Here is a 57,671-nt window from a genome sequence, read left to right as displayed (position 1 = left end):
ACCGGAGATCTGCCACAGCCACACGTAGTCGTCGCCATACGGCTTACCCCAACGAACATCATGCAGCGTGGTCGAAGGATCAAGCCCCAACGCCTTCCAGCAATGATTCGTAATGACGCCATCGACACCGGCGCACTCGTCCACCTCATTGAAATGCGGCAACGCATTCCCTGCGTAGAGTTCACGGCCATCGTCGCTCTTGACCGGCGGACGATCCGGATTGTTCAGCAAACCTTCCACCAGGTCGGAAGCCGGAGCCAGATCCTTCAATCCCTGCTGATACTGAATGCCCACGCTGTCGCAGCCAAACTCATCCGCCATGCGCAGCGCGGCAATGTACATGCGGCACTGTTCCAGAATCTGACGATCGGTCAGTTCCGTGGCTTCATCAGTGCCTGTATTGAACTTCAGTCCCTTCGCATCCAGCCATGTACGCACAGCCTGCGCATCGGCTTCGCTTACCGTCCGCATACGCGCAAACAACGCAGACTGGCTCAACCGCTCCTTGAAGAAGCCTGAACGATTCAGCGGCTCGTCATCAATGATGGCGTTGTACATACCCATGCAGCCTTCGTCGAAGACGCCCAGGATGATCTTCTTCTCAAGCACCTCTGCCGCCAGCTTCTGCCCCAGCGCATTCGCCTCTGCGGGAAGATTTGCCGTATCCAGCAGCGCCACGTGCGACAGATCGTGTGTGACGTTGCCAGTGGTGATCCACTCGCGCAGACCACGCAGCGCAAAGTCGTCCGTAAAATTCTCACTCCACAACGTGGAGAAACGCACGCCTGCCTTCACCAGCGAACCATTCAGATTCAGCAGGCCCACCAGTCCCGGCCACTGCCCGGACCAGTTCGCCAGCGTCAGAATCGGTCCCTTGTGCGAACGCATACCCGGCAACACGTGATGCGTGTACTGCCATGCAGCCGTGGCAAAAACCAGCGGCGCATCCGCAGGGATATTGCGGAAGACATCCATGCCCATGCGCTGGCTCGAGATGAAGCCGTGCCCGGCTTTTTCATCCACGGGAAACGCGCGGATCAGTTCACATCCGTTGTCGGCAAAGACCTGCGTCAAACGCGCTTCCAGTTCCGCCTGCGCGGGCCAACAAACACGGTTCGCGCTGGGCCGAAGGTCGCCGCTGGTTACCAGATAGACCTGCTTCATGCTGCTTTACCTACCTTTGTGCTCACTGCCTGCTTGACCCAATGCGCAAACCACGTCCGCAAAGAAGCCGTCTCCGCTTCACGCTCCGGCGACAGGGGGAAAGGATAACTCGCACGCGTAAATCCGCGCACCTCGCTGGCCACCTTCAAGCCCCACGGTGTGGGCAGCGGATTCAGATGTTCAATGAATTCCTTGAGCAATGCCTCATCCTGCTTGTAGCTCTCGCTGCCAGGTCTGGAGGCAAACAGCCGCGTCATCAGCTCCGGCAGCGCACATGCCACCCCCGACACAACGCCATCACACAGGTTCTCCTCCATGGCCGGGCACAGCGCAGAATCGTTGCCGATAATCCGTGCGCCAGCAACTTTCTCCACGGTCATGGCGCGGACAATGTCCAGCGAACCACTGCTGTCCTTAATGCCCGCAATGTTGTCATGTGATCGCAGCAGCGACAGCACCGTGTCCATCTGCAATCCGCTGGTGAACTGTGGCAGGTTGTACAGCAGCACCGGGATCGGCACCGCATCCGCAACGGCCATCGAAAACGCCCGCAGATCATCCTGCCGATACGGGAAGAAGGATGGCATGGGCAGCAGCACACCTTGCGCTCCGTGATAGGCGGCAATCTTCCCGCGCAGCACCGCTCCACGCACATCGCCCGCGCCAATGCCGACCAGTATCCGCGACGACGGCGCCACTGCGCGCGCCATCTTCAGGGTCAACGCCAGTTCGTCCGGCGTGGCATAAGTGAATTCTCCGGTCGCGCCGTTGACGGCATAGCCCGTCATGTTTTCCCGCTCCGGCAGGTCAAATTGCCGGCGCAGGCTGTCGGTATCGATTGTGCCGTATGCATTCCGGGGGGCCAGTACGGCGGCATAAACTCCGCGAAATTGTGTCATGTCAGGTCCATTCAGAAAATCTTGATGGAAGGACTGTAGCAGAGGAGTGTTTCATATGTCGACAATATGCACACACAAAGTACGCGATACACTTGCTGCGTGCCCCGCCGCTCAAAAACACATCACCCCGGCCCCAAACCATCCGTACGGATGAAGGCGTATCAACTTATCCAGCAAAAGATTGCCACCGGAGAGCTCCGTGCTGGATCGCTGCTCAGCGAACTTGCCCTGTCGCGCGAACTGGGTAGCAGCCGCACCCCTATCCGCGAAGCGGCCGGCCAGTTGCTGGCGGAAGGGCTATTGGAGCTCAGCCCCGGCGGCGGCCTGACCGTTACCCAACTCACCCGTCAGGCCATCGTGGACCTGTATGAGCTGCGCGAAGCCCTGGAGGTTTTTGCAGTCGGTCGCGCAGCACAGAACGGAGTGCGCCCCGCGGACAAGGAACGCCTGGAAGGCCTGCTGGCCGAAACACAAGTGCTGCTGAAAGAACTCAAGAGCACCGGGTCAACAGAATTAAATGCCGAACAGATGAAGCGATTCTCTGTGGCCGATCTCGGCTTCCACTCGCTGCTGATCCGGATCGCATCCAATGCGCGCATCCTGAAGGTGGTCAATGACACGCGCCTGATGATGCGCATCTTTGCCATTCAGCGCAGCGGCCACCGCCGCGACGAGCTGGAACGCATCCATCGTCATCACCGTGCCATTCTGCAAGCCGTTCTGCAGTGCAATCCCGAAGAAGCAAAACGCCTTCTGGCAGAGCATATCCAGGCCAGCGCCAGCGAACGGCTGGACCAGTTCGATCGCTGGGAGCGCGAAAGCCACCTGGCTGCGCTGGAGTCTGCCGTGCCTTACGCGGTCTGATCCGCTGCCGTTGCGGCCTGCTTTCGCATACCTCGCACCAGCAGCAGAAGCACCACACCCAGGCATAGATAAATGAGCGATGTCGCGCTCATGCACACACCCAGGCCATAGCGTCCCGCAGCCTTCGCAATCAGGATGGGTGCAAATCCACCGCCCAGCCATCCCAGCGAATTCATCGTGCCTGCCGCCACACCGCGCCGCTCCACCGGAATCACGTCATACAGCGAGGCAAAGATATTCGCGTCGTACATGCCTTTGAAGAAGCCGAAACCGATCATGCCCACGATCAGCCCCGCCATCGACAGGGACCAGCCCGTGAGGAAGAGAAACGGCACACCTAAAAACAAGCCTGCGGCCTGAATCAACTGGCGTCCGCCGGTTAGCTTTGCCGCAAACCGATCCGCCAGCATACCGCCCAGCAAAACGCCAGTCACCGACGCCATCTGCAGGTACGCGGTAGCGCTGAAACCTGCATTCGCAAGGCTCAGGTGAAACTTTGTGTAGAGATACGTGGGCAGCCATGTCAGGAACACCACCGCAACAAAATTCGCTCCAATGAAGACACCGATCAGCGTAAGCACGCGTCCGCTGGCCAGCACGTTGCGCACGCCGCTGAAAAAGTCCGCCTGGCTCTCGTGACTGGGCGCATTTTTCTGCTGGGGGCGACGCAAAGCCACTGCCAGAATCACCATCAGCACCACGCCTGCTGCGCCAAAGAGGAAGAAGGAGCTGCGCCATCCGTGGTCCTGCGCAATCAGCGCAGAGAGAGCGCCGCCGCCAATGGTTCCGGCATATACGCCGGACTGATGCAGCGCCATCGCACGCGAACGTGTCGAAGCGGAGTGGTACATGCCGATCAGCGCCATTGCTGCGGGAAAATAAAAAGCTTCACCCAAACCGCCAAGCGTGCGGAACAGCACCATACTGCCAAAGCTATGACACAGTGCTGTTGCGCCCGTCACCACAGACCAGAAGGCCAACGCGCCAAGAATCACGTTGCGTGGAGAAACGCGATCCGAAAGCCATCCCGCCAATGGACCGGCCAGCGCATACATCCACATGAACGACGAACCCACCACGCCCAGTTGCAGGTCGGTCAGATGCAGGTCCGTACGCAGCAGCGGAAAGATGGAGAAGATCGCCTGGCGGTCTGCGTAATTGCAGAAGCAGACGAACCAAAGCATGGCAATCAGCCACCAGCGATAGGGGCTGCCTTGCTCGGTCTTGAGATCAGCAGAGGTTTGCGGCATTTAAACAGGCAACTCAGACATGGGAATGAATGCAGTGCGCAATGTGTACCATATGTCGACAACTGTGAGCAACATGCGAGATGTGATGAATACTTGCAAACTCTTTTCCTCCGTCACACCTGTACATCCAATGGGGTCGTCGACTGACGCACAACCAACGTATGCGAATGAAGTATCTGCCGGGATGGAAGATCCGGCCTCTGGATACGCTCCAGCAACGTCTTCACAGCAGTTTGAGCCAACTCACGACAAGGCTGACGCATGGTGGTGAGTGGCGGTGTCAGCAATGTGGAGTAATGCACATCATCAAAACCCGCAACGGCAATTTCGTCGGGTATCGCGCGCTTCAATTGGGCAAGTGTACGCATGAGCAACGCAGCGGTCTGATCGTTGGAACAAAGAATCGCGTCCGGCTCAGAAACTTTCAACAGGTTCGAAACAAACCTGGGGTCCGCAGGATCGCCAAAATAAGGAATCTGGTGCCGTGCCTTCATGCCGAATCGGCGGACTGCTTCACGACATCCCAACAACCGCAGATCGGTGGTGGAGGGAAAGTTATCGCGAGCAACAAAGCAGACCCGCTTACGGCCCTGTTCCAGCAGGTGTGTCGTGATCGCAATCGAAGCCGCGACATTGTCGATACCCACCAGGTCAAACTCGCTGCGCGAGGGATATTCCCCCAGATCGCGATCCAGCAGAACGAGAGGAATTTTCTGCTGGCTCAACTTATCCGCCAGCTTACGATTCCAATGACTCCGATCCGGAATCGACTCAAACGGCGCGAAGAAAACACCATCCACCTTACGAGCGATGAACTCGTTGCAAAGCTGAAGCGCATCTGCGCCGGTCACAATGGGAGTCGTCGCATCGCCCCATAGCACGGCGCACCCAAGCGTCTGCGCAAAGCGGGTGATCTCGTTGCAGATAGGATCGAGAATCTCGGTCTTACCCAGACCTGGCACAAAGATGCCAAGCGTGTGGGTTTTCGCTGTCTGCGCGACCGGCCCCGATGCAAGGTAATTCCCTGCTCCGGAGCGTCGTACGATAACGCCCATCTGTTGCAATTCGCGCAGAGCGCGAGCTGCCGTGGGTCGAGAAACCTTGTAGCGCAGGCAGAGTTCCGTCTCACTGGGCAGACGCTTTCCACGTGCAAATTTCCCACTGAGGATGTCTCGCTGCAACCCCTCAAACACTGACATGTACTTGTGTGTCTTCATTGGACCTGTAAGTACAGATTTCCCCTGCATCTGCTTGTCATCCCTATGAGATGAAGGCTAATGTTCGCTTTCGAAACCTATTTCATACATCAGCTTGCACTTGAGCTATCAGTACAGGTTCCGGAAGCAGCGATGACAGATAATACGAACATAACTACAGAATTGTCCAAAGATTCCATGACCCCGGAAATCACACGCGCGCAAACCACACACCGTGGCAGCAAAGAGTTACGTACAGAAGACCCGTCTTTCCCTGCAAAAGACGAAACCATTGCAAACCACAATGCGTCTGCGCGATTGATTCCAGCAGGCGCAGTTCGCCCCTTTGCTCTAGTCGCCAGCCTGTTCTTCCTGTGGGGCATTCCAAACAGCATGAACGATGTGTTGATTCGTCAGTTCATGAAATCGTTCTCGCTGACCCGCTTTGAAGCGGGACTCGTGCAATCTGCTTTCTATCTTGGATATTTCGTTCTGGCGTTGCCCGCCGGATTGATGATGAGGCGCTACGGCTATAAGCGCGGACTCATCACTGGCCTGTGCCTGTTTGCCGCAGGGTGTTTTCTCTTTCTGCCCGCAGCCATCTCCGGCACGTATGCATTCTTTCTGGGCGCACTCTTCGTTGTCGCGAGTGGGCTCGCTTTTCTCGAAACAGCCTCCAACCCCTTTGTTGCGCAGCTTGGCCCTGAAGCAACATCTGAGCGCCGCCTCAATCTTGCGCAGGCATTCAATCCACTGGGATGCATCACGGGTGTTTTGCTCGGAACGATCTTCATCTTTTCCGGTGTGGAACTTTCCCCCGCGGAAGTGGCCGCCAAGCAGTCAGATCACACCTATGCAAGCTATCTGCACATGGAAACGCTACGCGTCGTTACACCGTATCTGGTGATTGGCGGCATCGCGCTGGTGTGGGCTTTACTCATTGGAGCAACAACTTTTCCGAAACTGAATGCGAACGACGATAGCTGCGAAAACACCAGCGGCGACTGGCGCTCGCTGCTTCACAAGCCACACTTTCTATGGGGTGTCTTCGCGCAGTTTATCCAGTGCGGTTCGCAGGTTTGTATGTGGAGCTACTTCATTCAATACGCCAGGGAATATGTACACATCAGCGACAAGAAGGCAGGCCTGCTGCTCACCTGCATCCTGGTCATCTTCGGAATTGGTCGCTTCATCTCCACAGGACTCATGAAGCGATTCAGTGCAAGCAGCCTCATGACCTGCTATGGCGTGACCAACACAGGATTGCTTCTTCTCGCCATGTTCTTCCCCACGTGGGCAGGCGTGATTGCCATCCTGCTAACCAGCTTCTTCCTTTCGGTAATGTTCCCAACCATCTTTGCGTTTGGAATTAAAGACCTCGGCCCCAACACTAACATCGGCGGATCATTCATCGTCATGGCAATCGTTGGCGGCGCCGTATTCACGCCGATCATGGGATGGCTCGCAGAACAATGGCACAGCACCGCGCTCGCGTTTGTGATTCCCATGCTGGGCATGGCTGGCGTTGCAGCTTACGCGGCGTACATGGGTCGATACGAAAAGCGGCGCGCTGCAAACTGCGCGGCACAGGCATACGCATGATCTCTGCATTAGCTTGCGAGTACAAGGCATAACCAGCGAATAGCCGCGCACGAAATCCTTCGAACACAACTTGCGTGTTGGAGAACCGAACGATGCGGCGGGAGAAGAAAATAATGAAGCGCAGAAGTTTTCTACAGGGAACAGCAGCATCGCTTGCAGTCTCCTGTATCAGCGGAGGCAAGGCGCTGTACGCGCTTGAGAGCAACCTGACTGATCTGAATCACTGCACGGTGATCATTCCTTCTTCGCCCTCCACGCGCGAAGTAGTTGCCGCAGACATGGTGGTCGATGAAATCCTGAAGCGTTGCGGCATCACCTGGACCAGGGGAAACAGCGCACCCGCAGGCGCCGTAAGGATCTACCTTGGAACACACTCCAACTGGCATGGACTTGGTTCTGCTGTCTCCAGCGTCTCTGCAAAAGCAGCGAAACTGCCTGCCGAATCCTATGCCATCGCAACCGGCAATGAAGGCGGTAGCCAGTGGATTGCCGTCTGCGGCAGCGATGAACGAGGCCTCATCTTCGGTGCAGGACGCATGCTGCGATCGCTTCGCCTCACACGCCGTGCTGTTTCCGGCAACCTGAAGGTGATGAACCTGACCAGTTCGCCGCACTACGCAGTGCGTGGTCATCAACTCGGTTTTCGCCCAAAGACAAATGCGTACGATGCATTCACCGTTGAGATGTGGGATCAGTACATCCGCGAGCTTGCCATCTTCGGGACCAACACAGTAGAGCTACTGCCGCCTGTCACCGACGACGACACGGACAGCCCACACTTTGCCATCCCGCCTCAGCAGATGATGATCGAAATGTCGCGCATCTGCGATAAGTACGATCTGGATGTTTCCGTCTGGTATCCCGCCATGGCCAGGAACTATGCCGATGCGCAGACCGTCGACGCGGAAGTGCGCAATTGGGCTGCGGTTCTACATAATCTCCCGCGCGTAGACGTAGTATTTGTTCCCGGCGGCGATCCCGGCCACACCGAACCGAAACACATGCTGGCCTTACTGGAAAAGCAGAAGGCAAGCCTGCGCAAGACACATCCCAAATTGCAGATGTGGATGTCGCCACAATCCTTCAACGCAGAATGGTTGGCCGACTTCCTGAAGCTGGCAGCGGATGCACATACGCAGTCATGGCTCGACGGTATCGTCTTCGGTCCACAAAACAGAATCTCCATCACACAACTGCGCAAGGCTTTGCCAGCGAAGTATCCCATCCGCTTTTATCCGGACATCACACACAGCATCGAGTCGCAATATTCCATCAATAATTGGGACATCGCGTACGTTGTCACGGAAGGACGCGAAGTTATTAATCCGCGTCCTCAAATCGAAGCTGCAATTCTGCGTTCCATGTTGAAGGACACAATCGGTTTCGTCAGTTACTCCGAAGGCGTTAATGACGATGTAAACAAATTCGTCTGGAGCCTCGTCTCCTGGGATCCGAAGATGTCTGCCACAGAAGCTGTTCGCGACTTTGGCAACTACATCATCGGTGCGAAGGATGGTTCTGCATACGCACAAGGGCTGCTTGATCTGGAGCACAACTGGGAAGGCCGGCTCGCCACCAACGAACTCGTCGATGTAACACTGCAGAAATTCCTCTCTATCGAGAGGACGGCCTCGCCGTTCTTATTGCAAAACTGGCGCTGGCAGCAGGCACTCTTCCGCGCATGCTGCGATGCCTATGTACGCAGGCGTCTTCTCTTTGAGTCCGGCGAACTTGCGCGCGCGCAAAGCGTGTTGGAACGTATTGAAGACTTCGGCTTTGCCTCCGTCCCCTGGGGCACTGGTGGCAAGTCGGAACAGATGCCTGCCAATGGTATTGATCCACAAAATCTCGTGGATGAAGCGATTGAAGTTTTGCGTAAGGCTGCCGTGGTGCAGATCGCTCCCGCACTCCGCACACGTATCAGCGAACTCGGCCATGCACTGTTCCAAAGCATCCATCAACAGCTTGCCGTGGAACGTTTCCGGGGTGAAGGCGTGGAACGTGGAGCGCCGCTCAACACCATCGATCATCCTGTTACGGATGCTCCCTACTTCATCAAACGGCTTCGCGCGCTAAGTTCCATCGAAGTGCAGGAAGAAAAAGTGAATGCGATTCGTGCACTGTTGAATCGCACCAACCCAGGCCCCGGCGGCTTCTACGATGAGTTGGGCAACATCACGAATCGCCCGCATCTTGTGATCGAAAGCCCCGAGGATGATTTTGATTTCCGTCGCTCGACGCACGTTGGGACCAACTACCCAGACCGCTTCGGCGCCGATGAACCGATGGCCTGGAAACACTGGGCAGAGAGCCTTTACGAAGAGCCGCTGAAGATGCACTACACCGGTCTTGATCCGAATGTGGAGTACAGCCTTCAGGTGGTGATCTCCGGCGACTCGAAGAACGTAAAGACAAAGCTGGTGGCAAATGAGTCCACTGAAATCCATCCGCTGCAACTGCGTCCGTGGCCACCTGCGCCGCAGACATTTGCACTTCCCAAATCAGCAACCGCATCAGGTGAGCTTCTGCTCACGTGGACGCGTGAGGCTGGTCTCGGCGGCAACGGCCGCGGATGCCAGGTTGCTGAAGTCATGTTGAAACCCGTTATCAAGAAGGAGGCGTAGACCCCAATGGCCAATGAATATGCCGCAGATCAACACCCGTCTTCTCCCGACACATGGAGTGTCATGCGCGAAAGACTGAAGGCAGGCGAGTTTGTCCTGGGCATGACCGTCACCTCAAACAATGTAGAGACGGCAGCACACGCTGCCACGCTCGGCTTCCACTTCCTCTGGTGCGAGATGGAGCATTCTTCCCTCTCGCTGGAATCTCTGCGCACGATGGTGTTGGCCACACGCGGTTTGCCCGCGCCCGTCTTTGCACGTGTGCCCTGGCCTGAAGTGTGGCTCGCAAAACGCGTCCTCGATCAAGGCGTGCAGGGTGTCATCTTCCCCTTCGTCTCCGACGCGGAGCGTGCACAGAAGGCCGTGCATGGCTGCCACTATCCTCCCTTCGGACGCCGCGGTTCGGGTGCTGGCCTTGCGGTCGCCACATGGCCCGCACCCGGCAGCTATTACGATTCCGCCGATGCCAACGTTCTGGTTGTGTGCGTGATCGAAGAAGCAGAAGCTGTGGACCGGATTGAAGAGATTGCCGCAATGCCCGGTATCGACGTGATCTTTATTGGCGTCAGCGATCTCTCGTTCTCGCTGGGCCTGCGCGGGCGTCAGGATGAACCGCTATTGGAAGAAGCCATCACAAAGATCGTTGCAGCAGCACAGCGCAACGGCAAATGGCTCGGCCGTCCCGCAGGCAGCGCGGAGGACGTGCGCCGCTTCCACCAGCAGGGCTTCCAGTTCTTCCAGTCCCTAACCGAACTGGGCCTGATGAAGCTCGGAGCCAAAGCATTACTTGAACCGCTGGGAATCAAAGACAAGCCACAAGCACAAACCACCTTCTACTAGTCCTGCTACAACACCACACAAATGAAAGAGGCGGATGCAAAAATTGCATCCGCCTCTTTCTTACTTACCTGCTGGCTGGGCATGCCACACACTGCTGCCACGTGATGGATAGACCAGGCGCACCGTGTTGATGGAATAAGGCTCTGCATTAAACTCAACTTCATTGCCATGCAAAGCCACCTGGGCACTGGAACCGTTCACAGGTTGTTCCATCAGATTGGTCTCCGTAACCTGTGTTGCGCCAGCGGGCACAGTGATCTTTGCGCGTGTCTTCTCGCCTGCCCACTCATAAAAACGAAGCGTCAGGCTGTCATCGTCCTCGCTCTTCTTCATCGCTGTCACAACAATGTTGTGCTGCGCGGCGTGGACAAGAGAGTGATTCGCGGGAAGATCGCCACCATGCGCTCCTACCTGCGAAGCCTGCATCGGATAGTTGAACTCATAGCCACGCAGCACGGTGTCAGCCTGCTTCCACGAACCCGCATGTGGATAGAGCGAGTAACTGAAATGGTGATGGCCACGGTCAGCCGTTGGATCGGGATAAAGCGGTGCGCGCAGCAACGACAGACGAAGCGTATTGCCGAGCGCATCGTAGCCATACTTTGAATCGTTAATGAGACTCAAGCCATGTTCGCTGTTGCCCAGGTCAGCCCAGCGCTGTGCCGGAACCTCAAAGCGCGCCGCATCAATCGGATTGTCGCGCGTAGTAGGACGTTCAATGCTGCCGTACGGAATTTCATACGTTGCATTCGAACTGGTTGCGGTCAGTGGGAAGCTCGCCTTCAGCAGGACGTGCGTCTCGTGCCAGTCGATATCACTCACCACATCAACGCGCGGCGAGTTGGCATACAGCGTAATGTCCTGCACAAACGTAGATTTATTCCAATGTCGTGTGATGCGAATGACGGAACGCAGCGGGCCATGCTCGACGGTCTGAATGCTGGCAACCTCGGTGATATCCGTTTCCTGCTTGTCGTAACCCTTATCGATATTCCACGCATCTTCGACACGGATACTATCGAGATTGACTTCCGTCAGGCCGCGCCCCAGATCGACAAACGTCTCCAGCTTGTTGCCGCATTGGTTGGGAGCAATACTCTCAAACTTTGCATCCTTGCGATACAGGCTTGTGATGCAACCCGTTTTGGGATCCAACACAACACGCAGAAGGTTGTTTTCCAGCGTTGTGCCATGCACGGAAAGATCGCTTGCAACGCTGCGTTGCCCGGGCACGGCGTGCAACACGGTGTATCCAATCGCAGGCACCATCTTCGGCTTCAGCAGCAGTTGGTAAGTATTGGTTAACTTATCCTGCGACAACACCTGCATCGGTACAGGCTGATTGTTCGCATCAAGTACGCTGATACCGTTCGGCGTTGCATGCGGCATCTGCACTGTCGCTGTGACCGTATCCGAACGATCCCAACTCAGGCTGTTCCACACCACAACAGGAACACCCGGCTGCGCCTCGGTGTTGATGTGGCGCTGCAACTCGCGGATAGCATTCCCCTCAGCTTCATTCGCAATCCGATGCGCTTCATCGTAGTCATGCTGTGCATCCACGTAGGCTGCGGCAATTGCGGTTCCCGATGCAACATCATGAAACTCGTTAAATGCTTTCTTCTTCCATGCCTGCGTGAAGGATTCACCGGGATAGTTCAAACCACTTAGCCATGCAAGTGACGAATACTTCTCTGCATCCAGCAACCACTGGTCACTATGACGCATGTGAGCTTTCTGGTCGCTGTGGGTGGTGTAAGTGCCACGATGATGTTCGAGATAAATTTCATCGTTCCACACAGGCAGACTAATCTTGCCCGCGGTGGCTTCGGGAAGCTTTGGGTTTCCTGCAGCAAGTGTTTTGTAGTTCCACACAGGCATGCCGGTAGTGGCAACGTGCGCGTTCATATCGTCAAAAAATGCCTGCGATGTGCGGAACTCAACACGCGGATAGACGCGCTTTGGGTTTGACCAGTTGATGCCATTCTGAATCGCCGTGCGCGCGTCGTAGATATTCAACCGGCCAAGACTGGGACCGTAGACATGCATCAGTTGCTGCTGGCCGGGGTTGAGTTGCATCGCAACAGCAGCATCATGCGCAATCTCAGACGCCTCAGTATCCTTCACAATGTCATGCGGAAAGTACGAAAGCACGCGGCTGCCATCTGGCGACTGCCACCAGAAGAGTTTTAGTGGCAACTGATTCGTATCGTTGTAACGAAGCTTCTGCGTCACGAAATAGTCGATGCCCGACTTCTTATAAATCTGCGGAAGCTGCCAGTCATAACCGAAGGAATCGACATTCCATCCGATCTTGACGTCATAGTTAAATTTTTTCTGGAAGTACCGCTTGCCCAATAGGAGCTGGCGCACCTGCGATTCGCCGTCGGTCATGTTCAGGTCAGGCTCAATCCACATGCCACCCACTGGCTCCCAGCGACCCTCCTTCACACGCTTCTGAATCTCGCTAAACAGTGCAGGAAACTTCTCTTCGATCCACTCGTAATACTGTGCGCTGGATTGAGAAAAGATGTACTGCGGATATTCATGCATCATCTCGATCGCGCTGGCGAACGTGAAGTGGACCTGGTCAACACCCTCGGAGGCGGACCACAGCCACGCGGCATCGATATGCGCATCACCCGTGAGAGTGATGAAGAACTTCTTGAGTAACGGTTGCAGTGGTTCCAACGCAGCCTGCGCCTTAACCAGCGAAGCATCAAAAGCCGCCTGATCGTTACGATCAAGCGCACTCAGGCTGACAGAACTTGCAGTGGCATCCAGAAGCTTCTCCTGTGCCGCAAGCTGATTCGGATCGGAGATAAGAGCCGGCAGAAGCTGCGCTGCAGAAACAAGCTCCGTAGCAAGCGCAGTCGGATCGGGACGATTCGGCACAAAGTTCACATCAACATAAGCGCCCTCGAAATGCTTGATGTCCGTGCTGGGCGGCATCTTTACTGCGATCAGAATCTTGTCGCCGGGCTTCGCGCTATCAATGACCGTGCGCGGTCCAATGTATGTTCCCTCCGTGTCGCGCCGACCGTTGTAGTAAATCACTTCATAGAGATAACCGCGGCCCGGGCCATAACCACCCACATCCACCTTGAAGGTGATGCGCGCGCCCGTGAGGTCATATCCGTTCAATGTTTTCGGCACTTCAATCCATCGCCGAATCCATATCTCCTCCTTAGGCGCGACGAAAGGAAGTTGAATCGTCTTCCAGTTAGAAGTGTCGAGGGCTGGACTTTCGCCATGTTCGATGGGCCCTTCGTGATATTGCCATTCGCGCGCGTCGAGCGCTGCAAATGAGGACAGACGCTGCACAACAGCCTGTCCCTGCGGAGAGAACTGGTAGGAAGGCGCAACGTTGGACTGCGCCATCAACGGCGCAGCAAGAGTCGCAACGGAGGCGAGCACGGCAAGGAAACGCGGCGTGGAATACATATCTTGGGTCCACCTATTATCTGGGCTGAAGCTAAGGCATCGGGCTGCATCCATTTCATCAGCACCGGCTCGCTCAATCGATTCAGCATCCTTCGTACGGTAAGGAGGGGCGGAGATACCATAGGCATCACCACCCCTCCTTAATAGAGCCCGCAGCACCTGAACGTAAAGAGAACGGCGGGTTTTCTGATGTTGAAGTTAGAACTCAACCTTCATGGAAAGCTGGACGAACCGCGGCAAATTGCTCTGGTCACCGGAACCGGCCCCCAGAAGCTTTCCGAAGTTTCCACTGTTCACATCAGAGGTTGGGCCGTTGAAGAACTGCGGCGAGTTGAAAGCATTGATAAAGTCAGCGCGGAAAGCTGCATTCACATGCTCGGTAATCTGGTTGTGCTTCGTGAGCGAGATATCAACGTTGTGCACACCAGGCAGGCGAACACCAGGTTGACGCGTCTTCCACGTCTGCAACTCGTATGCCCCGCGTATTCTCCAGACAGGCGTTTCACCGTTCTGGCAGCTCTTCGCATTGCCTTGAGTGCAGGTGTTGAACCAACGCGCCACAGTCGGATGAGCAAGAGCGGCATTGCCAATTGGCACAGAGTTTGTGCTGTTGGTCAGGTCAAGCGGCATACCTGCCTGCAAACGTACCAGCGATCCCATATCCCATCCGCTGACTGCCCAGCGTACCGGCGATATCAGATGTGATCCGTAGGCGCGCCCGGAACCGAAGGGCAGCTTCCACAGAAGGCTGATCTGCATATTGCGCGGGATATCCCACGCTGCAGTAACCTTCTGCAGTTGTGTGTCCTGCGGATTGGAGTAGAGCTTCTGATCCAACTGCTTGGACATGGTGTATTGCACCGTGAAGTCCAGGCCGTAAGACAACCGCTTTTGCAGCAGGAACTGAGCAGCGTTGTAACTGGATGTTCCGATGGGAATGAACTGCTCGGTAATGCCGCTGGTACCGGTGACAGTACCCACCAGGAACTGCGGATACGGTGCCAGAAGCTGCTGCCGCTGAATCGTCGTACCGTTCAAAGCTGTTCCGGGAAGCAGACCAGCGAATGGATTTGCCACGCTTGCCGTTAAGTAAGATGCACCATACGCCACGGCACTCAGTGGAGCTGCGTTGATCTGACGCGTGACAGGCAGACGAGAGAAGCGCGTCCCCACGTAAGACATGGTCAGCAGGAAGTCTTTGGGGAACTGATGCTGAACACCAAAGGAGAACTGCTGCACAATGGGAGGCTTGGCGTTCTGACTTGCAAACGAGAAGCTCTGTCCCAGGTATGTCTTCAGGCCATTGGAAGCATACGAGGGTGCCTGAACACTGCTGCTCGGGAAAGGATCCGTCAACGTGTTATACGGGACACCCGCCGCGACTGATGTGACCATGCTGGTCGTATAGCTGAAACCAGGTGCTTCGCCCGGATCATTCACATTCTGTCCGTAGAGCAGTCCATAACCACCCCGCAGCACGGTGTTGTGATCGATTTGATAGGTGGCGCCGAAACGCGGTCCCAGGTTGCCCCATCTCTGATTCGTAACATTGCGCGGCTGTCCATTTACGCCGGCAAACACCAGGCCACCGTACAGTGTTTGTCCCGGAACAGATTGAGGATTCTGGGCCGTTGGATTAAAGGTTGCCAATCCATTAAACCGATCGGTAAGTGGTCCCTGATAATCCCAGCGCAGTCCCATATTCAGCGTCAGGTTCTTTCTGACACGCATATCATCCTGGAAATATAGAGACACCATCTTCGTCTGGCGCGTCGGGAAGCTGTTCACATCGATAGAACCCGTCTGCGGCGTCCCCATCAGGAACGATGCAATCGCATTACCCGAGGTGGAGTTTACGGCCAGGGGATTCGAACCGGTGAACTGCTGGTCAAAGACAAATTTGCCAGCACTGTTACCAGGGCTTTGTACGTTGTTACGCAGCAGGCGCAAGTCAATACCGGCGGTCAGGTTGTTATTGCCGATCGCCTTTGCAACCGAAGCGCCCACCGTGTAGTTATAGCTCGTGGTCGTGCTCGGCGGAGCTCCACCTGCACCGTTGTAGTTCGCCCAGGTAAATTGCGGAAAAGTATTCGCCGCTTGTGCTGCGTAACCGGATGAAAATCCAAGTGCGCTGGGGCCCGTTCCCAGTCCCTGCGCGGCGCCGTTGGATGTCTTAAAGCGCTCAAGACCAACACGCACGGTCGCCACAGTCGTGGGGTTCAATGTCCTGGTAAGTTGTACCGTCCCATTATGATTTTCACGGGTAAAGGGATTGTTTGTGCTTGTATCCGCTGCATTCAGCGCGGTGGTCGTCGAATAACGGAAACCACGTGCTTCTGCGAGCGCATTGCGGGAGTAGCGACCAAAGAGACTTGTCTTGGGGTTTATGACATAGTCGACGCGAACCGTATTTTCCGGGAAGTAGTCGGTAAACTTACGGCTGCCCGGGACATTCGACAGGTTGTTCAGTCCGGTAATGGGAGCATTCTTCACATTGCCGGAGGGAAGCATTGACAGAACCTTCAGCGCAATGGGATTCATGGGGCGACTGAGATTCTTCAGGTTGTTCCCCGGAACCTGGGTGCGCGTCAACACACCATTTACAGTCGTTGTGGAGTACGGGTCATAAATCTTGATCAGATTGCCACTTGCGTCAAAGGTCTGAGAAAAGTCGCCCACCTTCTGCAGGTCTGTCGGAACGGACACAGTATAGGGATCCGGGATGCTCTGTCGGAGATCCTCAAACGTATACGCGACAAAGAGCTTGTCCTTGATGATCGGCCCGGTAATGTTGAAGCCGAACGTATTCACGTGCGAAGAAGAACGCGGAGCACCGTTGAAGTTATTGCCATAGGTATTCGCGTTGAAAATCGTGTTCTGGAAGAACTCCCACGCAGCGCCATGGATCTGGTTGGTGCCGCTCTTGGTAAGCATGTTGATCACGCCACCAAGCGTCCATCCATACGCGGCGTCGTAGTTCGTGGTCTGCACACGCACTTCGCTCGTGGATTCCTGCGTTGGAATATAGGAGGCTGACGATCCGTTCTGGAGAGCGCTCATACCGTCCACCAGAATTTCGTTGGTGCCGCCGGGCGATCCATTGATCGAGGTGCCCGTGCTTCCGCCAATATCGAAGGCACGCAGACGTGTATCGGACGTGGTGACAAGAACACCAGGCACGGAGAAAACAGCCGAGATCGGATTACGACCCTGCGTTGGCAGAGCCATTAACTTCTCCTGACCCAGTGCCGTGGACTGCGTAGCGGTCTCGGTCTCAAGCTGCGCCGCGGACGCTGTCACCGTGACGTTTTCATTCACATTGCCGGGTGTTAGAGCGAAGTCGAGTGCTGCATGTTGCGCAACTTCGAGCTGGATTCCATTCCGGATGCTCGTGGTGAACGAGGGCTGCTGCACGGTAATGGAGTATTGCCCCGGGTTCAGCGCGGCCACGTGATAGTAGCCATCCGCGCCAGAAACAGTGGACGTGGATACACCTGTCTGAACATTCCGGACGATGACCTTGGCGCCCGGCAACGCTGCGCCGGAGTTGTCTGTTACCTGGCCATCCAGCGTCGCCTGTGTTCCCTGCGCAAACAGCGGAGCGGAACAAAGAAATACGATAGATGCCAGCCCTGGGAGGGACCGTGTGGAACGAAGGTACATTTGTTGCCTCCAGTTAGTTGTTCGCGGACGAAGTGTTTCTGCAAATAAAGAAATCAACAGCAAATAACACGGTCAGGAGCTTCGCCTGCGATTTTGAGCACTGTTAGTCCGGGCCGGTCGGGCAAAGTTTTTTGCGTCCGCTAACCAGGCTGTTCAATGCTCGAAGTTGAAAGATCGCTTTACGGGTATCGCACTCCCGCAGCTGCCAGAATTTCGGCCGGCGACGCGGTGCCGGTCGTTTGAAGCTTTTTCACAGTGACGGTAGCTGCCAGATTCGCCAACGTAGCGGCCTCCCGCGGTGTTGCCCCTGTTGCCAGGGCCGCGGCAATCGTTGCCACCACGGTGTCGCCTGCACCTACCGTGTCGATCGGACCTTCCATGGGCCATCCTGCGATCAACGAAACTCCTCCGTCTGCCGCCACGGCGATTCCCTTGTCACCGCGGGTAATAAACGCTGGCTTGGAAGTAAGTTCGTGAATGCGCGTTGCAAACTCGATGGCTCGTTCATCTTCATGCAGCGATTCAGGAGCTTCATTGAGAAGCTTCGCTGCTTCGCCCATGTTCACCTTCAGAAGAGCACCGGAGAATTTCTCCAGGTGGTGGCGTGCGTCCACAAGGAACACTGCCTTCTTCGAATTTGCAATGATGCCGTTCATGCGTTCGATCAGCTTCGCTGAAGACACGCCGTTCTCCACCTGCTGATTAAGAATCACCACGTCATACTTGTCTGCAGCACTCTCCAACCGCTCCAGCAGGCGTTCCGCGAGTGATCCGTTCGAGTGGTTGAAGGCCCCAAAATCAATGCGGCTTTCTTCCAGGTTTCCGATACATGGCTTCGCGTAGACCATGGTTTCCCATGCGGCATCCTCAATGACATCGCATCCGCAATTGCGATAACCCGACAGCATGCTATGCATCACCGCTCCGAATGGATCGGTTCCGCTGACGCCGATAGCCTGAACATGTCCCACGTTCAGTGCAGCAATATTCGCAACCACATTTCCTGCGCCGCCCAGTGAATACCTCTGCCGTCGTACACGCCGCACCTTCAGGCCTGTCTCCAGCGAATACTCTTCTTCGCCTTCGTGCAGGTCCCAATAGGCATCAATACAAAAATCACCAAAGACCGCCAATGAGCATGACTCCATACGAGTCAGAACAGACGAGAACCATTGATGAACATCTCCGGAGGCGCGCAGCCCCTCTTCCGTGACCGACTTTACGGTCTCTTGTTGGTGTTGTCTTTGCACGTAATGGAAACTATGAGGAGGTAAACATGACTGGCAAGTACACGTCCGCGAAAGCTGTACTTACACGTCACGAAGGGTGTGACTGGAAACTCTGGAACCACATGAAATATAGGCGATCGCACGCAATGTAATAAACAGCAGCAGATAACAAGACCGTTAATTATCTTTCGGTGTTTTGGATTAGCATCGTCTTTCTGTCAAAACTTAGGCAAACCTTGAGGTATAGCGGCCAAGCTGTAAGTACAGGAAAAGGGATACGTGAGGACACATGCACCATGCCCTCACTTTACTTTGGAGATTGTCTGCACACATCGACAGACAAGAGGAGTGCGAATGGAACCGCTGCAAGTGTGGTCGCTCAACGGGGAGCGTTTTATCGGTAATACCCCTGGGGAGATACCATCTACAGTCACCTGGCTCAAAGGACTATCCGATCCTGATGCCGTGGTTCCTGACGTTCTCTGCCTGCAGGACTTCCGCGCCAGCATGGTGGAGTATCTCAGCCCTCTGCCTTACTTTTCGTTTGTTCCCATGACCCTTCAGAGCTTCTGGGGCAGGCGTGAATCATTGGGTATCTGCATCGCATCACGATGGCCAATCGACGAAATCGAAATTCATCACACCTGGGGCGACGGCGTTGTGCGCGATCTAGAAGGCGTGGGCGAAGACAATGAACGCACGAAGCCGCTTGACGTTTCAGACGCGCTCATTCTGAAGACGCAGAATCGCATTGCCATTGCCGGCAGCGTGCATCGTCCTGGCGATGAAAAACCCTTGCGCGTGGCCACGCATCATGGCTTCTGGGTGCGTGACGGCATCCCTACTGCCAACCAGATGGACAGCACCATTTCTGTCTGCCGCTTCCTTGCCGAACAGGGACAGCGTTACGGTGGCTTGCTTTACGCAGCGGATTACAACCCGGACAAAGAGGGCAATGTAGTACGCACGTATCAGCAATTCGGCGGCGTGGATTGCCTGCCCCTCGAAATACAGACAACGTTGGCTACGCACCATCCCGCCTATCGATTTGGTATTCGCTCCGATTGCATGATGGTCTGGCCGGATAGCGAAGGTCAGTATCACTATGCAGTCGAGGATGTTCACCTGGATCCGACTCCCGGCAGCGATCACGACATGCTCTGCGGCAGGGTGAGCCGTCTCGCCGCTCCGCTGGAAAATACCTTCGGCCATCTGACCACCACCTGCCGATAGCCTTCAACCGGCGATCGGCAGGTTCCAGTGGAAATGCACAGCCGCCATGCGTGTCGCGAAGCAGCAGACAATCCCTGCCGTATCCGCCATCGGCGGCTTAACGCCGGACTTTCGCAATATGACGGTAACCGCCGCTCCCAGAAGAGCCGCAGCGGCATAGATATCCGCCTTCAGCACATTCGGAATCTGGTTGATAAGAACGTCGCGAAGCGTACCGCCACCCACCGCGGTCAGCCCACCCAGCATGGTGGCCATCAACGGATGAATCCCGTACTCAATCGCCTTGGTAGCACCGGCCACAGCAAAAAGGCTTAGGCCAGCCGCATCCAGCACCTGCACCCAGCCTGTGCCGCTGGCTGCAATGGGGGTACGCAGGATGAAGACGATGGATCCGGCAAAGAGAGCCGTGGCCACATAGCGCCAGTCGCGCATAGCGTTTGGCGGCGTGGCGCCCAGCAGAAGATCGCGGAGGATGCCGCCACCAAGTGCCGTAAGAAATGCAACCACCAGCACGCCAAGCAGATCCAGATGGACATGGATCCCGGTCGTAGCGCCTTCCGCCGCAAAAAGCGCGGTGCCTATCAGATCCAGGAACAGCAGAAGATGGTCGCGCACACGCATTCGCCCACTATAAAGCCGGGAACACGCCAATTCGCGGTGCATCGAACTTTAGCGCAATATCTTCATTTGCCAATGACGCCCAGAGGGGCGTGTAATCAGAGAATCAAAGTTTTTGAGTCGCTCAGACATGGCTGTGCCTGTTCGACTCGCGCACTTCATACACCTCGGTCAACACAGGAGTTTTCCCTATGGAAACCGCAGCCCAAGGCGCAGCCATCTATTCTCATCGGAAAAACCCGGACGCCACCTTCGATTCCATCTGCCACCGATGCTTCTCCACGGTGGCAACAGAGAGTAGCGAAGCCGCGCTGGCAAAGCATGAGCAGCAGCATGAGTGTGGTGCACTCTCCCAGGCGAGAGCACTGATGCATAAGGACGGATACATGTCCGAACGGTTCGTTCGCGCTTCCATTCACGCTGCCTGAAAACAATCTTCCCGTTAGCGGGAGGAGGCCGGAGCAATGGTAATGGTGCGGCGATGCATTGACAGACCTGCTTCCGGCACGCTGCCATCATTCACCAACACCTCCGACGGCTCCGCTTCAAACGGAATACGGATCGTCGCCTTACCGTGTGCTGGAATGCGCAGAGGAAGCGTATTGGTCAGTGTCCCGGCGCGTACGGTCACAGGAACCTCTGCATCCGTTCCCCCGGTATTCTGCACCTCAACCGCAACCAGCCAGGACCCCGCCTGCGCCACTTCCTTGCTTCCACCCCATTGAGCACGCGGATCGTCTGGCGGTGCCTGCACCTCTCTGCCAATGGGTCCACCATAAACTTGCTGGCGCTGCGGCAACAGGTTTGCAGGTGCACCGGCACGTTCAATCTTGCGCGGTGCAATTGCGGCAATCTCCAGTTGCGGTAGAGATCCCGCACCCTGAATCCAGCTCTGGAAGAACCAGTCCAGCTTCTTCGTCCCGGCCACCTGCTGCACCATCTGCTGAAAACTTGCCGTCTCCTGCGCAGCAGAGCCGGGCGTGGTTTCCTGTCTCAATCGCCACCCGGACAGCGCTCCCTGCAGCGCTTCCTCACCGACAATGTTTCGCAGCATCTGCAGAACGTATGCGGAGCGCACACGCGCACAGGATGGCTGCGTGCACGTCGACAGCGGCGTCACCGGACCATCGGCAACCGGCGCATCCGAAGACGAAGAACTGACCTGCGGTGCAGCATCCGCTTCCATCTTTTGCAGGCGCTTCGATTCCGCCGCAAGACCGGCCAAAGCCGCGCTGCGGTCGTTGCCGCGTTCAGCCCACAGTGCCTGCATGAACTCCGGAATACCATCGCGAAGCCATGCCGCCTCAAGACCATCCGGGAGCCACGCCGCCGTCAGAGGAACCACCAGCGAAGGCGCAATCGCCGCAGGCTGCGCCGTCCGCAGCGGAGCAACCAGCAACGCGCCATCCGCATATCCAGCGGCATCCGGAATCGGCAGATCAATCACATCCAGCGGACGCGAAGGCTTGGGTCCCAGCCACTGTTCCAGCATCGGACGCAGACGAGCAGCGGCATCGCCAAGGGAAGCCGCACGATCCGCCGCGTCTGTCACAACCCGCACCAATCCACCAGCCACTTCCTGCGGCGCTGCCAGCGTGACAAACAACGACGGCGTACGCGGCCCCAGCTTTGCCACCGACCATGTCGCCGTTGCAATCCCCTCTGCGACAGCAGTCAACGCCTGGCGGTTCCCGCAGAAGAACGCGGCATCTGGCTGCGATCCCTCATATTCCAGCGTCAGATGCAGCGCAAACGCGCTCTCCACTTCACGCGCGCGACTCGCTCCCACGGCCTTCGGCACAGCCGCTCCGTCTTTCAGAAGCGCGGCATCGCCCGTAACGGGATACCAAAGAACATTGCCCATGCCTCGCAGGCCGGTAAACGCGTCCGTGACCGTATCCCAATCCGTACGAACAGCAGCTTCCGCAGGCGCACCCAGCTCCAGCAGACGCGCTCCACTGGCAACAATCGTGCCGCCGTAATAAAGGTCCAGTGTGACGACAGCGCCCGGCGCAAGGGCTTCCGGCAGCGTAAACACAGCTTCTGAAGCCACACCCGTATGGTCCAGATCGTCACGCAGGTGATGCTGTTCCAGCTTGAGCGAGCTACCCTGCGCAATCCGCGCGCTCTCCCACTTCAACGCGCCGGAAATCTGCAACGCAATCACCGAAAGCGGCTGCGTGCCCGTATTCTTCACCGTAATCTGCGCACGAACTTCGGATACGCCTGTATGGGTATTCAGATGGATATCCAGATCGCGCCCAGCAACCAGCGGCGCACGGCGCGCCTCGGCAGGCACCTTCGCCGCCGCGGCAAGATCGGCTTCTGTAACAACGATGGGAGACGTAGCCGCCATCTCGCCGGAACTACTGGAAGAAGATTCCACGGACGCAGGCTGTGCCACTTCCACCGGTGCGCCTTCGGTATCTGCGGCATCGTCGGGGCTGCGTCTGCGCAAACGCGGCGGATGCGCGCTGGAAGAAACACCGGGCTTCGCCGGAACAGCAGCGGGCTGCTCTTCTTCCGGTGCAACAGGATCGTCGTGTCGCTCAAACAGCACAGTACCCTTGGGCGCGGGTGGCTGTTGCGGTTCAGCCTGCTGCGCCAGGGACGCAACAGGCAGCAGCGATGCCGCCGCAAGCAGGTACGGAAGGAGCCGATGTGGATGGGAATGCGACATGAAAATCTTTCAGAAAATGGGCGGCTACGAGCCGAGACCCTTCCGTGGCTTGGACGCTTTGGCAGGCACTTCGGCAGCAGGATGCTGCTTCACGCGCCGCTGGCGTGCAGCCTCATACATCACAACCGCTCCCGCCACCGACACATTCAGCGACGGCACCGCCCCCGCCATCGGGATACGCAGCAGGAAATCGCAGGTGCGCTTCGTCAGGTCATGCAGCCCTGCCCCCTCGCGCCCCATCACCAGGCAGATGTCCGTGTTGAAGTCGAACTGGTCATAGTCCATGGTGCCGCGCTCGTCCAGCCCGATGATCCAGATATTGTGCTTCTTCAGCTCCTCCAGGGAGCGCACCAGATTGGTAACTTTCGCCGCGCGAACATGCTCAGTTGCCCCGGCAGACGCCTTGGCCGCGGCGCCGCTCAGGGGAGCCGACCGTCGCTCCGGCAGCAGCACCCCATCCACGCCAGCGCCATCCGCCGTACGCAGCAGGGCGCCCATATTGTGAGGATCTTCCACCCCATCCAGCGCCAGGAAGAACCGCTTCGCATCGCCACCGGAATGAATTAAGTCTTCAATCGTCAGCAACTTGCGCTCTTTCAGGAACGCCACCGCGCCACCGTGGTTTTCGCTTCGGCTCATGCGCTGCAACTCTTCCCGGCTGCCATGACTGACACGAACACGGGCTGCGCGACAAAGGTCCAGCAGGGCGGCAACACGTGGGTTGGACGGGCCGGAAAGGACAGTGACGTGGTCCAGGTCTTGGGGCCGTACGCGGACGGCTTCGGTGACGGGATGGAGCCCGAAGAGAATCTCCATCCTCCTAGTCTACGCGGAGGCAATCCGTAGCGGAAAATAGTGCTTTTCATCGGCCGTTCACCACCCTAGAATGGATAGGCCGAACCGTATCGCACACCTTCGTGTATTTCAGGGACAACTTTTCCTCATGCTGAAAGAAAATTCTTTCGGGAGCCGAGTCTTTTCCGGCCAACCCCACGTCAACAACGGTGTGGGTGCCTTGTCCATTTCGGCGGCAATGCTGGAAGCCAGCGAGCAGGAAAACGCGGCGATCGCGTACGGCCTGAAACAGCAGGACCCCGAGCTTCTGGATCGCCTGATCGACACCTATCAGCACCGCCTGATGCGTTACCTGACCTTCCTCACCGGCAAACGCGAAACCGCCGAAGACCTCTTTCAGGAAACCTGGATGCGCGTGCTGCTGCGCGGCGCACAGTACAACGGCAAGGCCCGCTTTGATACGTGGCTGTTCACCATCGCCCGTAACCTGGCCATTGATCTCTCGCGCAAACGCACCATGACATCGCTGGATGAACTGCAGGACCCGGGCAATGATGAGCGCCCCTTCGAGATTGCAATCGACGGGCCTTCGCCGTTTGAGCAGTTTTGCTCGCGCGAAGATGCCGCAGAAGTAAGCGCCGTGCTGCTGGACCTGCACGCGTCCTATCGCGAAGTGCTGGTACTGCGCTTCCATGAGGAAATGGCGCTGGAAGAGATTGCAGCTGTCACGAAGTCTCCGCTTTCCACGGTGAAGTCGCGCTTGTATCGCGGCCTGGCCGCGCTGAAGCCGCAGATTGAGAAGCTCCGTCGCGAGCGGAACCTCGTCCCAAGGACGGCCGCTCAGGGAGGGCTCTCTTGAGCATGGCGATTTCGGAAGACCCGCGCACCCCAGGGTTCGATGCACGCGCGGCGGTGGTCAATCGTACTCACCGCATCATCCGTCAGCGTGCCACCGCCATGCGGGAGCGCAAGCGCACCACGCGTGACCTGATTGTTCCGTTTGTTGTCTGCTCCGCTCTGCTGCTTTTCATTGCTGCTGCCGTACTCCACGTTACCGACGAAAGCATCTCCGATGTGACCGGTATCTGGAAACGCATTGTGGACCTGGGTGCGGACGCAGGGAGCGAGATCAGCCTGTTGCTGCTCTGGTTTCTGCCGCTGTCGGTCATCACAGCCGCTGTCGTACTGCTTCGCCGTAACCGTCGTCCGTCGGACCGCAATGACAAGGTAAGGTAAGCCTCATGGTGTGGAAGACGGAACAGAGCCAGCGATCGGACGTGGGGCAGAGCGACGATGATCTGAAAATGATTCCGCTCTGGTCGGTCATCCTGTCTGTTCTGGTGTTTGCCGGCATCCAGCTTCTCAGTTACGGATATTTTGGAGGCCCCCCTCCCGGAGGGCCTCGTCACGGCAACCCCATCATGCATGCCATCGGCAGCTATAGCTGGGGAGCCGCTCTAGCCAGCTATGTTCTGCTGATTGGGTACATCAGCCGCGACGTCAAACGCCGCAACATGCGTCCCGCACTGTGGATGCTCATTGTGCTGGTGATGCCGGGTGGCATTGGCGCCATCGTTTACTTCCTTCTGCGCCAGCCCATCCTGAGCCGCTGCCCTTCGTGCCGCGCAGAAGTCGCCAGCGACTTCCACTTCTGCCCACAGTGCCAGTTCCAGATGAAGCCCGTCTGCGGCCAGTGCTTCCGCGGCGTACACATCACCGACGTGTACTGCACCAACTGCGGCCACGATCTGGCAGAAGATGCGATGCCCGCCCGCCTGCGCTCCTACAGTGACTAAGTTTCAGTGTTGGCGTCCGCGATAGCGGATAGCAACAACCGTGACGGTCTCATTCTGCACTCGAAAATTGATGGTGACGCGCCGCTGCGCGACTCCAATTTCGCGGATGTCACGTACGCGAATATGCCCACGAAACGGGGCCGTTTCAAGCTCGAGATAACCGGATCGAACTTCTTGAATAAAGCGGTCTGCCGCTTCTGTGCTGAAGCGACTTCTTACGTAAACCCAGATGCTTTTTAGTTCTCGTTCAGCCCGCTCTGTTAACAGAACTTCATAACGCTTCATCCGCGCAAATACTCTTCGCGCATCGCCTTGAAACGCTCATCGACTTCACGGAGAGTGTAAGTGGATTCAAGCCCGGCATCCAGCGCTTCGACTCTCCGCTGCAATTCTTTATCCCACTCTTCCTCGGTCATCGAAAATCCGGGAAGTTCGTCTGGCTGACGGGAAAAATCGTCGACTTCACGTAGATCGTGCACAATCAAATCATTTTCCGAAGCGAACTTCCCTGTGGCCACACGCGCCTGAATTGACTCTGCAAGGTCCACAGGTAAAACCACTGTCAGCGTCCTTGTCTCCGTCATAAGCGTCACCTCGACTATGCAGCTCCGTAACAGAATAGCGCGTTCTCAAGAATTTCGAGACATACTACCGATGGCCATTTTTACTTGCTACAAAGGATGGAAGTCTTTTCTTTGGAGCCGTGCCTTCTATGCGCTTTCTGACTATCGCGCCGTTTGTATTGTTTGCCGCCAGTGTTTCCGCGCAGAATCTTACCTCGCAGCCTGCGCCCACCGGTGCACAGAAGCCGCAGGTTCCCCTGGAGGCCTTGCCCTATTCGCCGGTACTGAATCTCACCAGCCTCGACCGCAGCATGAATCCATGCGATGACTTCTATAAGTTCGCCTGCGGCGGCTGGCAGAAGAACAACCCCATCCCCGCCGACCAGTCCGCGTGGAGCGTCTACGGCAAACTGACGTTTGAGAATCAGCAGTTTCTGTGGGGCATTCTGCGTGATGCAGCGGCCATGAAAGATCGCAATGCCACGCAGCAAAAGATTGGCGACTACTTCGCGGCGTGCACGGATGAAGCAGCCATCGATCAACGTGGTTTTACTCCGATCAAGCCCACACTTGCCCGCATTGCAGCCTACCCATCGCGTGAAGCTCTGTTGAAAGACCTTCCTGCCTTTGCGGTCGATGTGGATGGTTCATTCTTCTTCAACGCGGGTTCCACACAGGACCCGCAAAATGCGAACAACGTCATCGCTGGTGAAGACGCCGGCGGACTCGGCCTGCCCGACCGCGATTACTACCTGAAGACCGATGCCAAAAGCGTTGAGATTCGCCAGAAGTACGTTGCCTACATGGAAAATCTGCTCACCATGAGCGGCGAATCCGCAGCGCAGGCAAAGGCCGATGCAGACGCCGTCATGAAGCTGGAAACCGCACTGGCAACGGCTTCCCTCTCGCGCGTCGATCGCCGCGATCCGTACAAAATTTTTCATCGCCTCACGCTTGCGGATCTGCAGCAGCAAGTCCCCGCGGTGGACTGGGCACGCTTCTATCAACTCGCAGGAGCGCAGGGCTTCACAACGCTTAATATCTCGCAGTCGGAGTTCAACAAGGCCCTGCAGCAACAACTGACAACCGCACCGCTCGACGCTCTCAAGGCCTATCTTCGATTCCACGCACTGACCTCGGCCGCATCGCAGATGAGCAAGCCCTGGCGCGAAGCGCAGTTCGACTTCTTCAGCCATTACCTGCGCGGCATCCCCACCATGTCTCCGCGCTGGCGCACGTGCACGCGCCAGGTCGACAACTACATGGGTGAAGCATTAGGACAGGAGTTTGTGCGTCGCACCTTCTCTGCAGATACACGCGCCAGGACGCAGCTCATGACCAATCTCATTGAAGATTCCATGAAGCAGGAGATTGAACATCTGGACTGGATGAGTCCTGCAACCAAGGCCGAAGCATTAAAGAAGTTGAAGACCATTCGCAACAAGATTGGTTATCCCGATCACTGGCGCGACTATTCGAAACTAACCATTACACGCAACGATTTCTTTGCGGATTATCACCGTGCAGTGGCGTTTGAAAGCGAACGCGACTTCGGCAAGATCGGCAAGCCGGTGGACCGCAACGAATGGATGATGTCACCGCCAACGGTGAATGCGTATTACGACCCGCAGATGAACGACATCAACTTTCCCGCGGGCGTGTTGCAGCCGCCGCTGTATGAAGCAAAGGCCGACGACGCGCCGAACTATGGCAATACAGGCTCCACCATTGGCCACGAGTTGACGCATGGTTTCGACGATCAGGGACGCCAGTTCGACGCAGAAGGTAATCTGCGCGACTGGTGGACGAAAGACGACGCAAAAGGCTTTGAAGACCGCATCAACTGCCTGCGCGATCAGTTCGCAACGTACACCATCGTCGATGACATTCACATCAACAGCAAGCTGACCAGCGGGGAGGATGTCGCCGACCTCGGTGGCACGCTGATCGCCTACATGGCATGGAAGAAAGCAACCGAAGGCCAATCATTGAAGCCCGTGGATGGCTTCACGCCGGATCAGCGATTCTTCATCGGCTTTGCACAGTGGGCATGTGAGAATCAAAGACCGGAGCAACTCCGCATGAACGCGCTTACCAACGAACATTCGCCCGGCTATGCGCGCATCAACGGCATTGTGGTGAACATGCCGGAGTTCGCAAAAGCATTTCAATGTGCAAAGACAGCGCCCATGATCAAGACTAACGTTTGCAGAGTCTGGTAATCGGACGCGGTCCTCTTTTTACACCACAGGCAACGAGAAGACCGCGACCTTTACTCCAAGTCTGTGTCCACTCCAATGCAGTCGGAAGTGAGGGAGCACGAATGAACACGAAGACACGTATCGCAGCACTTGTACTTGGTGCCGGCATGATCGCCGCGCCTGCAGCACTTTTCGCCCAGGGACCACCACCGCCCCAAGGCTATGGCCAGGGCCCCGGACGCTGGGATGCCCCGCCTCGCGACTTCACCCGTAATATCCAGCGTCAGGGCTTCCGCGATGGCCTGTATGGTGCGCAAAAGGATTTTGAAAATCGGCGCCGTCCCACAGTGATGAATCGCGATGAGTATCGCAACTATCGCGGCCCCGATCGCAGGGCCTATCAGGATGCATTTCAGCGCGGCTACAACACGTGGTGGGGTCATAACCGCGGACCAGGTGGACCGCGTCCTTACTAATAACCACCCCTAAAAGAAAGCCCGCATACATGAGAATGCCCGCACACGATGCGGGCTTTCTCATGTCCACCGTCGGGTCCATCGTCATTCTGAGCGAAGCGAAGAATCTCAGCGATGCTTCAATAACCAACGCGACACGAGCCTTCCTCACAAGAAACTTTCTGCTGTGTCGACAGCAGGAGCATCCTCGTGATTCTTCGTCGCTCCGCTCCTCAGAATGACAGCCCTCCGTTGCAAAGTAGAGCTCGTAATCACGAACGATACTTATCGTTAAAGCGGCGTCCCGCCTCCAGCATCGTGATGGCTTCGCCCATGCGCTTATCGCGTGTCTCCTCTTTCTTTGCCGTGGTGATCCACTCCAGGTACTCGCGTTTGCAACTCGGCGGCAGAGCATCAAAATTCGTCTTCGCATTCTTTGATTTCTTCAGCAGAGTGGAGAACGCATCCGGCATTTCAATCTCCTGCCGCGTGCCTTTGCGTGTACGACCCTCCATCGCAGATCCGGCTTCGCCCTTGCGAATCAACTCAGCGGCATACTTCACATACTTCGGCAGGTCCTTGGGCAGATCTTTCAACGAAGCAATCTGCCCAATGCTGCCTGCACCTTCCACCTTCGGCATCCCCTGCGACTGCAGATACTCCGGCATCTTCGGCGACCAGAAACCAAACGCGCAGTAATTCTTGAACGCCGCCATAAAGCAAAGGTTCTCACCGTTCAGCATGAAGAATGGCCGACTCCACTTCACATCCTCCACGGTCTCCGGAACGGCCTTGTGCACCATCTGTCGAAGATGTTCCAGGATGGGTTTTGCATACTCGGGGGCCTTTGCGATCTGCGCATCCACGCGTCGGTCAAAGCTCTGTGCAGACATTGTTTTTGCGGGAGATTTCTTCGCCGTTGCCATGATGGCGGCAGTATATCTGTAACCGATTCACTTGCCGACGGAGCCCCTGAAATACAGCAACATCGCCAGCGCGCACATCATTTCCGCCCCATGAAAATACCCCTTGCGTATGGCATACTCGCAGGCGCACTATGCTTTTCACCAACCTGCGGCTCCCCCGAAAGGAGGGTTTCCATGGTTCGTACTGCTCTGCTTCCCCTCTTCTTCGCACCGTATCTGCTGTGGGCGCAGCAGGCTGCTCCGCCTGCGGCAGATACGCCTGTCACTCCGGCCGCCGTCACCACGAACAGCCCTGCCGCTGCCGACACCGCATCCACGCTGCCACCCTCGGAAGAATTGGCAGATACGCTCGCGATACGCGGGCGGTATCTCGCGGCAATCCATGTTTACGAGCAGCTCCCGCCCACCGCAACCATCCTGAACAAACTAGGCATCGCCTGCGAACACATGTTTATGTGGGACCGCGCACGCACCAGCTTTGAAGCGGCCATCAAGCTGAATCCCAAATATGCCGAGGCATACAACAACCTGGGCACGCTGTCGCACAGTCAGGGCGATCTGCCACGCGCAGAAAAGATGTACCGCAAATCGCTGAAGCTGAAGCCAAACGATCCCAACACCATGCAGAACCTCGGCACGCTTTATTACGCAAAACGCAACTTCCGCAAGGGTGACGCAGAGTATCGCAAGGCACTCGCAATTGATCCCGGCATCCTGGAACGCTCTGCGAATCGCGGCATCCCGGCAAACTCAAAGGTGAAAAGCGCCAGTGAAATCCACTACCACCTGGCTGCTACCTACGCGCAGGCCGGCAGCCGGAAGATGGCGCTCGACTACCTGCGCAAAGCCATCCTCGAAGGCTTCCGCGACCGCAACCGCCTCATGCACGACAAGGAATTTGCAGACATCAGAACCAGCGACGCCTTCCTGGCAATGGTCGAAGACATGCAGAAAAATTAGTTCCTTAACTAACATTCTGGAAAGCAGGCGCGCCAAAACCATACACAAGGCCACACGACATCTCCGCCTTTGATACAAAGGACTTCGCAGACAGGGAGAAGAGATGAGTACAGTGTGGACACGGCGGCAGGTCTTGCAATACGCAGCGATAACCGCTGCAGGAACGGCATTTCATCCGCTTCTCGCGCAGACATCCAGCCGTCCACAGGTCAAAACGAAACTTGGCACGCTGGTTGGCGAAGAAACCAATGGTATCCGCCGCTTTCTCGGCATCCCCTTCGCACAGCCACCGGTAGGCGCACTGCGTTTCCGCGCAACACAGCCTGCCAAACCCTGGAGCGGCATGCGCGATGCCACAAAGTTCGCCGCAAGCGCCATGCAACCCAGCCACCCCCACCAGAGCGAAGACTGCCTGTACCTGAACATCTACACGCCCGCAAAGATCGACAAGCCGCGACCAGTCTTCGTCTGGATTCACGGCGGTGGATTCACTGGGGGCAGTCCCGTCGATGTGGATGGCGCAGTCTTCGCGCACGATGGCGTCATCATGGTCACGGTGCCGTATCGCCTTGGTGTCTTCGGCTTCCTCGACTGGTCGCCCCTGCTCGGCCCCGACTATGCCGACAGCGCCAACAACGGCCTGCGCGATCTCGTAATGGCGCTCCGATGGGTCCATGAGAACATCGCAGCCTTCGGTGGCGACCCGGCACGTGTCACCATCGGCGGCCAATCCGCGGGCGCAAAGTTAATAGCCTTCCTGATGGCGGTCGAGGAAGCGCGCCCATACTTCTCCGCAATGATCTCCGAGAGCGGCGGCGGAGAACGCATCCTCGACACCGCCGGTGCCCATCGCGTAACAGAAGCGTTCGCATCGCAACTGACAGACCGCAGCCGCAACGCGATTCTCGCTCTCCCCTCGCAACAACTCATCGCCTTGCAACAGCGCATGATCGAAGCTGCTCCCGGCAACTTCCCGCTGCGCGTACAGGGTGGAGGTCAACTCCTTCCGCATCGCGCCATCCCTGCCCTTGCCGCAGGCAATTCCCGTGGCAAGCGTCTGCTCATCGGCACCTGCCGCGATGAGAACGCCTTCTACCTCGGCGACCATGCCGCAGAACCCATCACGCAAAGGCGTCTCGGCAACGCCACGGAGGCGCAGTTCCAGGCAGTGCTGGCAAATTACGCAACGGTGTATCCGCAGATGTCCATTGCAGACCGTAACATCCGCGCGCTCACCGCCGAAGAGTATTGGGTACCAAGCATCCGCGTAGCAGAAGCACATAAGCAGGGCGGCGGTGGCGCCACCTACGTCTATCGTCTTGATGAAACAGCCGCCACCGGCCCACACAAAGGCACCAGCTATCACGCATACGACCTCGGCTATGTCTTCGAGCATCTCGCCACAGGGGAACCGCCCGCAGCGCAGACTCTCTCAAGGGAGATGCATACCGCGTGGGTCAGCTTCATCCAGGGCAACGTCCCCGCAGCAAACGGCCTGCCCACATGGCCCCAGTGGAATGCAAAGCAACGCACCACCATGCTCTTCAACGCGACAAGCCAGGTACAGCAACAACCGGCTGAAGCGGAACTCCGCCTGTGGGACGGATTTCCTTTCGCTTAAAGCCATTGGCCCCGTGGCCGGAACCGCCAGTTCGTACAAAATGGATTTACCCCAAATATCCATAAATACCGCTAGTTAATCGTTTGACTTGTGCGGTATGCTTCCGCTGTCGAAATAGAGGGGCCGCTGTCCGCACGCAAACATGCGGCACTCCTGTTCGACATACAAGGGAGATTGCTGCTCATGACATACCTGCCGCGTTCCATTACTCGCCGTTCCGTTCTTGCTTCGCTCGCCGCCACCACGGGCTATGCCATAGCGCAGAAAGTAATTCCCGGAATCCCCAACGTTGGCATCCGCGCGGACAACAATGCCACACGCACGGAATGCGGTGTAGGCGCGCTGATGCCGTGGGCCGACGGACTATATGCCGTCACCTACAACTCCTCTGGCAAACGCACCGGCACGGGCCTCGGCCTCTATCGCCTCGAAGACGATCTAAAGATCGAAGCCCTCGACATGCCCAACGGCGTGTACGCCAACCGCTTCATCCATCACGCCAGCAATCAATGCATCATCGGCCCATACATCATCGACTCCACCGGCAAGTGGCGCCGCATTGAAGGCCTCGTCGAACATCGCCTCACCTCCACCATGCCGCACCTCACCGACCCAAAGAACCGTGTCTACTTCATGACCATGGAAGGCCTCGTCTTTGAGATGGACGTGAACGATCTGAAGCCGCGTCTCCTGACCGATCTGACCAAGGACATGAACATCAAAGCGCAGCCACACTTCAAAGGCGGCTACACCGCGCAGGGTCGCGTCGTCGTCTCCAACAACGGCTTCTTTGCCTACGGAGAAACACAGGCAGGCCTCTTCGAGTGGGACGGCAAAGGCCCCTGGAAACGCATCAGCGACAAGCCGCACATGGACGTAGCCGCGCGCGAAAACATGGGCAACGTCATGTTCGCCAGCGGATGGGATGAGAAGTCCGTACTCTTCCGCGCGCTCGTCAAAGGCGAGTGGCAACTCTATCGCCTGCCCAAACCATCGCACGCCTTTGAACAAGGTTGGCAAACCGAATGGATGCGCATCCGCGAAGTGGAAACGGAACATTACATGATGGACATTCAGGGCATGTTTTATGAGCTGCAGCCCCTCGCGTTTGAAGATCGCATCTGGGGCGTGAAGCCCGTCTGCCAGCACCTGCGCATCATCCCTGACTACTGCAGCTTCCGCGGTATGCTCGCACTCGGCGGCAATGAAACCACCCCCAACAATGACAACAATGCCGTCGCCGGCCAACCGCAAAGCGGCATCTGGTTCGGCAAAACAGATGACCTATGGAGCTGGGGCAAGCCAAAAGGATGGGGCGGCCCATGGCGCAAGGACATGGTCAAAGCAGGCGAACCATCCGATCCGTTCCTGTTCACCAACTTCGAACACAAGATGCTTCACCTCATCAGCGACAAGGCAGGCACCGTCGAAATTCAGATTGATTTCCTTGGCGATGGCACATGGGTGAAGTACGAAACAGTGAAGTTATCCGCAGGCGAATACCACCCAGTGATCTTCCCCGAAGGCTTCAGCGCCCAATGGGCACGCTTAGTCCCCGGCGTCTCCGCAAAGATGACCGCAGAGTTCATGTTCACTTAGAACTCGATGGCAAACGTCCACAACATCGTCATCCTTGTGTCTAAGCGAAGCTCATACGGCGAAGGCCGTCATCCTGAGCGTAACGGAGTGAAGTCGAAGGACCTGCTTTCCTGTCCCTCACTCGAATCTTAAGGAAGCCGCAAATGGGTTCAGCAAAGAACGCAGTGCTCGTTATCAACACTGCGTTCTTATTTCTCTTCATGAAGTACGCCGCTACTTCACGCGGTCGCGAATCTCCGTACGGACCAGGTACAGAAAGAACACCATCGAAAACGCCGCAGGCAACAGGTACCCCGGCTGACGTGTTTGATAAAACAACGTCGCATTGCCCAGCGAATAGAAGAAGCATCCGCCCAGCAACAACGCCCATCCCCAGCGCTTCAAACGCAGAAATCCAAATACACCAATCAGGATCATCGTCGCCACACTAAGGATGGCGTACAGCGCGCTGGTACGGAACTGGGCGCGATGCACGATGACGTTGATTGCATTCGCCATCGAAACAAACAGCATGAAGATCGCGATCATCGCCATACCCGGCAACATGCGCGGGCCTTTGGACCCTTCGATATCAGGCCGCACCGAACCCGGCGGCAGCTTGATGCGTTTGATTTCCTTCTCGCTCATCGTCTCTTTCTAAGGTTACAGCGTCTTCAGATAAGCCAGGATCGCCGCAATATCATCCTGCGAAACCTGCCCACCCAGCGGCGGCATCATGCCGCGCCCATGCTGAATCGTCCACGTAATGCGTTCGTCATTCGCAGGCGCACCACTCTGCAGATATGGGTTCTTGTACACGCTCAGCAGCGAAGGCCCATGCAGCGATCCCGTATCGCGATCGTAATGACACTGCGCGCAGTTCTGTTGAAACGCCACATAACCGGCATGTTCCTGCGGCGTCAGTTGATCCAGCGGCTTCGGCGGCGGCACCGTCTTGCAACCTGCAAGCAGCGATACCAATAACCCCACACCCGTCACAAATACACCCGCAGCCGTCATTCTGAGGCGCGAAGCGACAAAGAATCCCGACGATGCTTCATCGGTCACAACAGCTTCATGCTTCCTGCCGAAAACTTTCCAGCCATGTGCCACCACAGAACGCTGTTGCGATCCCTCGGTATGACGAGACAAACGCCTCACACCGCACGCTCCCGCATCTGCTTATACGCCTTGTGAATGAACGACCCCATGTACCAGCCATCGATGTACTTGTACGGCGTTTCCCCCGTCGTGTAGTGCCCGCACGGCAACACGCGACTCACAAAGTTCACGCCACGCTGCTTGAAGTTGCTAAGAACATCCAGCGAAAACTCGCGAAGAAAAGTCAGGTCCCACGGCGCATAGATCACCAGCGTCTGCCGCGTCTTCTCCGCGGCGAAGCGATCCATCACACTCATCGGGCTGATCGACGTAAAGATCGCACGCACCTGATCCTGCGTCAGCCCCTCGCGTTCAAAGGCAGCACGGATATGCCGTGTGCTCTGCCCTGTCCAAACCACATCGCCAAACCATGTCGACGCGTGATTGAACGCGCACACCTGGATACGCGGATCAAACGCCGCCGCCATGAAGCTGTAGCACGAACCCAGCGAAGTACCCAGCACGCCGAACTGCTCATAACCCTGCGCCTGCAGCCAGTCCACGCACGCACGAATATCCACCACAGCCTGCCTGCACGCGGCAATCGTGCGGCCGATGTTGCTGCTCACCGCATAGTCGCTGCGTTCCAGCTCTGCTGGTCTGCGGATATCGTGATACGGCTTCGACAATCGCAGCCCTGCAATCCCAAACTTGTTGAAGATGGCGCACAGAGCGTTATGGCTGAACGCATCCGCATTCCACTGCGGCATCACCACAATGGCCTGCTTCTTGCGCTTCGGGTCTTTGTGCGCAGGCTCGGGATACCAACGCGCATTCACCGCATCATTCTCGGGATACTTCGAAGGCACGGGCGACGTGAACCGCAGAAACTCCGCCTTATCCAACTTGCCGTTCGCAGCGTCTTCGCGAAGCTGCTGTTCCTGCGCCAGTGTCTCCGGTCGCACATTCGTCGGAAACAACTCCGGGTGCCGATGCTCCAACCGGAAGTCCGCAGGCGCCGCATAGCCGTAGAACTCCGTATTGCGCGCCACGATCTCTGCATTCACGCGCATCATGCGGTCCAGCGCATCCAGCGTGGTCAACTCCCCAGCCATGTCCAGCCGATGCGACTCCGCGGCCAGCTCGCTGAAATCCGCAAGCCAGTCAAAACCCCACTCCAGCGGCCGCACCACGCGATTGGTATCGCGTGTCGTCAGCGCCGTCTCCCAGCGGATCATCCAGTCCGCATACCACTTTCCAAGCATCCTCTTCAGGATATCCTGCCCGATAAATCCGGGGGCGAAGCTAACCTGGGCATCGCACCAGTAGGTGCGATCCACGCACGGAGTGCCTCCGCAAATCTCAAACAACCGAAGCCCGTGCCCCAGTGAGTTCATACCGTCGAAGACCGCCCGCCAGCGAAGCTAAGTACGGTTGAAACCCCTGCCTAGCGAAGCTCATACGGTCAAAGACCGTCATCCGGAGCGAAGCGAAGGGGACCTGCATCCCTCTCAACCCACTACAAATCCGCTGGAAATCCAAGGTCTCACTTACCGTCCCTATTTCCAACTGAAAGATTTTTTCTTCTCAGGCAACTCGCTGAAACCACTTAAATAATAGCGATTTTGCATCCCGCAGGCATCGAAAGAAAAACCCGATGGCATCCCACACAGTGCGCAAGAAAACCAGAGCCCAAAGTTCATGGCTCCTCGCGCGTGGAGGAACCACCGATGATTTCCCTGAAACGCTTCGTACAGCCTGTGGCTGCACTTTCCCTGGTCGCCTGCATGGCCACCGGATGCTCACGTCAGCAAAGCGCAATCGACGCCGCTAAGAAAGACGTCACCGCCACCGGCCAGCCGCAGGAAGTGGTCTATTCCGACCCGAACGGCAGTACTACCCTGACCATGGTCACACCGCCCGCTCCCGGCAGTTCAATGCCCACCACGGTGCAAACCACGACACCCGCAGGCACCGCGTCCACCCTGCCGGACTGGAGCCAGGGCATGCATCCCAAACCTCTCCATGCGGCACGCTTCACAGCACCGGGCGTCCTGGTTCCCGGTTCTACCGTAGAAGCAACGACGCCTCCGCCGGCTGCGGGTCCTGGCACAACGTCTGTGGCCCCCCTCGCATCAACACCGGCCCCGGCACCGCAGTTCATCCCCGCGGACATCACCATCCCGGCCGGAACCACGCTCGCCATCCGCATCAACCAGCGCATCGACGTGAAGCACGCCCGCATCGGCGACCGTTTCACCGGCGACCTGTCGGAGAGCGTCACGCGTGACGGTAAGGTGATCCTCCCCCGCGGCACCGACGTGCGTGGCGTAATCGACGCCGCACACCGTCGCGGCCACTTCAAAGGCCGCTCCATCCTTGAACTGCGCCTGACCTCGATCATGCACGACGGCAAGGCCTACCCCGTGCAAACGGCAGACTTCGTTGCCAGCAAAAAGGGTAAGGGCAAGCGCACCGCAGGCTGGATCGGTGGCACCGCAGGCGCGGGTATGCTCATTGGCGGCATCGCCAGCGGAGGCGTCGGCCTCCTCGCAGGCGGACTCGCCGGCGGCGGCCTCGGCACCGTCATCGCAGGCACCACAGGCAACCGCGACATCGTCATCCCCGCGGAATCCCTCGTCCGTTTCCGCCTGCAGGACGACCTGACCGTCAGCTCCAAACCGGAAACCGCAACGGTAGCAGACAACCAGCCCGTTACAAACTAAGAAGAACCGGGGTATCTGCCCCGACACACCAATCTGCTGCTCTCTCAAGAGGGGCCTTCTGCAAAGAGGCCCCTCTTTTTCATGCATGTATCCCCGAGTCAATATATACAGATTACCTGTACAGTTTAGCTGTACATAGGATATTGTATCCCTATGAAAGAAGCGCCATCGGGCACGGAGAACGAATTCGCCTCCCGGCTTGCAACAGAGATGCGCACCACCTTGGGGCATCTGAAACGAAAGCTGCGACAACACAGTGAGCAGCACGAACTCACGCCCTCTCAGATCGCAGTCGTTCTCCGGCTGGAAAAGGACGGTCCCACAACGGTATCCAGTCTCGCCAGGTCTGAGAGGATGCGTCCACAGTCTATGAGCGCTGTAATAGCCCCGCTGCAGGAAATGGGGTTTATTACAGGAACCGCAGACCCGAACGATGGGCGAAAAACACTCATGTCGCTGACCAAAGTCTGCAGGAAGAAGATCGACAGCGGACGTACCGCTCGCCAGGACTGGCTGGCGCAGGAGATTCAGCAGAAATTCTCTCTGCAGGAACAGAAGAAGCTGTCATCCGCCATACAACTGCTTGCGCGGCTCACCCAGGACTGACTCTGCTGCCACGCATCGCGATAGACAAGTTGAAGACGCCCGGCATACTGCTGATCGGATTCCGAACGCCTTCGCCGGGACAGATAAACCCTTCAAGCTGCATTCACTGGAAGAAAAGGAGCGTTTCACCATGAACTGGATCCATATCGTGTCCTACTTTTTCGGAGGTTCGTTTCTCACCAACGCGGTACCGCATTTTGTCAGCGGCGTGATGGGAGAATCCTTCCAGACACCATTTGCAAACCCTCCGGGCAAAGGACTCTCCTCCTCAACCGTGAATGTTTTGTGGGCTTTCGCCAACCTGATCGTTGCCTATTTGCTGCTTCTGCGTGTGGGCCATTTCAATCCGCGATCCATCGGCTGCATCGTGCCGTTCGCCGTGGGAGTGCTGCTTCTCAGCCTGTTCTCAGCCCGGAACTTCGGTCAGTTCCACGGAGGCATCTCTCCGCAACGTTCCTGACGGGCTATCGCGCCACGCGCGATCAAACGGTCTGAAAGACCGCCATCCTGAGCGAAGCTGAAGCATGCCCTCGAGCGAAGCGAAGGGGACCTGCATTCCCTCTCAACCCTCTACAACGCACCAGAAAACCCCAACAAATCAGCAGCCAAAAAAACGGGTGCCCCAGGTTCGCGAAGCTAACCTGGGTATCGCTCCAAAGGAGCGATCCAACGCACAAAGTGCGTCCAGCAAAGCTCAAACGGTCGAAAGACCATCCCCAGCGAAGCTCTAACGACCAAAGACCGTCATTCTGAGCGCAGCGAAGAATCCCGACGAACTCTCCTCCCGCCAAGACCGCCACACGCTTCCAGCCACCAACCCCAAACCAGCTTCGCAAAAACGAAGCTCCAACGCGCAAAGCGCGTCTTCTTTGAAGGGGCACGGCTTCAGCCGTGCCAGAAGAAACCCAAACCAAGAAACCCGCGCGGCCAAAAAGATAAACAGGAGCATGAAGCAAACCCCGCGCGCCCAAGGAACGATCATGGCTGGCACTACGCCGAAGGCGTCGAGAACACCGCCTTATCCGGCTGCGACTGGTAAATCTCCTCCACACGTTCCACCGTGTCGATATCCGAAGGCGATTTATCCCGGCGAATCTGCACAATACGCGGAAACCGCAACGCAAAACCAGACGCATGACGATCGCTGCGCATGATGTTATTGAACGCAATCTCCAGCACGACCAGCGGCTCAACCGTGCGGAAGTGACCATAGTCCTCCAGCGTGTGCGCCTTGCTCCAATCGGTCAGTTCCACAATCTCCGCATCGGTCAGACCGCCGTAAGCCTTACCCACGTTCTGCAGCGATCCATCGCTGGCACGCACAGCAAACGTATAGTCCGACAACACCTGCGAGCGGCGTCCATGACCATACTCAGCACCGGTGATCACCACATCCAGCGTATCCAGATGCCGCTTCAGTTTCATCCATGAGAGGCCACGACGACCCGGCTGATACAGCGATCCCGACGACTTGATCATCACGCCCTCGTTGCCACGATCACGCGCCGCAACATAGGCACGATCCAGATCGCCCGCCGAGTGCGCCTCCACCACCTGCGACACCCGCAACCGCTGCTCCCCCTGGGGAGCAGTATGCCCATCCTCCGCAAACAACCCGCCCGAAGGCAAAGGCAGTTCGGCCTCCAGCGGCGAAAGCGTCACTGTCTGCATCCGCACTGCCAGCGCTTCCAACCTGCGCCGACGCTCACTCAGCGGCAGATCCAGCAACAACGCACCATGCGCGAAGAGGACGTCGAACGCCATGTACACAACCGGCGTTCCGCTGCGGACCGCATTCGTCACCTTCTTCCGTCCAATACGCGGCGACAACACGGCAAACGGCAGCGCGCGTTCACTGCGCACATCCCACGCCAATAACTCGCCATCCAGAATCACGCCACTGCCATCGCCAAGGACACTTTCGTCCACACCCGCAAAGGCCTCCACAATCTCCGGATAACTCGCCGTCACATCCTCACGATTGCGTGAGTACAGCGCAACCCGCCCGGGATTGTCGCTGCTGCCAAAGTGCAGTTGCACTCGCATCCCGTCGAACTTGTCCTCTACCTGCGCGTCCAGGTGAATTGCCTGCAACACCGCATGTTCCTGCGCCGCATCATCCAGCGCGGACTCATCCTCTGCACGCACATACGGCTCCGGCTCTGCGTGCGACTGTGGTGGCGCACTGATGCCCGCTTCCTCCGCGGCTTCCGGCTTGGAGGCGAAACGCTTCACCGCTTCTTCCGGAGTCTCCACAGGCGAAGCCAGCATGAACCCCAGAGGATGGAAGAGCCGCATCCGCGCCTGCCGCAGCGTACCGTCAAAGGCCATCACCGTAGCGCGTGACAGGTCCGCCTCCAGCATCACGGCGTTCCGCACCTCCGCCAACGACTGCTCCGCGGCAACGGCAATCGCCTCCTCAATCAGTGCCTGCTTCACACCAATGCGCATGTCTCCACTGATGAGCTTCACCAGGTACTTCGCCTCCACCGGCGAACACCGCTCCAGCAGTCCGGTGAGCAGAGCCTGCCGCTGTGCCGTAGTCTTCGCCGCAGGAATAGCCGCAAACGCCTCAGCCACCTGCCCAAAGGTAAGGCTCGGCTCCGGCGTATGCCCCTGCTCGGCAAACAGGTCCCCCGCCGCCGCACCAATATCCCCATGCCGCCGCCAGGCGGCCGCAAACTGCTCCTCCGTCGGTCGCACAATATCCCGCAGTACACGCGACAGCATGGCGCCACCGATACTCAGCTTGCGTACATCCGCCTCCGGGAACGCCTCACCGGAGAGGTACAGCGCCAGCAGACCAGCATTCCCGGCACCATCCTCCCCTTGCCCCCGTACCCCCACCAGACACTCCGCAATCAACGCACGCTTTTTCAGCTTGCTGGAGGTTTCCGCAAGAGCATCACCCAGAGTTGCGAGTTGAAGGAAGAGCGCCATGCCTCACTCTGACAGATGCCTGCGATTGCGCGAGTGACTGCCTCAGTTTGCCTTCGCCTGCTCAATCGGGAAGAAGTACACGCCATGCGTTCCCAATACAGCAAGCTGATGCGCGTTCGGTGCCAGGGCAAAGGATTGCTCCGTCAGTGGCACATCCTCCACGCGGCTGATGAGCAACCGCCTGCCGTCCGCAGCACGATACACCGCCACCTGCTCCCCACGCAGATCCACAGCACGAATGCGCGCCGCCCGATCGTGCGAAATAGCATTCCAGACCACGCGCACGGCAAAGGCATCGCTGCTGCTGTCGCCCGCCGCCGCCAGTTCCAGTTGCCGTGAAGACGCATCGCCACGGACAACGGTGTGGCCATCCTGACGTAACACGCGATACCACACCTGCCCCCGGTCACACCCGGCAACAAACACCGTCCCTTCTGTGGGTAATGACACACGCGGTTGGCAATCGCTGACTGTGGTGGCAATGGTGTGCCGCGCATGATCCCAGTCAAACTCCTCAATCTGCCAGCGATGCAGATCCAGTGAGAGCACGCGCAACTCACCCTTGGGGGTTAGCACAGGCAGCCCAACTGTGCTGGGCTGCGAAGTTTCTCCCATGGAACGGAACTCAGCGTCCAGAAACTGGACACGCACCGTCTCCTCCGGCTCATAGCCAGCGATTTCAGTGAGGCGATGATGTAGATCATCGGAATGACGCTCCTTCAGCGTTCCGGCTGCAAACACTGATCCCGCAGGCGCGACTGCTACCCACAGCAATGGTCCGTCCAGATCGAACGTCTGCACCGTGGCCAGGTTGGTATCCAGCAGACGAAGCTGATGCCCCAGATGCACCAGCACGTGGCCTGCGGAGGCGGGCCAGACATACTGCTCTTCGCCAATAACCTTCCAATCCACCACGCGAATCACGTTGCGCGTGGCCGGATTGATGATGATCGCCCGCACCGTGTGGACGTAATCCGGATGCAAACCACCGCTGCGGCGTATGCGCATGTCATGCAGATCGAAAGTCAGCAGCAGGTGTCCGGCATCAAGATACGTCAGCGTATAGGCATGGTGAAAGCCGTCCAGTTCGCGGCGGTCCGGGCGGGAATACCCCAGCTTCGCCAGGTCCATAATCTCTCCGGTTGCCGACACGGCCGTCATCCTCACGGTTTCTGCGCTGCAATCCGAGGAGCATACTTCCGTCTCGTCTTTTGGGCGCACGGAAAGAGCCGTGGAAGGCAACAAGGTAGACGCAATCGCAGTGGCTTCCGTGGGCTTACGTTCCACTGTCGGCTCTGACTTTGCCGGAACCGATGCTTCCAGCAGAGGCTGCGCCTCAAGCTTCGGCATCAGGATGATTCTGGTACCCGCCGCTATGCGAAAGGACGTCTCCTGCTTACGCACCAGCGACGAATTCTCCGGGCCGCCATCCGGGTCCAGAGTGACCTTCTTTTCGCCGAAGACCATACCCGCGCGAATGACACTGGGGAGTTTCTGCTGCGGCCCCGCGCGTATAGTCATATCGTTTTGGACATCGTATCGATGAACAACAGATTCCGGCTGCACGCCAGCTGACGCAAGCCCTGCCCCTCCACCCGACGTTTGCGGTGGACGAGGGGAGAAGCTTCCGAAAAGTCCGCCCCGATCGGCAAAGGCGCGTTCGTCCGTGGGAGACGGCATGAAGATCAACGCAAAGACACGCATCCGCACTGGCGATTGCAACTTGCCATTGCAATCCGCCGCATCAAACTGAATGGCAATCGTAGAGGTGCGTGTTCCCTTATCGACCTGCGCCGCCAGGATATGTCCCGTAACCGTGGAACCACTGTCCAGCGTGCAATTGGGGATTTTCCAGTTGTAACTGACTTTTGCCGCCACCAGCGCTCCGGGCTTCAGCCTCCCTGCGTCCAGCGGTGTAATGAGTTCCGTCTGCAACGGCGGTTGCGCATAGATGCGGTCATCCGTTCCCTGTGCGTGACAGGAGCACGCAAAGAGACTCCCCGCAAATACAGCGGCAAACATACGGTAAAGCAAAGAATGCAAGGTTTAAACGGCTCCGCAGATGCGAACTGGATGCCTGCATTCTATGCATATGCAAGTTATCGTGCACGCGGAAACAAACCGGGTACCACTTCATGAAAACTTATAGTGCGGGTGCGCGTAGATAAATCGCCACGGAAGAGGTGGCAGTCGCGGCGAGAGAGTCGGTCAGGCTGCGATGCATATCCGCCACGACAGTATGCGCAGATGCCATCGGCACGTGCAAACGAGCCAACACCGTCTTATCCGCATCAAAGGGCGACTGTCCGTTCTTCGACATGATGGCATGGCAGGTGTCGCAGGTAGCAGGTGCATTCACTTGCTGATGGCAGGAAATGCAACCGGCCATGTGCAGGTTCTTCTCTTCAGCAATCGCCGTGCGCTGAGCGACAGGCCCGTGGCAAGCTTCGCAGGTGGCCCCTGCAGAGGTATGCGTCTTGTGGCTGAAGGTCACGAATGACGGCACGCGATAAACACGCACCCACTGGATGAGTTCGTTGTTCTTCGCCGCATCCGCCAGGTGCTTGATGTCCGGCTTATCGGTGGCAATAGCGGCATGGCACAACATGCACTTGGAAGGTTGCGGAATGGCCAGCGTTGCGCCGCCGCGGTTCGGTTCGTGGCAATCATTGCACTGCAGCTTCGCTGTGCCGACGTGCAACTGATGATTGAAGTTGATGGGCTGCCCAGGAGCCGTATTACCTGTGACAGTCGGCGCAGAGGCCTTCGCCACATCTGCTGGCGATGCAACCTGCGCAGCATCGTTCTGCGGCGGCGCGCCCATGGAATCATCCTGCGCGTGCGCTCCCAGAGCGAATGCGAACATCAGCGCGATTGCCAACAACAACTTCTTCAACGAACCTTCTCCCCTGATGGAAACGTGCCGCTCCCGGATGGGAAACGGCACGTACGTTACTGCAAGTGTACTTCTGTTGGATGATGCTGACGACTAGACGTTGCCCTTGCGCATCTCTTCGGCCAGATACTCCGAAGCGCGCATAGCCAGCGCCAGGATCGTCATCGTCGGGTTCTGCCATCCCGCGCATACCATCACGCTGGCATCTGAGATGAACATGTTCTTGTGATCGTGCGTCTGGTTCCACGCGTTCACAACGCCCTTCTTCTTGTCGTCGCTCATGCGGGCAGTTCCCTGCTCGTGGATGGAGTAGCCCGGTGGGTTGTACTTGTAGTTCCGCACCAGCACTTCAAAGCCGGCAGCCTCAGCCATAGCAGCGGTGGTGTCCACCATGTCCTTTGCCATGTTGTCTTCGTTGGCGCCGTACTTGGTGCTGATGGTGAGCGTGGGCATACCCCATGCGTCTACAACTGCCTTGTTGAGGCTGACGTGGTTCTCATAGTGGCCCAGCGTCTCGCCCATGATGTTCGTGGTGAAGCCGCTGCCGTTGTACTCGTCCAGCTTCTTATCCAGAGCCGCGCCGTATTCCGGGAACCAGCGTGGGTCCATGGGTCCCGGGCTAGAGGATACGTTTACGGCATAGCCGCGCATAAAGCCCGAGGTCTTGGTTTCCAGATTACGGAAACGCGGGATAAGTGCACCGCCGCCAATGACACCAGGCTTGCCGCCACGTGCCTCAGGGACCGATGCCGAAATGCCTGCACCGTAGATCTGGTCGGTCAGGTGATGACCAAGCAGGCCGCTGGAGTTTGCCAGCTCCGAGATCATCAGCAGACGCGTGGTTTCCAGCGTGCCGCAGGCCACGATCACCACGCGCGCCTTCAGCACCATCTCGCGGTGCGAATGGCGGTCGATGAAGATGACGCCATCCACCTTGCCGCTGTTCTTGTCCGTGGTGATTTTGCGGACGATGGCGTTGGTGATGGTGGTCAGCTTGCCGGTTGCCACTGCGTCCGGTATCAGCAGGTTCAACGAGGCCGCCATGCCGTCACGGCCACGCGCGGAACGTGCCTTGGTGACGGGGACACCCAGCTTCTTGCCGGCGTCCACGAAGCGCTGCATCGCAGGCGACCACGGCGAGTTGTCCTCGACGAAGTTGCCATCCGGATACTGCGGCAGGTTGTCATGATGACCGCTTACCTGGAAAATCTCTTCCACGCGGTCGTAGTACGGTGCCAGATCCTTCAACGAGATCGGCCAGTTTTCACCGAAACCATCGTGGTCCTTGCACTTGAACTCGAAGTCCGACAGCCGGAAGCTCTGGCGGCCCCAGTACGGCGAACGTCCACCCAGGCTGCGCACACGCACCCAGTTATATTGCTGGCCCGCAGGGTAGTTGTAGGGAATGACCTTCTCGTCGACCCACTGGTTCGCGCTGAACTCGCTGGCCTGGAAGATATGCGGGTGGCGACCCGGAGCATCAAAGCCCTTATAGGGGAGTTGGTTCGCGGGCCTCAGCGTGCGGTCCTTCTCCCAGTCAATCGCAGGGCCTGCATCCAGCATGGTGACTGCGATGCCCTTCTGCGTCAGGATCTTCGCGGCCATACCGCCGGTGTGTCCTGAACCGATAATCAGTACGTCAACCTTCTTGTCTGCCATGTCGCTCTCTCGTCTCTTCGGAACCGTTTAGGAGTGGGCCTGCTTGGTCAGCGGCGCGGATGCCTTGGGTGCGCCACTGCGCGTTACCCAGGTTTCAATGCCGGGATCCAGCGGATGCACAAACAGGCCAACGCTCACGCGTTCACCGGAAACTTCTGCAGCCTGCGCCCATGCGACCGAATTCATCGTGGCCTGGCGGATATCGCGGTGGGCCAGCGCAATGAAGTTCTCATGCTTTTCCGTCGGCGGATGATCGTTGATCCAGCCCTTCAGGTACGGACGAACAGCAGCGTCAGCCTGCGCAGCCGTGGCCTTCGCAAATGAAACGCCAGACTTCTTCAGGCAATCTGCATTCAGGCGATCCAAACCATCGTTGTACATGGCCTGACGATCCGCCGGCGATGCGCCGATGAGGAAGTCCAAAAACTCCGGGGCTCCAGCCTGCACCGCACCGGGATAGCCCTGCGATGCGGGAAGCAGCAGATCCGCAAACCGCGTCAGCGTGGCATAGCGCGCTGGCGTGAAATAGCGCACATCCGTCACTGCGACAACGTCCGGTTGAGACAGCGGAATGTTCGGCGTCTTGAAGGATGCCATCTGCCGCTGGCGAGCCTGCGCTGCGGGTGCAGATGCATTATTGGGAGCAACCGCCTGCTCGCCCTGGGTGATAGTGCTGGTGTTGGGCACAGGTGTCGCCGCTTGGGGCGACGCCTTCTTCTGTTGGGCAAGGGCAGTAGTGGCCGCGGCCGTTACCGCTAACCCCTTCACAAATTCACGCCGTTTCATGGGCGCAATACTACGGGTTATTGATAATGGCAGTCAACGCGTCTTGAAGAAAATTCAGAGAACGCTGGCCACCCCAAAAATCCCGCCTCAAACGGCAGCTTCTGCTTCGATCTGGCGCTCTTCACAGTCAATCTCCGGGTGCAGCGCCGGACGCACACGCGGCTTCTGCATATCCACCACAATGGTCTCCGCGATGCGGTCATGCACGCACATACGGTTGCCGTTCAGGAAGTACTGGAAAAAGCCGAAGCCACCCTCCAGCAGCGATGCGCCGTATCCCAGGCCGCGCTCAATGGACTGCCACCAGCCGATACTGTCATGTGTCAGCGACAGAACCTTGATCTTCATCAGCCATTTGCCCGGCGTCTGCCCTTTGCCAAACTTCAGCGCCACGCCAAAGTAAACAATGGACTTGATCAGCTCAGGTATCTTCTCGCCGATCTCATTCACCAGTTCCACGCTGCTGTGCGCCTCCGGCAGGAAATGAAAGTGCCGAAAGGGAGCCTTCAAGATCGCGATGATCAGGCCGTCAATCAGAAATGCCCAGGCTCGGCGCTTGAAGCTGGCCAGCGGCAAGCCGTTCAGTTCGTCAAAGCGTGCTGTTTCGTGCGCGTGGAACCAGCGCTCTCCCCGCCAGCGTTTCAGCATGTGCTGCGTGTCTCCTGTATGTGCGTTGCTCTATTCCACCACAGGAGAAGACGTTATCTGTGTTTTGACTGCCAGACGCCGCCGTTCTTATAGGCGGTTTTGACTGCCAGACGCCGCCGTTCTTATAGGCGAGATTGCCGATGTGGCCGGCATTGGCTGCGGCAATACCGGCTTCCACCGGCGCGTTGGGCTCCTTGCGCGACTCCAGACACTGAAAGAAGTTCAGCATGTGGTCGTTGGTGCCATCGCGGAAGGTGTCTTCTTTCAGGATGGGGTTTTGCGGCCCCTTCACGCCCTCGTGCCACACCGTCATGCCGCTGCGTGTGAGCTTCAGCGTGGCGTCGGTGCCGCGAAACTCCAGACCGCCGTCGTCAATGGACGAACTCATCATGCCCTCGTACACCACATCGAAGCCGGGATAACGGAAGGCCGCCTGGATGGTGTCCGGGCACTCCCAGTTGGTGAAAACGTACTTGTCTCCAAGCATCGTCGCCATGGATGGCGCTTCAGCTTTCAGTGCCCAGTGCACCACGTCAATCCAATGGGCGAAGAGGTCCGTCATAGCGCCCCCGCCAAAATTCCAGTACCAGCGCCAGCGGAAGAACTTCTCCGCGTCATAGGGCTGGTCCGGCGCTCCGCCCAGCCACTGCTTCCAATCAAGCTGCGCGAGGTCAACGGGCTTGGGCACCCAGCTTACGGCATAGTTCTGCCACCAGTAGGTGCGCACCTGCGGCACACGGCCCAGCGCACCCCCCTGGATCAGCGCCACCGCGTTGCGAAAATGCGGCCAACTCCGCTGCTGCATACCGCACTGCAAAATCCGATTGCTGTTACGCACCGCCTTGCGTAGCGTTTCACCTTCTTCAAGAGTGTGGTTCACGGGCTTTTCCAGGTAGACATCCTTGCCCGCCGCGAGTGCTGCCGTGGCAATGCGTACATGCCAGTGATCCGGCGTCGCAATCAGCACCGCATCAATGCCTTTGTTGTCCACGACCTCGCGATAGTCGTTATGTAACGTAGCATTCGTGGCGGACGGCCTCGTCTGCACCTGCTCGCGGTTGGGCGCGTAGACATCGCAGACGGCAACAATTTCAAAGTCCACACCGCTGCTCTCTGCGGCATTCAACAGAGATTTCATGCGTCCACCCGCGCCGATCACGCCAAGGCGAAGTCGCTGGTTCGCTCCAAAAGCAGAGCGAGAGGCAAGAGCGGTCATGCCGGTGGCAAGCAGGAAGGTACGGCGGCTGGTGTTAACACTCATGGACAAAAATCCCCTAAACAAATGGCAGCAAGAAATCGCGTCAGTGCGTCGCGCAGCCATATTAAACCCCGCCTGAGCCACAAGCGTAGAATGAAAGCGTGACGCCCGCAGCCGCATCGGAACTGATCCAGATTGATCTCTCCCCGAAGAAGCCCACACCCAAGCCGGAGTGGCTGAAAGCACGCGCGCCCATGGGCGAGACCTTTCATGCGCTGAAGAAGCTCACGCGCGAGCAGGGTCTGCACACCGTCTGCGAAAGCGCTCACTGCCCCAACATTGGCGAGTGCTGGAACCACAAGACCGCCACCTTCATGATGCTGGGCAATAGCTGCACGCGCCGCTGCGGATTCTGCGCGGTGCCCAGCGGCAAGCCGGAGCCGATTGACCACGACGAGCCGCGCCGTGTGGCCTATGCCGTTGCCACACTTGGCCTGCAACATGCCGTCATCACCAGCGTGAATCGCGATGATGACAACGTTGGCGCCGCGCAAGCGTTCGTGAACGTGATCCATGAGATTCGCAAGCAGGCTCCGGGATGCCAGGTGGAGATACTCACTCCCGACTTTCAAGGCACGGAAGAAGCCATCCGCCTCGTCGTTGCCGCTGGCCCGGAGATTCTGAACCACAACATTGAGACCGTGCCGCGGCTCTATCGCGTAGCCAAATCCGGCGGACGTTACGAGCGCAGCATCGGCTACCTGAAGCTGGCGAAAGACCTGAACCCAAAGCAGGTAACCAAGACCGGCATTATCGTCGGCATGGGCGAAGAGACGCACGAACTGCTGGACGTCTTCCGCGATCTTGCCGCCATCAAGGTTGATATCCTGACCATCGGCCAGTACCTGCGCCCATCCAAAGACCACATCCCCATGAAGCGTTACTACACGCCGCAGGAGTTCGAGTTCCTGAAGGAAGAGGCGCTGCGCATGGGGTTCAAGCACGTGGAGAGCGGACCGCTGGTGCGCTCCAGCTACCACGCACACGAACAGGCACAGTCCACCGGACTGAAATAAACCTCAGAGACAATCCACCGGCATCTTCTGCAGGCTGACGTCGCGTTTGCCCGCATGAATCTGCGCGCTGACAGCGACGTTCACATCGACCGCACTGCAGTACCACGGACCCTTCTCGCGACGGATGCGAAACAGATACTTCGCATCATTGCTTGCCAGCATCATGATGGCGCCTCGCTGTTCGGCACGCTGACACAGCGTGTCATCGGAGAGCGATTCAAACTCCGCACGAAAGTTTGTCAGAACCGTTTCATCCTGCCGCAGAGCGCAACGCGAACGATGCATCGCCATCGCCGCTGAGATCAGCAACGCTACACCGCACAACATCACGAGACAGCCAATCATGCTGCTGAAAAATCGGCGGGCATCGCGAGGACGGGTTACTCTGCTCATACCTTCTGCACCTTCTTATGAGGCAGCCTAAATGAAGCCCTTTGCCATCGCCGTGATGACCGTCACCTTCTCCGCATCCCTGCTTGCACAGCGCCAGGTCGCTCCGCACGACTTTGACCAGCCCGGCGCGCACGACACCGTGATTGCTGGCAATCAGCAGCAGCAAAGCGTGACATGCGAAAGCGGCGTCGCCGTGTATGTGGAAGGCCAGGAGAATGAGGTGCAGGTGCATGGCCGCTGCCGTTTCGTTCGCGTGCGAGGCAACAAAAATCATGTGTGGGTGGACCAGTTCACCACGGTGCCCGTGGAAGGCAACGACAACACAGTCTTCGTCAGCGATCCGGAAACACGCTACAGCAGCCGTGGAAACAACAATCGTTTCGAGAAGGCAAAGCACTAATCAAGCGAAGCTCATATGCACCAAGTGCTTCATTGCAATGCGACCTAAGCGAAGCTCATACGGCCAAAGGCCATCCTGAGCGAAACGAAGTGAAGTCGAAGGACCAGCTTCTTTTATCCTTGCCACGGATGTCTCCGCGCGAGCCATTCGTGAAGTTGAATTTGAGCATTTCCTTTTGCATCGTAGTAGCGCGCAAAGAAAGCAGATCCTTCGGCTTCGCTCAGGATGACGATTGACAGGTGCCGAAGGGCATCTATGCGCGGTACTTCACTTCGCCATGCACGAGGGTGAACTTCACTTTGCCCAGCATCGGTGCGCCGTCGAACGGCGTATTACGTGACTTCGATCGCGTTGTGCGCACATCGTACGTCCACTCCGCCGCCACATCGAACACCATGACATCGGCAAATGCACCAGTTTGTATGCGCCCTACATCGTAGCCCAGCCTGGGCAGATGCAGCTTCTCCGCGGGTGCGGAAGTCATCAGTGCAAGAACGTCTACCAACCCCATGCCGTGTTCACGATGAAGAATACGCAGCGATGCACCCAATGATGTCTCCAACCCAGTGATGCCATTGGGGGCGCGCTCAAACTCCACGTTCTTCTCATGGTGTGCGTGCGGCGCGTGATCGGTGGCGATAATGTCCACCGTGCCATCCAACACAGCGGCAATGCACGCATCTACCTCCGCACGCGAACGCAGCGGCGGATTCATCTTGAAGTGTGTGTCGTAACGACGCGAACGCTGCGCAGCGTCGCCTGCAATCGCTTCATCCGTAAACGCAATGTGATGCGGCGCCACTTCACACGTCACATGCAGGCCACGCGACTTCGCATCGCGAATGGCTGCAAGCGCCTTTCCCGTGGAGACATGCTGCACATGCAGATGCGGACGCAGCTTCGTCTCGCGTTCAATCTCTTCCAGAAGACGGATGTCGCGCTCCACAATGGAGGATTCCGCTTCAATGGGCATGCCGCGCAATCCCAGACGAAACGCAACCGGGCCAAAGTTCATGCTGGCGCCCACGGTCATGCGCGTGTCTTCCGCGTGTTGCGAGATGGGCAGCGCCAACTTCGCTGCTGCGATGAGCGCATGCTTCATCACTTCATCGGCAAGCACCGGCTTGCCATCGTCTGTGAAGCCGATCGCACCCGCTTCCGCCAGCGCGGCATAATCCGTAAGCTCGCCGCCCATGCTGCCAACGGTTGCAGCAGGCATGGCCAGAACACGCGCCGATGGATCACGCTGCACGCTCTGCACAAACTGCAGCAGCGCCACGGAATCCGTCACCGGCGTGGTGTTCGGCATCGCGACCACCGTGGTCACGCCGCCCGCCACAGCAGACTGCGTTCCGGTTGCAATGGTTTCCTTGTGCGTCTGTCCCGGCTCACGCAGATGCACATGCGCGTCAATGATGCCCGGCGCAACGATGCATCCAGTGCAGTCGAGCACCTCAGCGCCCATGTCCGCAGCAAAAGCGTCCAGCTCGCCGGATCGCGTGGTGTAGTTCACTTCACGAATAACACCGTTCTCCAGCAGAACATCGGCAAAGTCATTCGCACCGCTTGTGGGATCAATCACGCGTCCACCGCGCAGAAGAATGGCGCTCATGCGTTTGCCTCCCCCAGCAGCGCGCGATGCAGCAAGGCCATACGCACAGCAAGACCGTGCGCCACCTGCTCTTCAATCGCCGACTGCGGCCCGTCTGCCGCGGCAGAATCAATCTCAAGCCCCCGCACCATGGGGCCGGGATGCATCACCAGCGCCTTGGGCGCATGCGCGCGCAGACGCTGTTCATTCAACTGATACCCAGCGATGTATTCCGCCGAATCAATGTCCAATCCTGCCAGACGTTCACGTTGAATCCGCAGCATCATCGCCACATCCGCCTGCCGCAATGCTTTTTCAAAATCGCGTTCAATCTCCACGCCATGCGAGATATCCAATGCTTCTTTCGGACACAGCTCTGTCGGCCCACAGAAGATCACGCGTGCACCCAGCTTCGGTAGAAGAATCGCATTTGAACGCGCCACGCGCGAGTGACGGATATCGCCAGTGATCACGACTGTCTTTCCTGCCATCGTCGTTGGCGTGAGTTGCTGCGACAGACCAAGGCGTGTCAGCATGGTGCGCAGATCCAGCAGCGCCTGCGAAGGATGCTCGTGCATACCATCGCCAGCGTTCAACACCGGCAGCCCCGTGGAACGCGCCAGCACTTCCGGCGCGCCAGAATAATTCGAACGCAGGATGATGCACTCCGCACCTAATGCACGCAGTGTCACGCCAGTATCGTGCAGGCTTTCGCCCTTTTCAATGGACGAAGACTTATCGCTGACCAGCGTCGTCATGGCGCCCAGCGACTTCGCAGCCAATTCAAAACTGGTGCGCGTCCGTGTGGACGACTCGTAAAACAGCAGCGCTACCTTGCGTCCATCCAGATGTTTCACACGCTCGCGATGCGGTTCCGCAACCAGCCGGTCCGTCAGCGCCAGCAGGCGGGTAATGCCATCGAGTGAAATGTCATGAATAGAGGTAAGTGAGCCGGGGTGGGATGTCGCATTTGCAGAAGGCAGGCTCATGGATAGTCCTTAGCGAGGATAGCAGTTGTGTTCTTCTGGATGCATGCGTCTTCGCCAGCTTTTCAGCCTGCTGCCGCTCCTGTGCGGCGTCGTAGCGTTCTCACAGCAGCCCGTCCTGCGGCCAAAAGTTGTCATCGTCAGTTACTTTGAAGTGGGTAACGACACCGGCGACCGTCCCGGCGAATTGCAATTCTGGGTGGAACGCGACAACCTGGATCGGGTGATTGAAGTCCCCGGCATGACACATGCCGTCCGCGCAAACGCCGATGGCACAGAGATCGCCGTCGCCGTGGGCCCCGGAAACATCAAGCCCGGTGTCAATCTGATGGCCCTGGGTAGCGATCCCCGCTTCGATCTGCGGCAGGCACACTGGCTTTTGAATGGCATTGCGGGCATCTCTCCCGCAGACGGCACCATCGGCGATGCGGTGTGGACCGACTTCATCATCAACGGCGATCTGGCCAAAGAAATCGATCCGCGTGAATCTCCCAAGGACTGGCCCGACGGCTTCCTTTCACTCGACGGCGTCACACAGTCCGACCCCAAAGGCGGCGCGAACTGGGAAGATGACGTTCGCTCATGGAAGGGCAATGAGGCACACGCGAACCGTCGAGGCAATGTGATCCGCATGAACACGGCACTCATGCAGTGGGCCTACACGCTGACCCGCGATACCAAGCTTCCGGAAGACGATCCCATGCGCAAACTGCGCCTCCAGTACAAGGGATTCACCGGCACAGCACGCGGCCCCAAAGTCATTACCGGTGCGAACATGGCCACAGAAATCTTCTGGCACGGCGCAAAGATGGACGCGTGGGCACATCGCTGGGTGCAGTTTGAAACGGACGGCGTGGCTCATCTGGGCACGACCGCCATGAACGACACCGGCTCCATGCTGGCACTATGGTCGCTGACCCAGCAAGGCAAAACAGATTGGAATCGCGCTCTGCTGCTGCGCACTGCCAGCAACTTCGACATGCCCGCTCCGGGCGTAACGGCAGCAGAAAACCTGGCCAGCGAGAAACACGGCGCGTATACCGGTTACCTGCCCGCGCTGGAAGCGGCATACACCGTCGGCCATCGCGTTGTCGCGGAGTGGATGAAGTAGGAAGCTCCGACACCGCTTGGCTTTGGCAGGGTCAAGCCAAACCTTAGATTGACTGGCTGCCCGCCAGCACCTGTTCGTAATACCGCTCGTACATGGGAATAATCCGGCTGGTGCAGAACTTGTCCTGCGCCGTTTTGCGTGCAGCCGCTGCCATCGCCTGCTGACGTGGCTCGTCCGACAAAATCTCAATCGCCCCTGCGGCCATCGCCTTCACATCGCCCACGGGAAACAGCAATCCATTCACGCCGTCTTCCACCAGCTCCGGCACGCCACCCACACGCGTCGCGATGCACGGCACGCGGCATGCCATCCCCTCCAACGCAGCCAGCCCAAAGCTTTCCATCTCAGACGGCATCAGCATCAGATCGCCCAGCAGCAACAGGTCCTGCACGCTGTCCTGCTTACCTAAAAAGTGAATCCGATCCTGAATGCCGTAACGCAGCGCCAGGCTCTCTGCAATGCTGCGATCCGGTCCGTCGCCAATCAGCATCAGCCGCGACGGCACCTCATGCGCCACACGCGCAAACACCTCCACCACATCGCTCACGCGTTTCACACGACGAAAGTTAGAGAGGTGGATGAGGATCTTCTCGTTGTCCTTTGCATAGCGCGGACGCAGCGCGCGGCGCTTCTCCTCGTCCGGCTTATAGATATCGCAATTCACAAAATTGCGGATAACCTCAATCTCCTTCTTGACGCCAAACGACCGGACCGTAGTCTCTTTCAGGTCAGCGGAAATGGAGGTCACACCATCGCTTTCTTCAATGCCGAATTTTGTAATGGGAAGATAGCCGGGGTCTTGCCCGACAAGCGTAATGTCCGTGCCATGCAGCGTAGTGATAAACGGCAGACGGATACCGCGTGCCGCCAGCATCTGCCGCGCCAGCAGCGCGCTTACGCTGTGCGGAATGGCGTAGTGAACATGCAGCAGGTCCAGACCGTAAAACTCCGCCACTTCAGCCATGCGACTGGCCAGCGCCAGATCATACGGCGGGTATTGAAACAGCGGATAGGTAGTGACCGCCACCTCGTGGAAGAAGATGCCTTCCTCGCGCCCCGTCAGGCGAAACGGCTGCTGATAGGTGATGAAATGCACCTGGTGGCCACGTGCCGCCAGTTCAATGCCAAGCTCCGTGGCAACAACGCCACTGCCGCCATACGTGGGATAACAGGTGATGCCGATCTTCATCGCGCACCATCGCTGCCACATGCCGTTGCCAAAAACGTCGCTGTCATCTCTGCCATAAGAACAAACTCGCTTGTCGCGGAGCAAATGTCCTCATCTGATTCACACGACCATGTTCCAGATGCAGAAGAGGGCACGGCAATATGCCGTGCCCTCTTTCTATACTTTGTTCCCAAACCTTTTAACGAACGTTAGCGACATCCTGTTCCGTGGCTGTGAGCACAGGCGTTTCCTTGTACTCGCTGAAAAGCAGCTCGTAGACAAAGCCACCGACGACACCGCCGATCAGTGGCGCCACCCAGAAGAGCCACACCTGCTGCAGCGCCCATCCGCCCACAAATACCGCCGGGCCAAGGCTGCGTGCCGGATTCACCGAAGTATTCGTCACCGGAATGGAGATCAGGTGGATCAGCGTCAGCCCCAGGCCAATGGCCAGCGGCGCAAAGCCGTTGGGAACGCGCTTGTCTGTGGAGCCCATGATGATGAGCAGGAAAAACGCTGTCAGAACGATCTCTGCCACCAGGCAGGCCACCAGCGAGTATCCGCCGGGAGAATGGAGTCCATAACCATTGGAGGCAAAGCCACCCGCCAGGCTGAAGCCCTCCTTACCACTGGCAATGAGATACAGCACACCCGCAGCAGCGATTCCGCCAACCACCTGCGCTACCCAGTACGGAATGACATCCTTCGCCGGAAAGCGTTTGCCGGCACACAGGCCCAGCGTGACAGCCGGATTGAAATGGCCGCCGGAGATGTGCCCTAACGTGTAAGCCATCGTGAGAACGGTAAGGCCAAAGGCCAGCGCCACTCCCGCAAAGCCAATGCCCAGCGACGGAAACGCAGCCGCCAGCACAGCGCTGCCACAACCGCCAAACACCAGCCAGAACGTACCGAAAAACTCCGCAATACAGCGTTTGCCAAGGGGCATGAAAATCTCCTCCAGAGAGAATCCCGATCCTTCCCAAAATAGCCCGGACGGGACGAAGACTTTCTACGCTAAGACGGTGAATTTTGCACCTGTATTTTTTGACGGCAATGAAAAACCGGCTCATCGGCCGGTTTTCACCACTTCATCTTGCTTAAGAATTCAGTCCACACGTTCCACGAGGAGCACCTGGTCGTTGCCGTCCACCTCGCGCAGCTTTACTTCGATGATCTCTTTGGAAGAAGTGGGTACGACGCGGCCAATGAACTGCGCTTCGATGGGCAGTTCGCGATGGCCGCGATCAATCAGCACCAGCAGGCGTACCGAACGCGGACGCCCGTGATCAAACAGCGCATCCAGCGCGGCGCGGATGGTACGCCCCGTGTACAGAACGTCGTCCAGCAGAACAATGTCGCGGCCTTCAATATCAAAGCCAATCTCGCCTTTTTCCACGATCGGCTTGTTGCCTGCGGTGGACAGGTCGTCGCGATAAAAAGAGATATCCAGCACGCCGGTCTGCACTGGCTGCCTTTCAATGCCCTCAATGATCTTCGCGATCCGCTCGGCCAGCGGAATGCCGCGGCGCTTGATGCCAATCAGCCCCAGGTTGCTGCTTCCCTCCTGCTTTTCCACGATCTGGTGAGCCAGGCGCACCAGTGTGCGGTCAATCTCAGAGGCCGACATGAGGCGGCCCTTCTCGCGGATGAGGATCTTTGAGGCAGTGGTTTCGGGCGTTGTGGTTGCGTCGCTCATTGTGCCGTTGATCATAAAAGGCGACGGAGCGCGGGGCAAGCCGTCTACGCAACCAGGCATCCTGCAGCTAGAGCCAGTTATGCCTTTTGTGAGAGCTTCCGTTGCGGGTGGAGCGTGTTCCGGCGCGGCGGAGGACGCAGACGTTGGTAATTCCAAGGCAAGGACGACAACAAAGCCGGAGCGCGCTCCACTCGCAACCCTCCGGGCTGGGTTCCAGCGGAAGCACTCACAAAAGGCATAACTGGCTCTATTGTGTAAGGCGTTGGCGACGCGAACGCAGCAGCGCCCCGGCCAACCAGCCGCAGACCGTTCCGGTAATCACCAACAGCAGGATGCTAAAGACGTGTCCCATCAGGAACGACCCCGCCAGAAACTCCGGCGAACGGATAAATCCAACCAGTTCCGGCGGCTGCGGCCCAGCCTCCTGCATGCGCACCATCATGGAATCAAAGCCCTGCTGCAGGGCGGTATCCATGGCAGTGGAATGGT

At 57.7% G+C, this 57,671-nt stretch carries 50 protein-coding genes (2 of these 50 running past the window's edge); 20 read left to right on the top strand and 30 right to left on the bottom strand.

Going from position 1 to position 57,671, the window contains the following annotated elements; genetic code table 11:
• Together AB6729_RS13350 and AB6729_RS13345 are read right to left on the bottom strand one after the other, a co-directional pair.
• Positions 1 to 1,164, bottom strand: the 5' portion of a protein-coding gene (locus AB6729_RS13350; RefSeq protein ID WP_371082115.1) for a fucose isomerase. Its footprint begins 423 nt before the window's first position; the window shows 1,164 of its 1,587 coding nt (coding positions 1–1,164); the start codon lies at positions 1,162 to 1,164; its stop codon lies off the left edge, out of view.
• Positions 1,161 to 2,063: a dihydrodipicolinate synthase family protein gene (locus AB6729_RS13345; protein WP_371082114.1), complete on the bottom strand. Its 903-nt coding sequence runs from the start codon at positions 2,061 to 2,063 to the stop codon at positions 1,161 to 1,163. The genes AB6729_RS13350 and AB6729_RS13345 overlap by 4 nt, the downstream gene beginning before the upstream one ends.
• Before the next feature lie 99 nt (positions 2,064 to 2,162).
• Between AB6729_RS13345 and AB6729_RS13340 the strand changes: the two genes are divergently transcribed.
• Complete coding sequence (locus AB6729_RS13340; protein ID WP_371082113.1) at positions 2,163 to 2,927, top strand: GntR family transcriptional regulator; 765 nt, start codon at positions 2,163 to 2,165, stop codon at positions 2,925 to 2,927.
• On the opposite strand, the gene AB6729_RS13335 is transcribed toward AB6729_RS13340, so the two are convergent.
• Together AB6729_RS13335 and AB6729_RS13330 are read right to left on the bottom strand one after the other, a co-directional pair.
• The gene (locus AB6729_RS13335) at positions 2,915 to 4,177 is read right to left on the bottom strand and encodes an MFS transporter (protein ID WP_371082112.1); all 1,263 of its coding nucleotides are present in this window, start codon (positions 4,175 to 4,177) and stop codon (positions 2,915 to 2,917) included. The two genes, AB6729_RS13340 and AB6729_RS13335, sit on opposite strands and share 13 nt — an antisense overlap.
• Before the next feature lie 113 nt (positions 4,178 to 4,290).
• Positions 4,291 to 5,394 carry a substrate-binding domain-containing protein gene (locus AB6729_RS13330; RefSeq protein WP_371082111.1) on the bottom strand — a complete coding sequence of 368 codons (1,104 nt, stop codon included), beginning with the start codon at positions 5,392 to 5,394 and terminating at the stop codon, positions 4,291 to 4,293.
• 177 nt (positions 5,395 to 5,571) lie between these two features.
• Between AB6729_RS13330 and fucP the strand changes: the two genes are divergently transcribed.
• From fucP to AB6729_RS13315, 3 genes are all read left to right on the top strand, one after another.
• Positions 5,572 to 6,975, top strand: coding sequence for an L-fucose:H+ symporter permease (fucP, locus tag AB6729_RS13325; protein WP_371082110.1), 1,404 nt, complete (start codon positions 5,572 to 5,574; stop codon positions 6,973 to 6,975).
• A gap of 113 nt (positions 6,976 to 7,088) precedes the next feature.
• Positions 7,089 to 9,599 carry a hypothetical protein gene (locus AB6729_RS13320; protein ID WP_371082109.1) on the top strand — a complete coding sequence of 837 codons (2,511 nt, stop codon included), beginning with the start codon at positions 7,089 to 7,091 and terminating at the stop codon, positions 9,597 to 9,599.
• Positions 9,600 to 9,662: 63 nt separating this feature from the next.
• Positions 9,663 to 10,439, top strand: a complete 777-nt coding sequence (locus AB6729_RS13315; RefSeq protein WP_371082108.1) for an HpcH/HpaI aldolase/citrate lyase family protein — start codon at positions 9,663 to 9,665, stop codon at positions 10,437 to 10,439.
• Positions 10,440 to 10,499: 60 nt separating this feature from the next.
• Here AB6729_RS13315 and AB6729_RS13310 read toward each other — a convergent pair whose 3' ends face one another.
• The 3 genes from AB6729_RS13310 to AB6729_RS13300 form a co-directional block, all read right to left on the bottom strand.
• Entirely contained in the window at positions 10,500 to 13,883 is a 3,384-nt protein-coding gene (locus AB6729_RS13310) for an alpha-mannosidase (RefSeq protein WP_371082107.1), read from the bottom strand.
• A 198-nt stretch (positions 13,884 to 14,081) separates the two neighbouring features.
• On the bottom strand, positions 14,082 to 17,546 hold the full coding sequence (locus AB6729_RS13305) for a carboxypeptidase regulatory-like domain-containing protein (protein ID WP_371082106.1): 3,465 nt from the start codon (positions 17,544 to 17,546) through the stop codon (positions 14,082 to 14,084).
• 179 nt (positions 17,547 to 17,725) lie between these two features.
• Positions 17,726 to 18,679, bottom strand: a complete 954-nt coding sequence (locus AB6729_RS13300; protein ID WP_371082105.1) for a bifunctional heptose 7-phosphate kinase/heptose 1-phosphate adenyltransferase — start codon at positions 18,677 to 18,679, stop codon at positions 17,726 to 17,728.
• A 450-nt stretch (positions 18,680 to 19,129) separates the two neighbouring features.
• On the opposite strand from AB6729_RS13300, the gene AB6729_RS13295 reads away from it, so the two are divergent.
• Complete coding sequence (locus tag AB6729_RS13295) at positions 19,130 to 20,008, top strand: hypothetical protein (RefSeq protein ID WP_371082104.1); 879 nt, start codon at positions 19,130 to 19,132, stop codon at positions 20,006 to 20,008.
• A gap of 3 nt (positions 20,009 to 20,011) precedes the next feature.
• Here the strand turns inward: AB6729_RS13295 and AB6729_RS13290 are convergent, their stop codons facing one another.
• Complete coding sequence (locus AB6729_RS13290; protein ID WP_371082103.1) at positions 20,012 to 20,623, bottom strand: trimeric intracellular cation channel family protein; 612 nt, start codon at positions 20,621 to 20,623, stop codon at positions 20,012 to 20,014.
• Between the two features lie 194 nt (positions 20,624 to 20,817).
• Between AB6729_RS13290 and AB6729_RS13285 the strand changes: the two genes are divergently transcribed.
• Positions 20,818 to 21,054 (top strand): hypothetical protein, encoded by a 237-nt coding sequence (locus AB6729_RS13285; RefSeq protein ID WP_371082102.1) that lies wholly within the window; start codon positions 20,818 to 20,820, stop codon positions 21,052 to 21,054.
• A gap of 14 nt (positions 21,055 to 21,068) precedes the next feature.
• On the opposite strand, the gene AB6729_RS13280 is transcribed toward AB6729_RS13285, so the two are convergent.
• Entirely contained in the window at positions 21,069 to 23,306 is a 2,238-nt protein-coding gene (locus AB6729_RS13280) for a hypothetical protein (protein WP_371082101.1), read from the bottom strand.
• Between the two features lie 24 nt (positions 23,307 to 23,330).
• Positions 23,331 to 24,122 carry a 23S rRNA (guanosine(2251)-2'-O)-methyltransferase RlmB gene (gene rlmB, locus AB6729_RS13275; RefSeq protein WP_371082100.1) on the bottom strand — a complete coding sequence of 264 codons (792 nt, stop codon included), beginning with the start codon at positions 24,120 to 24,122 and terminating at the stop codon, positions 23,331 to 23,333.
• 217 nt (positions 24,123 to 24,339) lie between these two features.
• On the opposite strand from rlmB, the gene AB6729_RS13270 reads away from it, so the two are divergent.
• Genes AB6729_RS13270 through AB6729_RS13260 form a run of 3 tightly spaced genes read left to right on the top strand, consistent with a single transcriptional unit; the run spans position 24,340 to position 25,897 of the window.
• A complete protein-coding gene (locus tag AB6729_RS13270; protein ID WP_371082623.1) occupies positions 24,340 to 24,960 on the top strand; it encodes an RNA polymerase sigma factor in 621 nt (206 codons plus the stop codon).
• A 2-nt stretch (positions 24,961 to 24,962) separates the two neighbouring features.
• A complete protein-coding gene (locus AB6729_RS13265) occupies positions 24,963 to 25,337 on the top strand; it encodes a hypothetical protein (protein WP_371082099.1) in 375 nt (124 codons plus the stop codon).
• A 5-nt stretch (positions 25,338 to 25,342) separates the two neighbouring features.
• A complete protein-coding gene (locus AB6729_RS13260) occupies positions 25,343 to 25,897 on the top strand; it encodes a zinc ribbon domain-containing protein (protein WP_371082098.1) in 555 nt (184 codons plus the stop codon).
• A 3-nt stretch (positions 25,898 to 25,900) separates the two neighbouring features.
• Here the strand turns inward: AB6729_RS13260 and AB6729_RS13255 are convergent, their stop codons facing one another.
• Positions 25,901 to 26,182 (bottom strand): type II toxin-antitoxin system RelE/ParE family toxin, encoded by a 282-nt coding sequence (locus AB6729_RS13255; protein WP_371082097.1) that lies wholly within the window; start codon positions 26,180 to 26,182, stop codon positions 25,901 to 25,903.
• Complete coding sequence (locus AB6729_RS13250) at positions 26,179 to 26,445, bottom strand: hypothetical protein (protein ID WP_371082096.1); 267 nt, start codon at positions 26,443 to 26,445, stop codon at positions 26,179 to 26,181. The genes AB6729_RS13255 and AB6729_RS13250 overlap by 4 nt, the downstream gene beginning before the upstream one ends.
• Before the next feature lie 164 nt (positions 26,446 to 26,609).
• Between AB6729_RS13250 and AB6729_RS13245 the strand changes: the two genes are divergently transcribed.
• Positions 26,610 to 28,682, top strand: coding sequence for a M13 family metallopeptidase (locus AB6729_RS13245; protein WP_371082095.1), 2,073 nt, complete (start codon positions 26,610 to 26,612; stop codon positions 28,680 to 28,682).
• Positions 28,683 to 28,783: 101 nt separating this feature from the next.
• Positions 28,784 to 29,137 carry a hypothetical protein gene (locus AB6729_RS13240; protein WP_371082094.1) on the top strand — a complete coding sequence of 118 codons (354 nt, stop codon included), beginning with the start codon at positions 28,784 to 28,786 and terminating at the stop codon, positions 29,135 to 29,137.
• A gap of 251 nt (positions 29,138 to 29,388) precedes the next feature.
• On the opposite strand, the gene AB6729_RS13235 is transcribed toward AB6729_RS13240, so the two are convergent.
• Entirely contained in the window at positions 29,389 to 30,009 is a 621-nt protein-coding gene (locus tag AB6729_RS13235) for a YdeI family protein (RefSeq protein ID WP_371082093.1), read from the bottom strand.
• Positions 30,010 to 30,216: 207 nt separating this feature from the next.
• Between AB6729_RS13235 and AB6729_RS13230 the strand changes: the two genes are divergently transcribed.
• The 3 genes from AB6729_RS13230 to AB6729_RS13220 all read left to right on the top strand — a co-directional run bounded on the left by AB6729_RS13230 (position 30,217) and on the right by AB6729_RS13220 (position 34,222).
• Positions 30,217 to 31,002, top strand: a complete 786-nt coding sequence (locus tag AB6729_RS13230) for a tetratricopeptide repeat protein (RefSeq protein WP_371082092.1) — start codon at positions 30,217 to 30,219, stop codon at positions 31,000 to 31,002.
• Between the two features lie 103 nt (positions 31,003 to 31,105).
• Positions 31,106 to 32,623, top strand: a complete 1,518-nt coding sequence (locus tag AB6729_RS13225; RefSeq protein WP_371082091.1) for a carboxylesterase/lipase family protein — start codon at positions 31,106 to 31,108, stop codon at positions 32,621 to 32,623.
• 183 nt (positions 32,624 to 32,806) lie between these two features.
• Entirely contained in the window at positions 32,807 to 34,222 is a 1,416-nt protein-coding gene (locus AB6729_RS13220; protein ID WP_371082090.1) for a hypothetical protein, read from the top strand.
• A gap of 213 nt (positions 34,223 to 34,435) precedes the next feature.
• On the opposite strand, the gene AB6729_RS13215 is transcribed toward AB6729_RS13220, so the two are convergent.
• From AB6729_RS13215 to AB6729_RS13205, 3 genes are read right to left on the bottom strand one after another with little or no spacing between them, the layout of a single operon-like run.
• Entirely contained in the window at positions 34,436 to 34,849 is a 414-nt protein-coding gene (locus tag AB6729_RS13215) for a hypothetical protein (RefSeq protein ID WP_371082089.1), read from the bottom strand.
• Between the two features lie 15 nt (positions 34,850 to 34,864).
• Positions 34,865 to 35,362 (bottom strand): cytochrome c, encoded by a 498-nt coding sequence (locus AB6729_RS13210; protein WP_371082088.1) that lies wholly within the window; start codon positions 35,360 to 35,362, stop codon positions 34,865 to 34,867.
• Positions 35,359 to 36,567: an alpha/beta hydrolase family protein gene (locus AB6729_RS13205; protein WP_371082622.1), complete on the bottom strand. Its 1,209-nt coding sequence runs from the start codon at positions 36,565 to 36,567 to the stop codon at positions 35,359 to 35,361. Before AB6729_RS13205 ends, AB6729_RS13210 begins: the two co-directional genes overlap by 4 nt.
• A 465-nt stretch (positions 36,568 to 37,032) precedes the next feature.
• Between AB6729_RS13205 and AB6729_RS13200 the strand changes: the two genes are divergently transcribed.
• The 3 genes from AB6729_RS13200 to AB6729_RS13190 all read left to right on the top strand — a co-directional run bounded on the left by AB6729_RS13200 (position 37,033) and on the right by AB6729_RS13190 (position 39,094).
• The gene (locus AB6729_RS13200) at positions 37,033 to 38,028 is read left to right on the top strand and encodes a hypothetical protein (protein ID WP_371082087.1); all 996 of its coding nucleotides are present in this window, start codon (positions 37,033 to 37,035) and stop codon (positions 38,026 to 38,028) included.
• 153 nt (positions 38,029 to 38,181) lie between these two features.
• On the top strand, positions 38,182 to 38,634 hold the full coding sequence (locus tag AB6729_RS13195; RefSeq protein ID WP_371082086.1) for a MarR family winged helix-turn-helix transcriptional regulator: 453 nt from the start codon (positions 38,182 to 38,184) through the stop codon (positions 38,632 to 38,634).
• Positions 38,635 to 38,764: 130 nt separating this feature from the next.
• Positions 38,765 to 39,094 (top strand): hypothetical protein, encoded by a 330-nt coding sequence (locus AB6729_RS13190; protein ID WP_371082085.1) that lies wholly within the window; start codon positions 38,765 to 38,767, stop codon positions 39,092 to 39,094.
• 530 nt (positions 39,095 to 39,624) lie between these two features.
• On the opposite strand, the gene AB6729_RS13185 is transcribed toward AB6729_RS13190, so the two are convergent.
• The 7 genes from AB6729_RS13185 to AB6729_RS13155 form a co-directional block, all read right to left on the bottom strand.
• A complete protein-coding gene (locus AB6729_RS13185; protein ID WP_371082084.1) occupies positions 39,625 to 41,574 on the bottom strand; it encodes an ATP-dependent DNA ligase in 1,950 nt (649 codons plus the stop codon).
• A 42-nt stretch (positions 41,575 to 41,616) separates the two neighbouring features.
• Positions 41,617 to 43,617, bottom strand: coding sequence for a hypothetical protein (locus tag AB6729_RS13180; protein WP_371082083.1), 2,001 nt, complete (start codon positions 43,615 to 43,617; stop codon positions 41,617 to 41,619).
• Between the two features lie 100 nt (positions 43,618 to 43,717).
• Positions 43,718 to 44,470 (bottom strand): cytochrome c3 family protein, encoded by a 753-nt coding sequence (locus AB6729_RS13175; protein WP_371082082.1) that lies wholly within the window; start codon positions 44,468 to 44,470, stop codon positions 43,718 to 43,720.
• 93 nt (positions 44,471 to 44,563) lie between these two features.
• On the bottom strand, positions 44,564 to 46,129 hold the full coding sequence (locus tag AB6729_RS13170; RefSeq protein WP_371082081.1) for a GMC oxidoreductase: 1,566 nt from the start codon (positions 46,127 to 46,129) through the stop codon (positions 44,564 to 44,566).
• Positions 46,130 to 46,156: 27 nt separating this feature from the next.
• Positions 46,157 to 46,915, bottom strand: a complete 759-nt coding sequence (locus AB6729_RS13165; RefSeq protein WP_371082080.1) for a gluconate 2-dehydrogenase subunit 3 family protein — start codon at positions 46,913 to 46,915, stop codon at positions 46,157 to 46,159.
• An 87-nt stretch (positions 46,916 to 47,002) separates the two neighbouring features.
• Positions 47,003 to 47,563 carry an RDD family protein gene (locus AB6729_RS13160; protein WP_371082079.1) on the bottom strand — a complete coding sequence of 187 codons (561 nt, stop codon included), beginning with the start codon at positions 47,561 to 47,563 and terminating at the stop codon, positions 47,003 to 47,005.
• A complete protein-coding gene (locus AB6729_RS13155) occupies positions 47,505 to 48,824 on the bottom strand; it encodes a Gfo/Idh/MocA family protein (RefSeq protein ID WP_371082078.1) in 1,320 nt (439 codons plus the stop codon). Before AB6729_RS13155 ends, AB6729_RS13160 begins: the two co-directional genes overlap by 59 nt.
• 98 nt (positions 48,825 to 48,922) lie before the next feature.
• Between AB6729_RS13155 and lipA the strand changes: the two genes are divergently transcribed.
• Positions 48,923 to 49,837 carry a lipoyl synthase gene (gene lipA, locus AB6729_RS13150; protein ID WP_371082077.1) on the top strand — a complete coding sequence of 305 codons (915 nt, stop codon included), beginning with the start codon at positions 48,923 to 48,925 and terminating at the stop codon, positions 49,835 to 49,837.
• A 3-nt stretch (positions 49,838 to 49,840) separates the two neighbouring features.
• On the opposite strand, the gene AB6729_RS13145 is transcribed toward lipA, so the two are convergent.
• Positions 49,841 to 50,230: a hypothetical protein gene (locus tag AB6729_RS13145; RefSeq protein WP_371082076.1), complete on the bottom strand. Its 390-nt coding sequence runs from the start codon at positions 50,228 to 50,230 to the stop codon at positions 49,841 to 49,843.
• Between the two features lie 31 nt (positions 50,231 to 50,261).
• On the opposite strand from AB6729_RS13145, the gene AB6729_RS13140 reads away from it, so the two are divergent.
• Positions 50,262 to 50,630 carry a DUF3060 domain-containing protein gene (locus AB6729_RS13140; protein ID WP_371082075.1) on the top strand — a complete coding sequence of 123 codons (369 nt, stop codon included), beginning with the start codon at positions 50,262 to 50,264 and terminating at the stop codon, positions 50,628 to 50,630.
• Positions 50,631 to 50,883: 253 nt separating this feature from the next.
• Here the strand turns inward: AB6729_RS13140 and AB6729_RS13135 are convergent, their stop codons facing one another.
• Together AB6729_RS13135 and AB6729_RS13130 are read right to left on the bottom strand one after the other, a co-directional pair.
• On the bottom strand, positions 50,884 to 52,242 hold the full coding sequence (locus AB6729_RS13135; RefSeq protein ID WP_371082074.1) for a dihydroorotase: 1,359 nt from the start codon (positions 52,240 to 52,242) through the stop codon (positions 50,884 to 50,886).
• The gene (locus tag AB6729_RS13130) at positions 52,239 to 53,210 is read right to left on the bottom strand and encodes an aspartate carbamoyltransferase catalytic subunit (RefSeq protein ID WP_371082073.1); all 972 of its coding nucleotides are present in this window, start codon (positions 53,208 to 53,210) and stop codon (positions 52,239 to 52,241) included. The genes AB6729_RS13135 and AB6729_RS13130 overlap by 4 nt, the downstream gene beginning before the upstream one ends.
• Positions 53,211 to 53,253: 43 nt before the next feature.
• Between AB6729_RS13130 and AB6729_RS13125 the strand changes: the two genes are divergently transcribed.
• Positions 53,254 to 54,318 carry a purine nucleoside permease gene (locus AB6729_RS13125; RefSeq protein ID WP_371082072.1) on the top strand — a complete coding sequence of 355 codons (1,065 nt, stop codon included), beginning with the start codon at positions 53,254 to 53,256 and terminating at the stop codon, positions 54,316 to 54,318.
• Positions 54,319 to 54,361: 43 nt separating this feature from the next.
• Here AB6729_RS13125 and bshA read toward each other — a convergent pair whose 3' ends face one another.
• The 4 genes from bshA to AB6729_RS13105 all read right to left on the bottom strand — a co-directional run.
• Positions 54,362 to 55,507, bottom strand: coding sequence for an N-acetyl-alpha-D-glucosaminyl L-malate synthase BshA (gene bshA / locus AB6729_RS13120; RefSeq protein WP_371082071.1), 1,146 nt, complete (start codon positions 55,505 to 55,507; stop codon positions 54,362 to 54,364).
• Positions 55,508 to 55,685: 178 nt separating this feature from the next.
• On the bottom strand, positions 55,686 to 56,432 hold the full coding sequence (aqpZ, locus tag AB6729_RS13115) for an aquaporin Z (protein ID WP_371082070.1): 747 nt from the start codon (positions 56,430 to 56,432) through the stop codon (positions 55,686 to 55,688).
• Positions 56,433 to 56,591: 159 nt separating this feature from the next.
• Positions 56,592 to 57,182, bottom strand: a complete 591-nt coding sequence (gene pyrR / locus AB6729_RS13110) for a bifunctional pyr operon transcriptional regulator/uracil phosphoribosyltransferase PyrR (protein ID WP_371082069.1) — start codon at positions 57,180 to 57,182, stop codon at positions 56,592 to 56,594.
• 247 nt (positions 57,183 to 57,429) lie between these two features.
• On the bottom strand, positions 57,430 to 57,671 hold the 3' end of the coding sequence (locus AB6729_RS13105; RefSeq protein WP_371082068.1) for a hypothetical protein. 463 nt of this gene lie beyond the right edge of the window; the window shows 242 of its 705 coding nt (coding positions 464–705); its start codon lies off the right edge, out of view — the gene reads right to left on this strand; the stop codon is at positions 57,430 to 57,432.

Source organism: Terriglobus sp. RCC_193, assembly GCF_041355105.1.
In the GTDB taxonomy this organism is placed as follows: domain Bacteria; phylum Acidobacteriota; class Terriglobia; order Terriglobales; family Acidobacteriaceae; genus Terriglobus.
The sequence above is the reverse complement of the archived record's forward strand: the minus strand, read 5'-3'. Positions and strand labels throughout refer to the sequence as shown.

What these genes read in the sequence shown, in the direction of transcription:
- AB6729_RS13270 (WP_371082623.1), top strand. Translation starts at nt 24,340, where the DNA reads ATGCTGGAAGCCAGCGAGCAGGAAAACGCGGCGATCGCGTACGGCCTG.
- AB6729_RS13185 (WP_371082084.1), bottom strand. Translation starts at nt 41,574, where the DNA reads ATGGCGCTCTTCCTTCAACTCGCAACTCTGGGTGATGCTCTTGCGGAA.
- AB6729_RS13280 (WP_371082101.1), bottom strand. Translation starts at nt 23,306, where the DNA reads ATGTCGCATTCCCATCCACATCGGCTCCTTCCGTACCTGCTTGCGGCG.
- AB6729_RS13190 (WP_371082085.1), top strand. Translation starts at nt 38,765, where the DNA reads ATGAACTGGATCCATATCGTGTCCTACTTTTTCGGAGGTTCGTTTCTC.
- AB6729_RS13255 (WP_371082097.1), bottom strand. Translation starts at nt 26,182, where the DNA reads ATGAAGCGTTATGAAGTTCTGTTAACAGAGCGGGCTGAACGAGAACTA.
- AB6729_RS13200 (WP_371082087.1), top strand. Translation starts at nt 37,033, where the DNA reads ATGATTTCCCTGAAACGCTTCGTACAGCCTGTGGCTGCACTTTCCCTG.
- AB6729_RS13220 (WP_371082090.1), top strand. Translation starts at nt 32,807, where the DNA reads ATGACATACCTGCCGCGTTCCATTACTCGCCGTTCCGTTCTTGCTTCG.
- AB6729_RS13170 (WP_371082081.1), bottom strand. Translation starts at nt 46,129, where the DNA reads ATGGCAGACAAGAAGGTTGACGTACTGATTATCGGTTCAGGACACACC.
- AB6729_RS13125 (WP_371082072.1), top strand. Translation starts at nt 53,254, where the DNA reads ATGCGTCTTCGCCAGCTTTTCAGCCTGCTGCCGCTCCTGTGCGGCGTC.
- aqpZ (WP_371082070.1), bottom strand. Translation starts at nt 56,432, where the DNA reads ATGCCCCTTGGCAAACGCTGTATTGCGGAGTTTTTCGGTACGTTCTGG.
- AB6729_RS13295 (WP_371082104.1), top strand. Translation starts at nt 19,130, where the DNA reads ATGGAACCGCTGCAAGTGTGGTCGCTCAACGGGGAGCGTTTTATCGGT.
- AB6729_RS13310 (WP_371082107.1), bottom strand. Translation starts at nt 13,883, where the DNA reads ATGTATTCCACGCCGCGTTTCCTTGCCGTGCTCGCCTCCGTTGCGACT.
- AB6729_RS13205 (WP_371082622.1), bottom strand. Translation starts at nt 36,567, where the DNA reads ATGCTTGGAAAGTGGTATGCGGACTGGATGATCCGCTGGGAGACGGCG.
- AB6729_RS13160 (WP_371082079.1), bottom strand. Translation starts at nt 47,563, where the DNA reads ATGCTGAAACGCTGGCGGGGAGAGCGCTGGTTCCACGCGCACGAAACA.
- rlmB (WP_371082100.1), bottom strand. Translation starts at nt 24,122, where the DNA reads ATGGAGATTCTCTTCGGGCTCCATCCCGTCACCGAAGCCGTCCGCGTA.
- AB6729_RS13315 (WP_371082108.1), top strand. Translation starts at nt 9,663, where the DNA reads ATGCGCGAAAGACTGAAGGCAGGCGAGTTTGTCCTGGGCATGACCGTC.
- AB6729_RS13335 (WP_371082112.1), bottom strand. Translation starts at nt 4,177, where the DNA reads ATGCCGCAAACCTCTGCTGATCTCAAGACCGAGCAAGGCAGCCCCTAT.
- AB6729_RS13260 (WP_371082098.1), top strand. Translation starts at nt 25,343, where the DNA reads ATGGTGTGGAAGACGGAACAGAGCCAGCGATCGGACGTGGGGCAGAGC.
- bshA (WP_371082071.1), bottom strand. Translation starts at nt 55,507, where the DNA reads ATGAAGATCGGCATCACCTGTTATCCCACGTATGGCGGCAGTGGCGTT.
- pyrR (WP_371082069.1), bottom strand. Translation starts at nt 57,182, where the DNA reads ATGAGCGACGCAACCACAACGCCCGAAACCACTGCCTCAAAGATCCTC.
- AB6729_RS13235 (WP_371082093.1), bottom strand. Translation starts at nt 30,009, where the DNA reads ATGTCTGCACAGAGCTTTGACCGACGCGTGGATGCGCAGATCGCAAAG.
- AB6729_RS13145 (WP_371082076.1), bottom strand. Translation starts at nt 50,230, where the DNA reads ATGAGCAGAGTAACCCGTCCTCGCGATGCCCGCCGATTTTTCAGCAGC.
- AB6729_RS13320 (WP_371082109.1), top strand. Translation starts at nt 7,089, where the DNA reads ATGAAGCGCAGAAGTTTTCTACAGGGAACAGCAGCATCGCTTGCAGTC.
- AB6729_RS13230 (WP_371082092.1), top strand. Translation starts at nt 30,217, where the DNA reads ATGGTTCGTACTGCTCTGCTTCCCCTCTTCTTCGCACCGTATCTGCTG.
- AB6729_RS13225 (WP_371082091.1), top strand. Translation starts at nt 31,106, where the DNA reads ATGAGTACAGTGTGGACACGGCGGCAGGTCTTGCAATACGCAGCGATA.
- AB6729_RS13245 (WP_371082095.1), top strand. Translation starts at nt 26,610, where the DNA reads ATGCGCTTTCTGACTATCGCGCCGTTTGTATTGTTTGCCGCCAGTGTT.
- AB6729_RS13130 (WP_371082073.1), bottom strand. Translation starts at nt 53,210, where the DNA reads ATGAGCCTGCCTTCTGCAAATGCGACATCCCACCCCGGCTCACTTACC.
- AB6729_RS13330 (WP_371082111.1), bottom strand. Translation starts at nt 5,394, where the DNA reads ATGAAGACACACAAGTACATGTCAGTGTTTGAGGGGTTGCAGCGAGAC.
- AB6729_RS13215 (WP_371082089.1), bottom strand. Translation starts at nt 34,849, where the DNA reads ATGAGCGAGAAGGAAATCAAACGCATCAAGCTGCCGCCGGGTTCGGTG.
- AB6729_RS13305 (WP_371082106.1), bottom strand. Translation starts at nt 17,546, where the DNA reads ATGTACCTTCGTTCCACACGGTCCCTCCCAGGGCTGGCATCTATCGTA.
- AB6729_RS13345 (WP_371082114.1), bottom strand. Translation starts at nt 2,063, where the DNA reads ATGACACAATTTCGCGGAGTTTATGCCGCCGTACTGGCCCCCCGGAAT.
- fucP (WP_371082110.1), top strand. Translation starts at nt 5,572, where the DNA reads ATGACCCCGGAAATCACACGCGCGCAAACCACACACCGTGGCAGCAAA.
- AB6729_RS13140 (WP_371082075.1), top strand. Translation starts at nt 50,262, where the DNA reads ATGAAGCCCTTTGCCATCGCCGTGATGACCGTCACCTTCTCCGCATCC.
- AB6729_RS13265 (WP_371082099.1), top strand. Translation starts at nt 24,963, where the DNA reads ATGGCGATTTCGGAAGACCCGCGCACCCCAGGGTTCGATGCACGCGCG.
- AB6729_RS13155 (WP_371082078.1), bottom strand. Translation starts at nt 48,824, where the DNA reads ATGAGTGTTAACACCAGCCGCCGTACCTTCCTGCTTGCCACCGGCATG.
- AB6729_RS13285 (WP_371082102.1), top strand. Translation starts at nt 20,818, where the DNA reads ATGGAAACCGCAGCCCAAGGCGCAGCCATCTATTCTCATCGGAAAAAC.
- AB6729_RS13165 (WP_371082080.1), bottom strand. Translation starts at nt 46,915, where the DNA reads ATGAAACGGCGTGAATTTGTGAAGGGGTTAGCGGTAACGGCCGCGGCC.
- AB6729_RS13135 (WP_371082074.1), bottom strand. Translation starts at nt 52,242, where the DNA reads ATGAGCGCCATTCTTCTGCGCGGTGGACGCGTGATTGATCCCACAAGC.
- AB6729_RS13240 (WP_371082094.1), top strand. Translation starts at nt 28,784, where the DNA reads ATGAACACGAAGACACGTATCGCAGCACTTGTACTTGGTGCCGGCATG.
- AB6729_RS13195 (WP_371082086.1), top strand. Translation starts at nt 38,182, where the DNA reads ATGAAAGAAGCGCCATCGGGCACGGAGAACGAATTCGCCTCCCGGCTT.